50 protein-coding genes (2 of these 50 cut by a window edge) are annotated in these 57,671 nt (G+C 50.9%); 16 read left to right on the top strand and 34 right to left on the bottom strand.

All coding sequences use genetic code 11. The features are described 5' to 3' along the window. Positions 1–199, top strand: partial view of a DUF6270 domain-containing protein gene (locus WN59_RS10240; protein ID WP_046516831.1) — the end only. 1,004 nt of this gene lie to the left of the window's left edge; only the last 199 of its 1,203 coding nucleotides appear in the window; the start codon falls outside the window, past its left edge; it ends in the stop codon at positions 197–199. Between the two features lie 7 nt (positions 200–206). On the opposite strand, the gene WN59_RS10245 is transcribed toward WN59_RS10240, so the two are convergent. Next, on the bottom strand, positions 207–2,765 hold the full coding sequence (locus WN59_RS10245) for a glycosyltransferase family 4 protein (protein WP_231577213.1): 2,559 nt from the start codon (positions 2,763–2,765) through the stop codon (positions 207–209). 399 nt (positions 2,766–3,164) lie between these two features. Here WN59_RS10245 and WN59_RS10250 point away from each other — a divergent pair, with 399 nt between their 5' ends. Beyond that, on the top strand, positions 3,165–4,325 hold the full coding sequence (locus WN59_RS10250) for an ATP-grasp domain-containing protein (protein WP_046516840.1): 1,161 nt from the start codon (positions 3,165–3,167) through the stop codon (positions 4,323–4,325). A 71-nt stretch (positions 4,326–4,396) separates the two neighbouring features. Here the strand turns inward: WN59_RS10250 and WN59_RS10255 are convergent, their stop codons facing one another. From WN59_RS10255 to WN59_RS10265, 3 genes are all read right to left on the bottom strand, one after another. Then, a complete protein-coding gene (locus tag WN59_RS10255) occupies positions 4,397–5,572 on the bottom strand; it encodes a glycosyltransferase family 4 protein (RefSeq protein WP_017548099.1) in 1,176 nt (391 codons plus the stop codon). Positions 5,573–5,598: 26 nt separating this feature from the next. Further along, complete coding sequence (locus tag WN59_RS10260) at positions 5,599–6,507, bottom strand: ABC transporter ATP-binding protein (RefSeq protein ID WP_046516845.1); 909 nt, start codon at positions 6,505–6,507, stop codon at positions 5,599–5,601. Positions 6,508–6,621: 114 nt separating this feature from the next. Further along, positions 6,622–7,431, bottom strand: coding sequence for an ABC transporter permease (locus tag WN59_RS10265; RefSeq protein WP_046516849.1), 810 nt, complete (start codon positions 7,429–7,431; stop codon positions 6,622–6,624). A 242-nt stretch (positions 7,432–7,673) separates the two neighbouring features. Here WN59_RS10265 and WN59_RS10270 point away from each other — a divergent pair, with 242 nt between their 5' ends. Then, positions 7,674–10,817 carry a GW dipeptide domain-containing protein gene (locus WN59_RS10270; protein ID WP_046516853.1) on the top strand — a complete coding sequence of 1,048 codons (3,144 nt, stop codon included), beginning with the start codon at positions 7,674–7,676 and terminating at the stop codon, positions 10,815–10,817. A 48-nt stretch (positions 10,818–10,865) separates the two neighbouring features. On the opposite strand, the gene WN59_RS10275 is transcribed toward WN59_RS10270, so the two are convergent. The 3 genes from WN59_RS10275 to WN59_RS10285 form a co-directional block, all read right to left on the bottom strand. Then, the gene (locus WN59_RS10275) at positions 10,866–12,596 is read right to left on the bottom strand and encodes a hypothetical protein (RefSeq protein ID WP_231577214.1); all 1,731 of its coding nucleotides are present in this window, start codon (positions 12,594–12,596) and stop codon (positions 10,866–10,868) included. A 113-nt stretch (positions 12,597–12,709) separates the two neighbouring features. Then, positions 12,710–13,891 carry an ATP-grasp domain-containing protein gene (locus WN59_RS10280; RefSeq protein ID WP_046516863.1) on the bottom strand — a complete coding sequence of 394 codons (1,182 nt, stop codon included), beginning with the start codon at positions 13,889–13,891 and terminating at the stop codon, positions 12,710–12,712. Positions 13,892–13,929: 38 nt separating this feature from the next. Further along, positions 13,930–15,096 (bottom strand): glycosyltransferase family 4 protein, encoded by a 1,167-nt coding sequence (locus WN59_RS10285; RefSeq protein ID WP_046516867.1) that lies wholly within the window; start codon positions 15,094–15,096, stop codon positions 13,930–13,932. Positions 15,097–15,311: 215 nt separating this feature from the next. Here WN59_RS10285 and WN59_RS10290 point away from each other — a divergent pair, with 215 nt between their 5' ends. From WN59_RS10290 to WN59_RS10300, 3 genes are read left to right on the top strand one after another with little or no spacing between them, the layout of a single operon-like run. Then, positions 15,312–16,676, top strand: a complete 1,365-nt coding sequence (locus tag WN59_RS10290) for an LCP family protein (RefSeq protein ID WP_046516871.1) — start codon at positions 15,312–15,314, stop codon at positions 16,674–16,676. 12 nt (positions 16,677–16,688) lie between these two features. Then, the gene (locus tag WN59_RS10295; protein ID WP_046516875.1) at positions 16,689–17,156 is read left to right on the top strand and encodes a DUF2538 family protein; all 468 of its coding nucleotides are present in this window, start codon (positions 16,689–16,691) and stop codon (positions 17,154–17,156) included. A gap of 10 nt (positions 17,157–17,166) precedes the next feature. Continuing rightward, positions 17,167–17,589, top strand: coding sequence for a GNAT family N-acetyltransferase (locus WN59_RS10300; protein WP_046516878.1), 423 nt, complete (start codon positions 17,167–17,169; stop codon positions 17,587–17,589). A gap of 15 nt (positions 17,590–17,604) precedes the next feature. Here WN59_RS10300 and WN59_RS10305 read toward each other — a convergent pair whose 3' ends face one another. From WN59_RS10305 to WN59_RS10365, 13 genes are all read right to left on the bottom strand, one after another. After that, the gene (locus WN59_RS10305; RefSeq protein WP_082099251.1) at positions 17,605–19,770 is read right to left on the bottom strand and encodes a glycosyltransferase; all 2,166 of its coding nucleotides are present in this window, start codon (positions 19,768–19,770) and stop codon (positions 17,605–17,607) included. 7 nt (positions 19,771–19,777) lie between these two features. Continuing rightward, the gene (locus WN59_RS10310; protein WP_017548088.1) at positions 19,778–19,987 is read right to left on the bottom strand and encodes a hypothetical protein; all 210 of its coding nucleotides are present in this window, start codon (positions 19,985–19,987) and stop codon (positions 19,778–19,780) included. Positions 19,988–20,108: 121 nt separating this feature from the next. Then, positions 20,109–21,017, bottom strand: a complete 909-nt coding sequence (locus WN59_RS10315; RefSeq protein WP_046516886.1) for an ABC transporter ATP-binding protein — start codon at positions 21,015–21,017, stop codon at positions 20,109–20,111. Positions 21,018–21,032: 15 nt separating this feature from the next. After that, positions 21,033–23,108, bottom strand: coding sequence for a hypothetical protein (locus WN59_RS13340; protein ID WP_052747401.1), 2,076 nt, complete (start codon positions 23,106–23,108; stop codon positions 21,033–21,035). Further along, positions 23,109–23,732: a hypothetical protein gene (locus tag WN59_RS10325; RefSeq protein WP_046516889.1), complete on the bottom strand. Its 624-nt coding sequence runs from the start codon at positions 23,730–23,732 to the stop codon at positions 23,109–23,111. Beyond that, positions 23,729–24,106 carry a hypothetical protein gene (locus tag WN59_RS10330; RefSeq protein WP_046516893.1) on the bottom strand — a complete coding sequence of 126 codons (378 nt, stop codon included), beginning with the start codon at positions 24,104–24,106 and terminating at the stop codon, positions 23,729–23,731. The genes WN59_RS10325 and WN59_RS10330 overlap by 4 nt, the downstream gene beginning before the upstream one ends. Next, on the bottom strand, positions 24,093–25,241 hold the full coding sequence (locus WN59_RS10335) for a glycosyltransferase family 4 protein (protein WP_046516896.1): 1,149 nt from the start codon (positions 25,239–25,241) through the stop codon (positions 24,093–24,095). Before WN59_RS10335 ends, WN59_RS10330 begins: the two co-directional genes overlap by 14 nt. Before the next feature lie 13 nt (positions 25,242–25,254). Next, positions 25,255–26,064 (bottom strand): ABC transporter permease, encoded by an 810-nt coding sequence (locus WN59_RS10340; RefSeq protein WP_046516899.1) that lies wholly within the window; start codon positions 26,062–26,064, stop codon positions 25,255–25,257. 119 nt (positions 26,065–26,183) lie between these two features. Beyond that, complete coding sequence (locus tag WN59_RS10345; RefSeq protein ID WP_046516903.1) at positions 26,184–27,164, bottom strand: acyltransferase family protein; 981 nt, start codon at positions 27,162–27,164, stop codon at positions 26,184–26,186. A 195-nt stretch (positions 27,165–27,359) separates the two neighbouring features. Continuing rightward, a complete protein-coding gene (locus WN59_RS10350) occupies positions 27,360–27,785 on the bottom strand; it encodes a MarR family winged helix-turn-helix transcriptional regulator (RefSeq protein ID WP_046516905.1) in 426 nt (141 codons plus the stop codon). A 106-nt stretch (positions 27,786–27,891) separates the two neighbouring features. Continuing rightward, entirely contained in the window at positions 27,892–28,692 is an 801-nt protein-coding gene (locus WN59_RS10355) for a hypothetical protein (protein ID WP_046516907.1), read from the bottom strand. Further along, positions 28,682–30,253 (bottom strand): hypothetical protein, encoded by a 1,572-nt coding sequence (locus WN59_RS10360; protein WP_046516909.1) that lies wholly within the window; start codon positions 30,251–30,253, stop codon positions 28,682–28,684. Before WN59_RS10360 ends, WN59_RS10355 begins: the two co-directional genes overlap by 11 nt. 99 nt (positions 30,254–30,352) lie before the next feature. Further along, the gene (locus WN59_RS10365) at positions 30,353–30,853 is read right to left on the bottom strand and encodes a competence protein ComK (protein ID WP_046516911.1); all 501 of its coding nucleotides are present in this window, start codon (positions 30,851–30,853) and stop codon (positions 30,353–30,355) included. 171 nt (positions 30,854–31,024) lie between these two features. Here WN59_RS10365 and WN59_RS10370 point away from each other — a divergent pair, with 171 nt between their 5' ends. The 3 genes from WN59_RS10370 to WN59_RS10380 all read left to right on the top strand — a co-directional run bounded on the left by WN59_RS10370 (position 31,025) and on the right by WN59_RS10380 (position 33,229). Beyond that, on the top strand, positions 31,025–31,612 hold the full coding sequence (locus WN59_RS10370) for a sigma-70 family RNA polymerase sigma factor (RefSeq protein ID WP_046516914.1): 588 nt from the start codon (positions 31,025–31,027) through the stop codon (positions 31,610–31,612). A gap of 152 nt (positions 31,613–31,764) precedes the next feature. Next, positions 31,765–31,962, top strand: coding sequence for a YkvS family protein (locus tag WN59_RS10375; RefSeq protein WP_017548075.1), 198 nt, complete (start codon positions 31,765–31,767; stop codon positions 31,960–31,962). Between the two features lie 238 nt (positions 31,963–32,200). Then, positions 32,201–33,229: an NERD domain-containing protein gene (locus WN59_RS10380; protein ID WP_046516919.1), complete on the top strand. Its 1,029-nt coding sequence runs from the start codon at positions 32,201–32,203 to the stop codon at positions 33,227–33,229. A 453-nt stretch (positions 33,230–33,682) separates the two neighbouring features. Here the strand turns inward: WN59_RS10380 and WN59_RS10385 are convergent, their stop codons facing one another. From WN59_RS10385 to WN59_RS10415, 7 genes are all read right to left on the bottom strand, one after another. Beyond that, entirely contained in the window at positions 33,683–34,615 is a 933-nt protein-coding gene (locus tag WN59_RS10385; protein WP_046516923.1) for a bifunctional UDP-sugar hydrolase/5'-nucleotidase, read from the bottom strand. Between the two features lie 77 nt (positions 34,616–34,692). Beyond that, a complete protein-coding gene (locus tag WN59_RS10390; RefSeq protein ID WP_046516927.1) occupies positions 34,693–36,048 on the bottom strand; it encodes a TrkH family potassium uptake protein in 1,356 nt (451 codons plus the stop codon). 170 nt (positions 36,049–36,218) lie between these two features. Continuing rightward, a complete protein-coding gene (locus tag WN59_RS10395; RefSeq protein ID WP_046516932.1) occupies positions 36,219–37,961 on the bottom strand; it encodes a S1C family serine protease in 1,743 nt (580 codons plus the stop codon). A gap of 64 nt (positions 37,962–38,025) precedes the next feature. Continuing rightward, complete coding sequence (locus tag WN59_RS10400) at positions 38,026–38,814, bottom strand: TerC family protein (RefSeq protein ID WP_046516935.1); 789 nt, start codon at positions 38,812–38,814, stop codon at positions 38,026–38,028. A gap of 276 nt (positions 38,815–39,090) precedes the next feature. Then, positions 39,091–40,653 carry a peptide chain release factor 3 gene (locus tag WN59_RS10405; RefSeq protein ID WP_046516937.1) on the bottom strand — a complete coding sequence of 521 codons (1,563 nt, stop codon included), beginning with the start codon at positions 40,651–40,653 and terminating at the stop codon, positions 39,091–39,093. Positions 40,654–40,663: 10 nt separating this feature from the next. Continuing rightward, a complete protein-coding gene (locus tag WN59_RS10410) occupies positions 40,664–40,897 on the bottom strand; it encodes a YueH family protein (protein ID WP_046516939.1) in 234 nt (77 codons plus the stop codon). Then, complete coding sequence (locus tag WN59_RS10415) at positions 40,878–42,371, bottom strand: UDP-N-acetylmuramoyl-L-alanyl-D-glutamate--2,6-diaminopimelate ligase (RefSeq protein ID WP_046516941.1); 1,494 nt, start codon at positions 42,369–42,371, stop codon at positions 40,878–40,880. Before WN59_RS10415 ends, WN59_RS10410 begins: the two co-directional genes overlap by 20 nt. A gap of 133 nt (positions 42,372–42,504) precedes the next feature. Here WN59_RS10415 and WN59_RS10420 point away from each other — a divergent pair, with 133 nt between their 5' ends. Continuing rightward, positions 42,505–43,803: an MFS transporter gene (locus WN59_RS10420; RefSeq protein ID WP_231577226.1), complete on the top strand. Its 1,299-nt coding sequence runs from the start codon at positions 42,505–42,507 to the stop codon at positions 43,801–43,803. A 144-nt stretch (positions 43,804–43,947) separates the two neighbouring features. Here WN59_RS10420 and WN59_RS10425 read toward each other — a convergent pair whose 3' ends face one another. Next, positions 43,948–44,940, bottom strand: a complete 993-nt coding sequence (locus tag WN59_RS10425; protein ID WP_046516944.1) for a nuclease-related domain-containing protein — start codon at positions 44,938–44,940, stop codon at positions 43,948–43,950. Positions 44,941–45,226: 286 nt separating this feature from the next. Here WN59_RS10425 and tatC (WN59_RS10430) point away from each other — a divergent pair, with 286 nt between their 5' ends. Beyond that, on the top strand, positions 45,227–46,039 hold the full coding sequence (tatC, locus tag WN59_RS10430; protein WP_046516946.1) for a twin-arginine translocase subunit TatC: 813 nt from the start codon (positions 45,227–45,229) through the stop codon (positions 46,037–46,039). A 213-nt stretch (positions 46,040–46,252) separates the two neighbouring features. Here tatC (WN59_RS10430) and galU read toward each other — a convergent pair whose 3' ends face one another. From galU to WN59_RS10450, 4 genes are read right to left on the bottom strand one after another with little or no spacing between them, the layout of a single operon-like run. Beyond that, a complete protein-coding gene (gene galU, locus WN59_RS10435; RefSeq protein ID WP_046516950.1) occupies positions 46,253–47,176 on the bottom strand; it encodes a UTP--glucose-1-phosphate uridylyltransferase GalU in 924 nt (307 codons plus the stop codon). Between the two features lie 54 nt (positions 47,177–47,230). Then, on the bottom strand, positions 47,231–48,055 hold the full coding sequence (gene tatC, locus WN59_RS10440) for a twin-arginine translocase subunit TatC (protein WP_046516952.1): 825 nt from the start codon (positions 48,053–48,055) through the stop codon (positions 47,231–47,233). 15 nt (positions 48,056–48,070) lie between these two features. Continuing rightward, on the bottom strand, positions 48,071–49,795 hold the full coding sequence (locus WN59_RS10445) for a GMC family oxidoreductase (RefSeq protein WP_046516954.1): 1,725 nt from the start codon (positions 49,793–49,795) through the stop codon (positions 48,071–48,073). 3 nt (positions 49,796–49,798) lie between these two features. After that, entirely contained in the window at positions 49,799–50,584 is a 786-nt protein-coding gene (locus WN59_RS10450; RefSeq protein WP_046516956.1) for a gluconate 2-dehydrogenase subunit 3 family protein, read from the bottom strand. A gap of 87 nt (positions 50,585–50,671) precedes the next feature. On the opposite strand from WN59_RS10450, the gene WN59_RS10455 reads away from it, so the two are divergent. Next, the gene (locus WN59_RS10455) at positions 50,672–51,055 is read left to right on the top strand and encodes a hypothetical protein (protein WP_046516958.1); all 384 of its coding nucleotides are present in this window, start codon (positions 50,672–50,674) and stop codon (positions 51,053–51,055) included. A gap of 328 nt (positions 51,056–51,383) precedes the next feature. Here WN59_RS10455 and WN59_RS13345 read toward each other — a convergent pair whose 3' ends face one another. After that, entirely contained in the window at positions 51,384–52,208 is an 825-nt protein-coding gene (locus tag WN59_RS13345; protein WP_052747404.1) for a M23 family metallopeptidase, read from the bottom strand. A gap of 134 nt (positions 52,209–52,342) precedes the next feature. Here WN59_RS13345 and WN59_RS10465 point away from each other — a divergent pair, with 134 nt between their 5' ends. From WN59_RS10465 to WN59_RS10475, 3 genes are read left to right on the top strand one after another with little or no spacing between them, the layout of a single operon-like run. Further along, entirely contained in the window at positions 52,343–52,972 is a 630-nt protein-coding gene (locus tag WN59_RS10465) for a TetR/AcrR family transcriptional regulator (protein WP_046516960.1), read from the top strand. Then, positions 52,969–53,859 carry an ABC transporter ATP-binding protein gene (locus tag WN59_RS10470; protein WP_046516962.1) on the top strand — a complete coding sequence of 297 codons (891 nt, stop codon included), beginning with the start codon at positions 52,969–52,971 and terminating at the stop codon, positions 53,857–53,859. The genes WN59_RS10465 and WN59_RS10470 overlap by 4 nt, the downstream gene beginning before the upstream one ends. Further along, entirely contained in the window at positions 53,856–55,421 is a 1,566-nt protein-coding gene (locus WN59_RS10475) for an ABC transporter permease (protein ID WP_046516964.1), read from the top strand. Before WN59_RS10470 ends, WN59_RS10475 begins: the two co-directional genes overlap by 4 nt. Positions 55,422–55,466: 45 nt before the next feature. Here the strand turns inward: WN59_RS10475 and WN59_RS10480 are convergent, their stop codons facing one another. After that, positions 55,467–56,564 (bottom strand): AI-2E family transporter, encoded by a 1,098-nt coding sequence (locus WN59_RS10480; protein WP_046517290.1) that lies wholly within the window; start codon positions 56,562–56,564, stop codon positions 55,467–55,469. A gap of 167 nt (positions 56,565–56,731) precedes the next feature. Between WN59_RS10480 and WN59_RS10485 the strand changes: the two genes are divergently transcribed. Further along, positions 56,732–57,671, top strand: the 5' portion of a protein-coding gene (locus WN59_RS10485; protein WP_046516967.1) for an alanine/glycine:cation symporter family protein. 620 nt of this gene lie beyond the right edge of the window; 940 of the gene's 1,560 nt are visible here — the first part of the coding sequence; it begins with the start codon at positions 56,732–56,734; the stop codon falls past the right edge of the window.

Here is a 57,671-nt window from a genome sequence, read left to right on the forward strand (position 1 = left end):
ATACAACGGTGTACCGGTCATACAGTCGACAGAGGCGAGTGATGATCTGACACTCTATCAGGCAGAACTGTTCGAGTATGTCTTCAATCGGATGGTCGATGAACAAAGCGGCAATGATTCATCCGCGCCAAAACCTGAAAAGAAGCAGATTTTCCTGCAAACAATGGAAAAGTATCTGTCAAATAATAAAGAGAGCTGATAGTCAATCAGCTCTCTTTTTCATATATATCCACGATGTCCTGCATCAGCACTTCCCAATCGCGGTTCTGTTCGACCCATTCCCGCGCATGCTTTCCTATTTCTTCATTCTGTGATATTTCTATAATTGCCTTCTCAAGTGCCTCTAGATTCTCTGCTTCAAAGTATGTGCCGTTCTCTCCATCGATCACCATCTCCTTGAGAGCCGCCACATCACTGACAATGACCTTTTTGCCCATTGCCATCGCTTCATAGGTTTTGATGGGGGTGACCAGCTGGCATACCAGTGCGTTGGTCCTTGGAAATGGTGTAACATCCACGACAGAATAGAATTTCGAGACCTGTTCATGGGGAATCTTCCCCGTGAATATGACATCTTCCCTGATTCCAAGCTCTGTAACCAGTGCCTGCAGCTGCGGCAGATACTGCCCCTCGCCTACAAGCAGGAACTTCAATCTCTTCCTGAGCTTCTTTGAGTCATTAATATTTTTAATTGCCCTCAGTATAAAATCAATGCCCTCATATACTGTGATGGAGCCGATGAAACCAAGGACAACGCTGTTTTCCAGCCCATATTTTTCTATAATATCAGAATCCGGTTCTGACGGCGACATACTATTTGTATCGACTCCATTTGGAACAACTGTTATTTTTTCAGCTTCGACTCCCTTATCCACCAGATATGATTTCAGGCTCTCACTGATGCATAACACCTCGTCTGCAATGTTGCAGCAAAGTATTTCATATGCATCCTGAAAATTGAACCGGTCGGACTGATAGAAAAGAGGATTCTTGGATGTCTGCGTATGATGCCAGAGGCCACGCACTTCATATATGGTCCTAAGTCCCAGCATCTCACCCACTCTCAATGCAGGCAGGGCATTCTGGAAATTGGATGCGGCATGGATCATCTGCGGACGCTCTGCTTTGACTATTTTGAGTATCTCTTCTGCATAGACATTGAAGTAATCATTTATCGGCGTCTTATTCGTCAAGTATTTATCTGACTTATCGATATAATACGTCTTGATTCCATCGATTGCATTCTTGGGGATATCGTACCCTTCATGTTTTGGAGTCCAGCCAAGCCTTGTGGTCTGTACCGGTTCGTACCCTTGCGCTTTTACGCGTTTCACAATTTCATTGGAACGTATTGTATAGCCGTTCGTAACAGGCAGCGCCTTGTTCAGGACAAAGAGCACCTTTTTATCGACAGGATCGATATTATGGCTTTCCCCCAATGAAATTGGCAATTGCCACTCACTGTTGGATAGCTGAAATTCCTGCAGGGCCATCTGGTATTCACCAGGGAACAGGCGCGCGGGATAATATTTTTTCATGAGCTTGATATTTTTATACCTTGCGGTAATATTACCAGCAACATGGTGGTTCCTTATATAAGACCTTAAAACATCGTGGTGGTATGATTTTATCTTTCCAGCTTTTTCCGTCTCTTTTAGAGACAGTTCATATTCTTTGAGCTGAAAGTAATATTTCGCAAAATTGATCCTGAGTTTAAACTGTTTATCCGGCTGTTTAGTGTTAACCAGCTGGTCAAGGTGCTTCTGGTCGCTTTTTGAACAGTAATACCTGCCCAGTACAAGGGAATTGGACATCCTTTTTGGGGAGGTCACTTTCAGATATTCGATGAAATGCTCCGGCAGGTCAATTCTCATGTTGTAATGCAGTAATTTTTTAATCACTGTATTATAAATTCTTTTCTGCTCCCGTCTTGTAAATTGATGATGTATGAAATAATCGACTTCACCATTTAATTCACTATTGATGAACAATTGGGGATAATGGAATATGATGTGGAGGCGTCTGTCCCTTTTAAGCAATCTGTTGAATTTTTCATCTCCCAAATCAAGCTGGCGATCCATGATCATTCTTCTGAGAGACATGATATGCTGAGTGCTCAGGTTGACTTGTGGAATCAACTCATATATGGTCTGCAGCATTTGCTTTGAAAAATTATTGGAATGATAATAATTCAATATCCTTTGCAGCTTGATGCTCTTATCATCATTGGATTTGTCTGTGATATTGAATGTATGGAGCGCCTCAAAATCAAGGTATTGGAACAAGTCTTTGTTGTCTTTGATGAATGGAACATACTCATGTTCAAGCAGATCCAGATTCTTTTCATCACTGTAATATTCATTAACTGCAAGAACATACCCAAGTTTTTTCATTTGGAGATTCAACAGATCTATCTTCCGTTTGACTTCCAGCAGGTCTGCATCATTCGTATCATTTAAACCCAGGAAATTTGATGCATACTGCCGCCACGTATATTTATAGTATATATCGCTTTTATCTTCTTCAAACTGTTCTATCAAATGGTCTTTGTCCTGCTCTGTAATCTGAATCAACTGTTCAGCTTCATCATAAAGATTCCTGCTCACTAAATAACTGACCAGATTGAATTGCTGATCAGTCTTCAAATATTTCAGTACATCGACACCCTTGTTTGAAAGATTGATGATGTTGTCGAGAAGTTTCAGATCATATAGCAGCATCACTTTCAAACTTAGAATATTCGGATTTTCAATATTCTCTATCATTCTATATGCTTTGACATATTTTTTTTCATGTCTGAAGATAAGAGCATTCAAGAACATTTTATAATCGCTGTCCAAATTCATGTTATTAATCTGATATAATAACATTGAATGATTTGATTTACGTAAATATATACTTATACCGCTTTCTTTACTGCCCATTTCTTTCGTCAGACTTTTACGCAGTAGAAATTTTGATATGGATTGAAAATTTAATTGTAAAGTGATATAAGAAATTAAACCAATTATGTATGCCATGGTATGTCCCCTCAGTCGAAACATTGTTAACTATTTGCAGATAAATATAATACAAGCATAATACAAGCATAATACATTATAATATACATAGAAACCCTAATACTTACATTAGCACTAATTACTCTACGTTGGGAGCCTTAAATAATGAGCAAAGGAAAAGACTTCATAAAACAGGAAATTTTAAAGTACGGACATGTCCCTTTCAATACATACGAAGAAAGCTTTGGATCTTATAAACGATTTATAGGCGATGCTGCCAAAAAACATAATCTTACTTATAAACAGGTGAAAGGCAAGAAATTTTCCTATCTGTTAGCGGGAGGTAAACAAGTAGGGAAGTTTACAGGTTTGAAACCCCCTTCCACAGGCAGTATCGCCTCTCAAATCTGCAACGACAAATTCAGACTTGAGAATTTTCTGAGAAAAATGCAGTTGCCTGTTTTGACCTCTCAGAATATTTTTGAGAAATCCCATGCCTACGAATTGATAAACAATGATCATTCACATAATTATGTACTAAAGCCTGTCGGCCTTGCCGGAGGAGACGGCATAGAGTTGAACATTGATTCGGCAAATTTTTCTGAAGCATGGGACAACAGCATCAAGATACAAAAAGAGAAAAATATTGCACAGCCTTCCTGCATAGTACAGCCTTATGTCAACGGGTTCGATATTAGAATAAGCATCATCGAGGGCAGATTCGTTTCTGCTTTGTTGAGGCTGCCCCCAAATATTATCGGAGATGGTGAACAATCAATTGAAGCGTTGATTGGCCAAAAGAACAAGATCAGAGCTATGACGCCCTACTTTAGAAATAAGTTGATACCCATTGATTTGAAACTGGAAAACCGACTGGCAGAGGATGGCTTAGACATTGACAGTGTTCCTCATAAAGGGGAAGTCCTAATCCTGAATGATATCTCAAACCTGACACTTGGCGGTGACAGCATCGATGTGACTGACGAGGTTTCTGATGATATAAAGCAGGCCGCCCTGGAAGCTACAGCTGCGATTCCCGAGCTGTACTCCGCCGGTGTTGATATGATGAGTGAAGACTTCAGAAACGGTGGAGGGCAGATTCTTGAGATAAATACGAACGCAAACTATACAATGCACCATGTTCCATTGAAAGGGGAACCGAAATACCCGTTTGACATCCTTGTTCAATCCATCCTGATAAAACACAAAACGGGGAACGGGCTATCTTTAACGGAAGAAGAAACAAAGATTTTAAAAGAGATTACCCGGTTCAATATGCTTAAATCGAAAAAGATGACCAGTATTTTTGAACTGACGAACATATAAAAACACCTTTCAAATCAAGGTCGGCCGACCCCTCTGATTTGAAAGGAAATCTTTTTGCTTCATTCCTCGCACTATCTTATGAAGCGGGAAAGCTCTTCTGTATTATTTTCCCACAGAAACTTTTCATTGAGAAGCTTTTTGGCATTCTCCCTGAATTGTGCCTCAAGTTCATAGTTCCCTTTGATTTTTATAATCGCTTCTACAATTTGTTCAGACGATCCTTTTTCAACAGCAATTCCCACATCATTATCATTTATCAATGCGTTTGTAAAACCGCCCAGGTTTGTCACCACCGGCACCCCACATCCAATGCCATCAATCACCTTTCCCGGGAGTACATTAAGAAAAACGTCAGTTTCTTTCAACAATGATAATTGCACATTGTGCTGCCTTATCAGATGGAGGCACTCATCCCTGGTCTTTTCACCATAAACATTTATATACTTGAAATTGTTATCTTCAATGAATTCTTTAAATTCAGGTGCATTCGCTCCATAAGCTATAATATTGAAATGTATCTGTTCTTTTTCCAGAAGTTCCGAGACTTCGGTCAACTGGTGGTAACTTTGTGCATGACCAATATTCCCGGTATATATAACTTTAAAATCACTGCTTGGAGGATGAAAATCTATTTCTCCATTGTTAAATGCATTAGGTAGGAAAAATATCGGTTTCCCGGGTGTCATGCTCAATATATGTTCTCTGAACCCTTCATTATTAATGACAATTTTATCCGCCTTCTTATACATCCGCTTTTCTAAAAATTTCAGTGTTCCCCAAAAGCGGTCTACAGGCAGTTTTTCAATATCCTTAACGCTATCAGGCCATAAGTCTCTGATCTCCAAGACCTTTGTCACAGAACTTATTTGCTTTTGGAAAAAGAATGTAGCCCAGGGAAGGAAAATGTTTGGCGAAGTAACATAGATGACATCGAATTCTCTCTGATAACTCTTGATGAAATGCCTTACTTTGTAAGCTAACTCCAAATAATAACCGACTCGGGAATACATGCTCTTGGATTGCTTGTCAATTCTCATTGGTATCCTCAAAATATCATTGGAGTGCGTTATCTCATCATCATTCCAATACTTTTCATCATTATACATCCGTTCATTCGGATAGCTCGGAATCGTTGTGACAACCTTCACATCATGTTTCTTGGAAAGTTGAATATATAAATTTTTAAACCTGTTTGCACCTGAGCCGATCTCCGGATAGAAATTTTGAGTAATTAGTAGTATTTTCATAAAAACCCTAACTTATCTGATATTTTTTAAAGATTAATGACCTGGAAGAACACTCCGAACAATGCCAGTAGAAAAAGTATGAAGGCAGGGACTAGACTTGATATTGGCGCTTTATCCTTCTTAGGTTTTGACCTTCTTGATTTTTCTTTCTGTTTTTCCATCATTTTTTCTTTATATTGTAATTGCTCATCTTTGGTAAGCAGTTTATATTCGTTGATAAATTCATTATAGCTTTCAACAATGGGCAATGCATCACCAAATTCCTTCATCTCACCATATTGGATCCAGACAGCTTTGTTACACATCTTCTCAACCTGTCCCGCAGAATGCGAGACAAAGAAAATTGTTTTGCCCTGTTTTTGAAAGTCTTTCATCCTGTCCAGACATTTATCCGCAAAGGTGGAATCCCCGACTGATAATGCTTCATCCACGATAAGTACATCAGGGTCTGTATGAATTGCAATTGCAAAACCCAGGCGGGACCGCATTCCACTGGAGTAGGATTTTATCGGCTGTTCAATGTACTCCCCGAGTTCACTGAAATCCACTATGTCGTCATACTTATCTTTGATCTCAGATCTAGACATGCCATGCATCAGGCACTTCATACGTATATTCTCTTCACCGGTGAGGTCCTGGTTCAGCCCTGCATTGATTGCGATCAATGAGCTTTTACCATTAATATCTATCGAACCAGAAGTTGGAACCGTCACTTCACCAAGCAGATCAGATAAAGTTGTTTTGCCAGATCCATTCAAACCGATAATCCCTACTGAATCTCCTGACTGCACTTCGAAATCTATATTCCTTAATGCGTAAAAAGTCTTTTCCTTATAGAGATGCCCTAAAGTAAACAAGGACATTATTTTTGACAGCTTGCTTCTGTTGAGGTCATAGACTTTAGATACATTTTCAACTTTGACTTTATAATCCATTTTAATCGTCCTTACCGGTTTAATAAGATAATTTTTACCAAGATATTGTATAAAGCTGTTTCATGACCATGGTAACGCCCTAAACTCATTTATTGCTCTGTATAAACTGCTCTTCTATAGGTAATCAACCAATTTATCCCTGAAACGGTAATGGACGTTGACCCCTACGTAAAACAGGAATAATGTGATCGACCAGAAATAGATGTGGTCAGACATACCACCGTACAATGGTGCTTCCTGCAGTACAAGAGCAGTTCTGAAGTTCATTACCAAATACGCAAAAGGATTGAATGCTGAGATTGTTTGCATCAATCCAGGTGATTCATTTAGTGCCCAGAAAATCGGTGTTACAAAGAAGAACATGCGAATGACATTCTGCAGAATATTCTTCATATCCCTTATCAGGATTACTAGCGTAGACATGATCAGGCCGATTGCAGTTGTGATGGCTACTGACGCAAAGAGGAAATAGAAAAAGCCCAGATAATGCAGTGGTGATGAATAGCCATTTGCGAGACTTATGAACAGTACAATTGCTGAAGTGATAAACAAGTTGATCACGTTGTTGACAATCGCCACAGAAATAAGAGTGCTCGATGGAAATTTCATCTTTGTCACCAGGCTCAACTGTCCCTGAATGGCGGCAGAAGCCGCATTTATATTACCGGAGATGAAAAGCCATGGGAACAGCCCTGTTATCAGGTGTACGATGAATGGCAGCTCACCGACATCCCCCCTGTCACCTCTCAAGCCCAGTCCGAAAACCACATAGTAAAGACCAACCTGCATTGCAGGCTGGAGAATATTCCAGAAGAGGCCAAGGTAATGATTTGCATATTGGGATTTCAAACTGTATATCGTCAGGCCGAAGATCAGCCTTCTATGTATCCACTGTTCTTTTAAAAAGTTAAATAAATTATTCATTATGATGCCTCAGTCCACAAAAACTATATTTATAACCTATTTATTGTACCATTATTTCATGTGTGTGCATATTACCCTATTCGTACCAAAAATGATATTTTCATTCTACCAATCACACATTAGTAATGCGAATTATTACAATCTTATTACATATAAATTTTTACAATTATTTTATACTTTTCCCGAACAATATCAGTTAAACTTATAATAAGTAAGCTAATAGGAGGCTAACATAAATTCAAATGAAAAATTCCAAATTCTTATTTGTTCCCATGCTCGCCACTTCCGTATTCCTTTTCACCCCTTCAACAGCCAGTGCTGAGGAAGGCGCTGAGAGTACAGCCGATACCAACACTGAAGAAAATGCAGAAAATCCTCAATTGGATGATAAGAATACATATGATGGCCAAACTTCTGTACAGCAGCCACAAGTTTCTGAAACAGGAAGCGAAGATGAGAGTGTTGAAAGTGCCGAAAACCAGCAGTTTGATGAACTTCCATCCAAAACATCACAGCAGAATAATCCAACAGAGGAAACTTCAGCACTGCCGGGGAATAACAGTGATTCAGATAACACTGTTGAGGCAGTAGAGGAAACCACTGAAGCTCTTGATTCATCTGAAGAAGCAGGACAGGGAATATCAGACGGACCTGTAGACAAAGAATCGTCGGCAGATGACACTGAAGAAACTGTTTCTGAAAAAGAACAGGATCATGACCAAAAGGTCAATACAGCCGATGCCCCTGTAAGCGAGAATACTGAGGAAGAATCCGCGGCAAATGAAACAACAGTCACAGGGGAAGAAAATTCAGATGATCCATCAGAAGAATCCCTCGGTGATGAAAATGAAAACCGGGACACTCCGGACAATTCAGAAGCCAAAGCGCCTGTAACAAAAGATAATGAAGAAACTGTTTCTGAAAAAGAACAGGATCATGACCAAAAGGTCAATACAGCCGATGCCCCTGTAAACAAGGATACTGAGGAAGAATCGACAGTAAATGAAACAACAGTCACCGGGGAAGAAAATACAGATGACTCATCTAAAGAAGTATCCGATGATGAAGACGATTCTGCAGAGAACGACGAACAAAAAAATGACACGGAAACAAATGCTTCCGAAGACGACACTGCAGTTGATGAAGATGAGAAAGAAACGAAAGACGCGGGTATCCATGAAATACAGACACTCAGATTGAGCAGTGACAAGTCAATCAAAATGTATTCTTTTGATACTAAAGCAAAGAACAATAAGCCCGTTGTAACTAAAGCTCAGTATGCTGCCAGATTTACAGACGGCAAGCATTCAGGCCTTTATAGTCCAGTTACAAGCTCTGAAGGAGTCAGTCTGGACTTCATGGATGGCAAGACTGTCTATATCACTCAAAAAGCAGTTCATGATGGGACCACTTACTACCGTGTCCATAAAAACTATGAAGGGGCAATGCAGGGCTGGGTTAAAGAAAAAGACCTCAGATTGTTCCATCTTTCGGATTCCAGAAAGCATACCAAGGACTATGCTGTAAGAAGAGACAACGAATACCTATTGACTAATCCATGGGGAACTGATGAACAGACGGTCAAACGCCTTGATAAATATGATACAAGACTCTTCAGGGCAGAAGATACTCTGAACCTTGGGGCCCTGACTTTCTACTATGGTAAAATCGGTGATGATTACGGCTGGCTGGCTGATTCCAGGCTGAAAGCTGCTTCCTCACCAAAAGTTACCAGGGAAAACTATGCAGCGAAACTTAACACAAGAAAAAATTCCGGGCTCTACAGCCCTGTCACCAGCAGAGAATCGCACAGCCTCAATTTCCTGAAGGACAAAACTTTGTATATTACACAAAAAGCAGACTATAACGGCACAATATTCTATCGCGTCCACCAGAACTATGATGGTGCAATGCAGGGTTGGATTCAGAAGGAAGACCTGGATCTGTGGAGTCTCGGAGAACCGAAAACACACAGGAAAGAGTATTCAATCGCCCGTAAAAATGAATATCTGCTGACAAATCCATGGGGCTCTTCAACCCAGACGGTCAAAAAACTGTCCGCATACGGAAACTCACTATTCAAGGCTGAAAAAGAACTCGACCTTGGGGTCCTGACCTACTATTACGGTAAAATTGGCAATGACTATGGATGGTTGGAAGAAACAAGGATCAAAGACGCTACTCCTGTAGTAACATCTGCAAGGTTTGCTGCTAGAGTGGATAATGGAAATAACTCCGGAATTTACAGTCCTGTAACCAGCAAAACAAGTAAAAAAATGGGTGTCATAGAAGATCAGACACTGTACATCACCCAAAAGGCGACATACAACGGAACAACATTCTACCGTGTCCATTCAAATCTTGGTGGTGCCATGCAGGGATGGATTAAGGAAAAAGACCTTACTCTATACAGACTGACGAATCCAACCAATCACACCAAAAAATATACTGTCGCAAGAAAGAACGACTATCTTTTGACTAACCCATGGGGAACTTCATATCAAAGAGTTTCACAACTGAGCAAATACGGCAATCAGGTATTCCAGGCACAGAAATCATTAAAATTGGGGCTCCTGACTTTCCATTACGGTAAGATCGGGAATGATTATGGATGGATCCAGGATAACAGACTGAAGGAATACACACCGGTTGCGCCATCCCCTTCCGTCAAAACAGTAAAATATAATCAGTCATTCAACCAGGTCCTGAACACCCAAATGAACTTAAGATCCAAACCCCAGGCATGGGTTTCCGGCGGTGGCTGGAGAAATGCGACAAGAAGTGAAGTTGCAAACTTCCTTGATACATCCCACCAAACTTCAGAAACCTGGATGTACACTTTCCTGGATCTTGATCGTTCACAGAACATTGCCAGCTCAACAATCAACAGTAAACTGCTAAACGGAAAAGGCACTCTGAATAAACAGGGCAGTGCATTCCTTAATGCTTCAAAAACACATGGCATCAACGAAGTTTACCTGATATCGCATGCTTTGCATGAAACCGGGAACGGCACAAGTACACTTGCCCAGGGTGTCAGGCTTGATTCCAATGGCAACATCTCCTCCAGCGGCAAAAAATATTACAATATGTACGGGATTGCCGCATATGATCACAATGCTGTACTGGCAGGAGCACGTTACGCTCAGCAGATGGGCTGGGATACTCCTGCAAAAGCAATAGTCGGCGGGGCACGATTCATATCCCAAAGCTACTTCAACAGGGGTCAGACCACGCTCTATTCCATGAGATGGAATCCGGCAAGCCCCGGCACTTACCAATATGCCACTGATGTGAACTGGGCATATGCAACTGCGCAGAACTTGAGAAACTACTACAGGCAGCTCGGCATACGCGGACAGTACTACACAAAACATATCTTTTAAATTGAAAAGCCATGGGGCATGTTGTTTTGACACACCCTATGGCTTTTTCTACTTGAATGCACAATATAACCTTGCGGCGGATTGCCAGGAAGTATTTTTATAATCCTTATCATAAGTGATATTGATCAGTATAGGGCCTTCTGAAATATCCAGGAGAATTTCCTTATTCATATCCAGAACATCATACTCCTTGTAAAATCCATTACCTTTCATAATCACTTTAATCCTTCCCCGACCGTTTTCATTAGAATAGGTGCTTTTCAGCCCAAGTCTACTCTGTTCCCTGTCATTTGAGATGATGAATTCATAGTTTTTTGAGGCAAACGCCTTTTCATCAGACGGCTGCAAGTAAAACCTCCCCTTCTGCCTTTCAACAACTGACTCGCTGGGATTATATTCTACAAAAATCTCCTCTTTGACCTCTATCTTGTCTTTAACATCTTTAAGAAATTCCAAGCCGATGTCATGGTATTTGTTTATGCCGAAATGGAGAAGCAGCGGCCAATAATTATCAATGATCAACTTATAAAGGTTGAAGTCTTTTCTTTCCTTGAGGGCTGGCTGTTGTATAAGGTCGATCATTTTTCTTGAATTCGTGAATATGAATTCCTCAGTTTCAGGATCAGTCTCCAATGTCAGTGCACTGTGCCAATTTCCCATCCTGGATTCCAGGTGGAACAGGTCGAAGTAGTGACGGTTGAGCGTAACCCCTTCAGTAACCAGATTCCTTTCAAAATACTTTGGTGCTTCCTCATCAAGTTTATATAACTTTTTGAATGCTACAGAAAGCCCATGGATACATTTCTCATAAAATTTTAAGTCATCACTTTTGTTATCCAGCTCTTCCGGGAAATCCGCCTTCCCCATTCCAAACACGGTCGATTTGATATGAAGTGCATTGTCAAATTTCCTGTAGTTTCTGTAATAGTTGGCCAATTTGTACGAATGGTTGGAATAGAGTACATTTTCATTTTCTTCGATGAAACGTTCATCCGGTTCAAATTCGTCCAGATTGAAGATTGTATGGTTCCAGGCAAGGTTCATCTGCATCTGACCAGTGATTTTATCATCATTTGAATATATCAATTTTGCCAGTTCGGTTTTAAGCTTCCTTTGAGACCTTGTATATGTCATATATTCAATGTCATCGCTCAGTTCCCTGGTCAGCGCAGCTGAAACCCGGGAATCCACCCCACCGGTCATACTTAGGAATTTGTATTGCTGATTTTTCCTCAGCCATTTTATACTGTTGTCCAGATAGTCTTTCATTTCACTGAATGTATATCTTGGGGTTCTTTCTTTTAATTCGGTTCTTGGATATATCCTTTCAAATTCAAAAGTATTCAACTCTAACGAGAGACTGGGATTGAATTTGAAAATATCATGGAATCTAGTGAAGTCCAGCTCATTATGATTGAACTTGGATCTCCTGTCCAAATGAACCCCGTAATCCGACAGAAGATCCTTGAGCATTACGTCATGAGAGGCAAGCACTTTTGAAGATCTATGGTACACAAGCGGTCTCAGTTGTGATGCATCTGAATATAGATGTGTTCCTTCCGTATTATGAATAATAATGAAATACCGGCCATTGATGTACTCTAATTCTTCCACTGCATCAACTGACGTCAGTAAATTGTTCAGAATTTCATGTTCGGTAAGATTTGGATTCCTGATATCAAAAGCATACCCTGCCAATACTGCAGTGCCGGAATCAACAGACTTTGTATGAACTGTTAATTCGTTGGAAAAGTAAAACAGATATTCTCCTATTTCCATTTGCGCAGCATCTTCCACACTTTGCACTTTAAGATTATTAGGGACTAGTAAATACCCTTTCCTGTAATTGCTGGATTTGAAAATCATAATGTCAGTACAGCTCCTTGAAGTTGTTATTTGCGGCTTTCCATAAATTGATTTACCGCCAATCTTTGTTTTCGTTCAAAAAAATTGAAATAGTTCGATAGGATCTCCTCTTTATTTTCAATTTCATAGCCATTATCGGTGTTGTTCAAATATTGATCACGCACTATTGTCGCATCAATGAAATATTCAATGGCCTTTGAAGGCTTTCCGTATGTCGGATACTTCGTCAATGATAACAGGGGAAACGCATTGACTTCGATGATTTTAGGTGTTGTATCATCGAACCCTTTGATCATGATATCAATCCCGCCGCAATTCATTCCTGGCAGCGCTGCCAAAGCATCCAATGCTGTTTCTTTGATTTCCTCGGAAACCAGGTCGGAAATATCCACAATTTCCCCGCCGTTTGCCAAGTTGGAAACTGAAAGCAGCAGTACATGTTCATCTTTCGCCGGTACACTATCGTAGCTGTACCCGGACTTCTCTAAAAACGATTCAATCACTTTGGTTTTTTGGATCGGGTATTTACTCAGGAATCCGCACTGTTTCTTCTGTTCATTTTTCTCGTCAATCAATTCTTCTATGGTACTCTGTCCATCACCGGTGACATTACCGGGAAGCCTGGTCATGACTGAAACGGCCTTGCCTTCGAGTATAGTCACTCTGACCTCGAACCCTTCTATGTATTCCTGTACAAGAATATGTTTTCCTTTGCGTTTACTCTTTTTGATGATATTTGAACACAACTTCCAATAATGTTCAAAAGTATCCGCAGTCACATTGGAATATACACCTTTGCTGAGTGCGAGATTAAGCGGTTTAATGACAATATCGCCTGCGAAGGAAAGCGCTTCTTTTTTTGCTGTTGCCAGCTGATCCAATGTATATTTCTTTGAGTTCGTAGTCGGCACTCCGGCAGCCTTCAAATACTTTTCTGTCTCGAACTTATTCCTTGCGATACTGAAACTCAATCTGGAATTGGTCGGATAATAAGGATTTTTCACTCCTGCAATCTTCGAATTGTCCTGCCTCAGCAAATTGGCCGACATGAATCCCGTATCCAGTTTTTCATATTCATAATTGAATCCGTTATCCTTCATATAGTCCTTATACATTGCCACATTTTCAATTTCGATATCCTCTGGATATATGTTTCTTTCTGTATACGGAATATTGTTGTACAAATACTCCAGATCACTGCTTTTCATTATAACGTTCCACCTTTGTCTCTCTTTTACTAAACGTCTTACCTGAACTTCCTGTACACCCGCTTCAACACTTCCTTCTCATTATCCCAGTTATACTTCTCTTTTGCCTGTTTCGTGTTTTCTCGGAATTTTTGTCGCAGTGCGTCGTCGTCCACAAGCGTCTGTATGGCATCTTTCAGCTGCCTGGTGCTCTCGGGCTCGACTGTGAGTCCGACCTGCTCCCCTTCGATTACGGCCTCTATCTCGGGCAGTCTGGAACCGATGACGGGTACATGCGCCATGATGTACTCGAACAGCTTGTTGCTAGAGGCGGAATAGTGATTGAAGTTCGTGTTCTCCAGGAACTGGATGCCGATGTCGGCGGCTTTTGTATAGCGCCTGAGTTCTTTATAGGGAACCCTCTGGATGAAATGGACTTTGTGTCCGATTCCGATCTCCTTATGGTAATTGATGAGGTTGGGCCTTTCCTTACCGTCGCCGATCATGATGAGTCTGGCACCTTCTGTGTCTTTGAAGGCATCGAGCAGTTTGAACAGTCCCCTGCCCTCCTGCATGCCGCCCTGGTAGAGGACGATTTTCTCACTTTGAGGTATATCGAATTCCTGTTTCAGCGGATACGCTTCGACGTCATTTATGTCATAGTACTCCGAATAGTTGTGTACGGGTGTCGGGCGTTTTTTGTACAGCCTCCTGTGGTAGTCGGCCCGTGTGTCGTTCTCGACGATGACCTGGTCGACGAACTTGAGCAGGAACTTCTCTATCCTGTATATCTTCTCAAAGCTGTAGTGCGTCCGGCTGGTCTGCACTTCATGGGAATCGTAGATCAGCGGCTTTTGGTCCCGCCTCAGTTTTGCCCCCGCAATCCCCTGCAACAGTGTGTTCAGATCGTGTGAATGGTAGACATCCGCATCCTGGCGTCTGCCGAGTGCCATCATCTTGAGCATCGTGAGCATATTGGGGATGTGTTTGTTCAGGACACCGGATTTTATCTTCCTTTGCATGAACTTTGGCAGTTCGAGTTTCAGGGGCCGGTTGACGATGACTCCGGGGTAGACGGTCTCGGCTGACGCCAGATGCAGTTCGTCCATCTCCTTTTTGGCGATGACTGTGACGGCATATCCCATTTCTGTAAGCGCGGTGGCTTCCCTCAGCACGCGCGCATCGTTTACAAAGTTGTTCCAGACGAACATCGTTATTTGCTTCATACTGCACCTCTATCGTTTTCATAAAAAATTCAAAATGCTGTAAACATACAATTCCTTGTGATTCACCGCGGTTTTCGGTATCATGGACAACAGTTTTCAAAAATAAATGTAATCGGCATCCATTAATATTTCATTTTGCTCCCGTATCATATTATAATGAAAGTTATGTATAAAGTCATTACATCTAAATCCAAATTAAAGTAGGTTACTCATTTATGAAAAAATTTCTATACGGTGCGATCATCCTTCTGGTCATCGCCCTGGTTGTCATCGGTGTCTACCTGTTCAACCTGTTCAACGCTTTCCAGAGCGGTGTAGACAGTTCGTACGAAGGGACGGACCGGGAAGGCTCCGAACTGCGTGAAGAGGATATCGACCCTTCGATGGACAGCTTCACGGTGCTCATCCTCGGCGTGGACGAGAATGAAGCCCGCAGTGAGAAGAACAACATGGACACTGATGATTTCCGCACCGACACCATGATGCTCGCGACGTTCGACAAGGAAAACGATGAAGTGAAGCTGACGAGCATCCCGAGGGATACGCTCGCCTACTTCCCTGAACAGAACTATTTCGACAAGATCACCCACGCCCACCGCGAAGGCGGACCGGACAACTCGATGGCGGCGGTGGAATCGCTGCTCAATGTACCGGTCGACTTCTACGTACGTGTGAACATGTCCGCAGTCGTCGATATAGTTGACGCCGTCGGCGGTGTCGAGTTCGATGTGCCGTTCGACATGAAGGAACCGAACTCCAACGATGACGGCTACACTGAACTCGAGGAAGGAAAACAAACGCTTAACGGCGAAGAGGCCCTTGCCGTCGTCCGGAGCCGCCGTGTGGATACGGACCTCGGCCGCGGACAGAGGCAGCTCGAAATGGTCGAAGCCATACTCAGCAGGGCCAAATCAACCGGCGCACTGACGAAACTGGATGATCTGATCAAGGTGGTTGCGGACAATACGAAGCACAACATGGAAGCCAAGACGATCAGGAGCCTTGCGGCCTACTACTCGACGAACGATCTGGAATTCAATCCTACGCAAATACGCGGCAGCGACTACTGGAACCCGGGCAACGGCGCCTATTTCTACTGGGCCAACGAGGAGCATCTCTATACGATCTCCAAGACGCTCCGGGAAACACTCGGCCTCGAGGAACCGGAACCGTATGACCTGATCAATGTCCGGCTGATGGATTACATCACGCCGTATCAGTACGTGGATGATTATTACCTCGAGGAATTCGAACCACAACAGCCGGCGTACTTCATGCAGGAGGGCTACGAGCCGCAGTTCGGCGACGGCTTCGACATCCCTGAATCCAATCCTGAAGAGAGCATAGAGGGCGAAGATGATCCTGACGCAGTGCCCGGAGGCGGACAGGAGCCGGAGGAATCTTCAGAGGAACCGACCGGCGAAACGGTGCCTGAAGAATCTTCAGAGGAATATTACGATGACGGCGCAGGCCAGAATAACGGCCAGGGAGGCCAATTTGATGAACAGCCGGCCACAGAAGAGTACAATGGAGGCACAGGCGGATTCGAAGGCGAAAATCGTTCTTATAACGGAGTTTAGGAGCTGATTTCTATGAGAAAGACGTATGATAAGGAGACGAACATCAACGAGATGTTCGACTACCTTGAAGACCAGATTAAAAACAGCGGCCGTCCGAAGATCGAGGATGGGTATTTCTATCTCAACCATGAGCACAAGGAGATGTACCTCTCCATCAAGGGATACTTCAGCGAGTCGCTCGTGAACCCCGAAGTGGACGGCGCCTGCTATATCCTGGCCATTCCGGAGATCTACAAAAATGTCGACATTTTCGAGCTGACGTTTCCGATGGACTGGGTGAAGAACGAGGACGGCCGCCTCTCTGAGTCATTCAAGCAGCTGAAGCCGCACATGCAGTACATTGCGCTTGCTGCGGCGGAGGCGAGCAACATCCGCTTCAACACACAGCCCGCCCTGTCGCTCGGCCTCAACTACTGGAACCTCGAGCAGCTGAAGACATTCTGGCAGTTCACGGCAATCCGCCGCAAAAATGCAATGTAGAGGTGAAGCAATGGAAATAACAGTTGCAGAATCAAAAGAACTTTACGAAGAGTGCCTGGAAATCCGCAAACGCGTATTCGTCGAGGAACAGAATGTACCGCTTGACCGGGAGATCGACGAACATGAAGATTTCTCAACGCATATACTTCTAAGAGACGACACGCCGCTCGGCACCGTCAGGTACCGCCCATTATCCAAGGAGACCATCAAGGTGGAGCGCATGGCCGTCCTGCCGGAGGCCCGCGGCATGAAGCTCGGGCGCAGGCTCATGGATTTCGTCCATGAACACGCCGGCCACTACGGTTATGAGAAAGCGCGGCTCGGCGCACAGACCCATGCCGCCGACTTCTACGAAAAGCTGGGATACAAGGTAGTATCCGATGAATTCGAGGATGCGGGCATTCCGCACGTATATATGGAACGCAGTATATGAAAAGAGGAGAACCCGCTATACCGGGTTCTCCTCTTTTTGTGTAATTTTCTCCAGATTCTCTTTTATCGCCTCAAGATCATTGAGTTCGTTGCAGATGATGTTATCATTTTGTTCACTGCATATGTCAGCAAGGGTACTCCCGGGCTCATACTGCACCCATATTTTCGAGCCGGAGCCGATGTAGTCACTGAACTTCGACGGCAGATACGGGTTCCGCCTTTTGTACACGCCCGTCCGTGCATCACTCAGCATGAGGTAGTCGAATTCCTTTGATGCACTCAGGAATTCGAAGTATCTGAGGTACGGGTTCACCTCGACGATATCCTTCAGGCCGTCAGAGAATATCTGGCTCTTCACCTGCCGGGTGCTGTTGGTGAAGACGTGGAGCTTCACATCGAGTGACTCCGCATTGATGATACGCGCGATGTTCATGATCTCTTCTGCGTTCCTTGTCTCGTAGAAGTTTCCGAAGTAGCCGATGTTGATCTTGTTTTTATCAAGCGCCACATAGTTCTTCTGGTAGTTGTAGTATTCCGGTGCGAGCGTCGGATGCCGGTCGATGACCGACTTTTGTCTGACCATCTCCTTGAAATCCTCGTCGAAGCGCTCGATCATCGACTCAAGCTGGAGTTCGTTTGTAAATACCAGCTCTTCGGCGAAGAGGAACGGGATGACTTCGGTCATGTTGAACAGGTTGTCATCGAGATATTTCTGGTAGTTGGAGGCGGTGTGCCTCTTTATCTCCTTGATATCCTTTTTTGTATAGAAGCCCGCCTGGCGGATGTTGTTCTTTATATCCCGGTACAGGGGGTCCGAGAATTCGGCGATCCACCTGATGTTCCGGCTTTCCTTGAAGATTTCGTAGGCAAGGACATGTGACGCCGGCCAGAGCGCCCTTGAATAGATCTCCTTGTATCTGTATATATCGAGTTTCTCCATCGCACGTTCGACGAACAGGCTGATGTACTTGCTGTTGGTGAATGAGGACGTGGTATTTATCTCCATGCGATTTGCGATGAAGGGCTCCGACAGGCGCTCGAGTGTGAGGTCCATGCTGCGCACGTCGTACATGTTGTTGTGGATGACGTCGCACGGCTCCCCTGCTTCGACGATGCGTTTGGCCATGACAATGCCGCTTGTATCGGAGTACGGCGGGAAGCAGTAGCTGATATAGAGCCGCTTCGCCAGGTCCTCGTTCATGCGTGCATACGGGAAGTATTCATCCGTGTAGTGCGCCACTTCACCTGCGACAAGTGCGTAGTCTTCCATGTGCTCTTTCAGATACCGGTTCATGAAGCCCGCCTGGGCACGCATGCGGTCGATGATGAGTGTCCGCACTTCCTCATCATCTTCGACTTTGAGGATGTCCTGGAGACGCGCGAGCACCGCAATGCGGTCCGTGATGCTGAACTCGTAATTGGATTTCGAGCGGGAGAGCGAGTTGTCGACCATATGCCTGTAGTATATGGCTTCGTTCGGATTCACTTTGACGATCGGCTTGTGCTCTGAGATGAGCTGCATATAGAGCAGCACGTCCTCGCCGTTGTTCAGTGTCTCGTCGAACTTCGTCTTTTTCAAAAGGTGCGTCGGCAGCACCTTGCCGCCGTTCAACGACAGGTTTTTGACGACACTGTAGTAGCTCTCCGGAAAGGTTTCCTGCCCCGTGAGCTCGCGGTTGATATGGTTGGCACCGCCGTCCGGTTTCTGCCCTTTCACGTCATACAGCCGGTTGAGCAGTATGGTGAACGGTTCGCATGCCCCGAGGGAGTTTTCCAGGTAGTCCGCCGATATCGTGTCGTCGGAATCCAGGAAGGCGATGTTCGAATAGGAGGCATTGTCGATGCCCGCGTTCCTCGCCCGGCTCACACCCTGTTCTGTATAGATCACTCTGTACTGCTTCTTTGTTTCGAGCGAATTGAATATCTCCTCGGTCCGCCCGTATTCCCCGTTGAAGATGATGATGACCTCGAACTGCTCACGCTCCAGTGTCTGTGCCTCGAGCGAGTCGATCAGCCGCTCGATGTATTCCTCGCCGCGGTGGACGGGGATGACGACACTGATGCCTTCGGATAAAGGGAATTCATGGCTTTCAGGCCGGCCGGCCGGTCTTTTTCCCAGAGTGATGGCACGTTTTTGTTCTTCAATTTCCTGCAATCTCTTTCGAATGTTAAGTTCAGCCATTTTATCCCTACTTCTTCATCATCTTTTTCGCCTTCAGAGCGGCTTTTATCGGCAGGAACTCCTTGTATTTCTGGAGCTCCCGGTTCAATCGGGCATTGTCATTTTTCAGAGCCGACATTTCCTGGTCAATTATTTTGAACTCACTGAGTACGCGCTCCTCCTGCTCCAGGCTCTCGAGGGCGATTTTCTTCAATTCTTCATAACTCAACTGGTCCATATTGACTCACTTCCATCCTTTTTTGGCATCCAGGTGCCATATTGCAGGTTCAGTATAATACACGCACATTAATATTCGATTAAAATTTCCGGTCAATCCGGGGAAATTATACAATTTTTGTCTAAAGGTGCCCGATAACCTGGAAATAGGCTGCAACAATCATGCTGATTGTCACACCGCCGAGGATCAGGCTGTTCCATATTCCGAATTTCGTATCATCCTTGAGCGTCTCGAACTCGAATATACGCTGGCCTTCGGTCATCGCCTTTTTGTACCGCTGCTGGATATGTTTCGGCTTCTGGTTGTAGCCGCGCACGAACCTTGCATACAGACCGACGACAGGGATGCAGTTGCCGTATTCGCGCACTTCTCCGTAATGGATCCAGAGCGCCTTGTTGCACATCTTCTGGATCTGCCCGATGGAGTGGCTGACGAAGAAGATCGTCCTGCCCTCTTCACGGAACTGTTCCATGCGCCGTATGCATTTGTTTGCAAAGGTATCGTCACCGACAGAGAGCGCCTCATCGACGATGAGCACATCCGGATCGGTGTGGACGGCGATGGAAAAGCCCAGCCTGGACTGCATGCCGCTCGAATAGTTCTTGATCGGCCGGTCCATGAAATCCGCGAGCTCGCTGAATTCGACGATGTCTTCATACTTCTCATCGATTTCCCGCTCGCTCATGCCGTGCATCAGACATTTCATGCGGATGTTCTCTCCACCGGTCAGCTCCATGTTGAGCCCTGCCGAAATCGCGATGAGCGATGCCTCCCCATTCACTTCGATGCTGCCGGTCGAAGGTTCCGACACCCCGCCGAGCAGGTTCGACAGCGTGGATTTGCCGGAGCCGTTGAGGCCGACGATGCCGACCGAATCCCCCGGCTCCACGTCGAAGGAGACATCTTTCAATGCCTGGTAGTACTCCGTCTTCTTCTCCATGAACGGCAGGATCATGTTCCACAGTTTCTTTTTGTTCTTGGTTACGTTGTAGACTTTTGACACATTATCTACACGCACTTTATATTCCATATTCTCACATCCATATCATTTAGAGCAGGTGATCATGTCCGCCCTGTACAGCTCTTTGCCTAATCTTCCGGCGAGATTTTCGAGCGCGTGCGCATATTCGTGATAGTCATGCTGGCGGGTGATGGCAATTTTGTCCTCGATTGTCCCGTCCAGCACACTGCCGGGCTCCGTGAATGCCCACACGAAGCTCGAACTGCCCCGGTAGTCACTTAACTTCGACGGCACGTAAGGATTGAACGGCTTGATGCCGATTGTCTGTGCGTCGAATATCATCAGTATATCGAGCCTGTCTGAAAGATTCAGGAACTCGAAGTATGACACATACGGATTCAGCACGATGTAATCCCTGAAGTCACTGCCTTTGTGGAACTGCATCGTTTTGCCATTCAGGTTCGTGAACACGTGGATCCTGAAGTTGTTGATGCCTTTATCATACAGCTGCTTGGCCACGAGCTCGATCTGCCTGAATCCGCGGGTATCGTAGAAATTGCCGAAGTATGCCAGGTTGATGACCGTGTCATCCAGTTTATAGTACGACTGCACCAGACTGTAGAGTGCCGCAGGCGGTGTCGGATGCTGGCTGACCGTGGCCTTCTTTCTGATCAGTTCCTGAAGTTCCGGATCGAAGCGTTCCATCATATATCTGAGCTGATGGGTGTTCGTGAAGATCAGCTCGTCCGCGTAGAGGAACGGCAGCACTTCACACAGGTTGAAGACGTTGTCGTTCAGCAGCCCGTGATATTTTGGATCCGTATCCCGCTTCAGTCCCTCTATATACTCATCATCCTCGACCGGCGCGTATCTCTGATGTGCATTCACATCCTTGTGGAGCGGATCCGAGAATTCCGCCACCCACTTGACACCCGGGTTGTGCCGCTTGATTTCATAACCGAGGAAGTGGGACTGCGTGAACATCGCCCGGGAATAGATCTCCCCGTATTTTTCGCGGTGGTTCATGAATTGCCGGTAACCGTCATACATATAGCTCTCGATGCTGCCCCAGCTGCTGAAGGCCTGCGGCCCGTCCAGCATGAATTGGGAATCGAGCAGTTCGGATACCAGATTGAGCAGTTTGTCATCGCGCGTGCGGATGCGGTCCATGTTGTTGGAGATGATATCCACGATTTCTCCTGACTCATGAATGCGCTTTGCCATGACGTTGCCGCTCGTATCATTGTACGGCGGAAAGCAGTAGGCGAGCACCAGTTTTTTGGCGTCTCCCTTGTTGAGCGCCTTGTAGTGGATATTTTTGATGCCGATCCGCCTCATCTGTCCGATGAGCGCACCTTTGCCGATTTCACCGCGGTCCAGCATATTTTTAAGCGGCACCGTGAACTGTTCGTTGAAATGCTCGAGCATCGCCGTGGCGCTCGCGTCATACCGTTTCCCGAGTGCCTGGTCTATATGGCTGATGACCGTGAGCAGCGCTTCGGCGGAGTCCGGAAAGCCCCGGGCCGGTTCGCCGTGGATACTGACCCGCTCCGTCCGCTTCAGTTCGCCCCTGGACGTTGAAATGGTGAAGATATGCTGGAGCCAGATGTTCATGCGGAAACTCAATGTCCGATCGAATTCGTGGACGAACAGCTTGCTTGACGGCAGCAGCAGTGTGTTCTCCCGGATCAGCTTGTCATAAACACCGACATCATCCATGGCCTCCATCTGGTCGAACGTCTGATGGAAATGCCTGTAGATTTTACCGTCGACGGATTTCGCGTCGCTCACACCGCACAGTATGATGTCCGTCTGCTTCCATTCCGTGTGTCCCGCTTCGAAACGGATCGTCTGATACTCATCCAGTATGATGAAGTGCGAAAACTTCACATAGAGTTTCGCATCCTCCACCGTCCCTTTGACGGCGATCACGTTGTCATTTACAGGGACGTCTGCGAGCACTTTGTCATCTGTTGAGGCAACAATGAGCTGTATATCACCTGACACCCCGCTGAGGTTATGTGAAAGAGATGCATTCCATCCGTCCACCTGCTGGATGACGGAGACGCCGGGGGGGAGGGCAGCTCCGAAGGCCTCGATCTCATTATTGATGTAGTCGGAGTTGACATCCTGCATGTTGACCTTGAAATCAATCTTCATCTAGTGCCTCCCCTTTCTGTTCCAGTACGCCATCTGCAGGCGGCCGAGCTTCGACTTGCGGAGCCGGTCGAGGCGGTCGAGCGCCTGTTTGTATTTGTCCATTACGTTAATATAGCGGCTGGCAAGGTCCTCATCCTGTTTGAAGCCTGAAGCGGCCTTCAGATTGTCGTACCGTGACTTCAGTTCCTGATATTTGCGGCTTTCAGCATCCGCGTCACTCAGCAGACTCTCTATGATCTCCATTTCATACGTCTTGCTTTTGAGCCTGAGGTTGTGCGAGAGTACCCTGAAGCGTTCTTTTACGCCCGGGCTGCCTGCACCGGCCCCGATGATGAACCGGCCGTCCGCCACCGCAATGTCGTCTGCCCCAAGCGAGTCGAGCAGGGCTTCACTGAGATGTTCCGGACTGATAACGATGCTGATGCGCGTCTGCTCTTCCGGCGGGATCTGCTCCATCGCTGCCCTGATCTCTTCGCGGGTAAGGCTATCCACATCGATATGGAGCGTGTCAGCTTCGCCGAGTGCCATGTTTACATCTTTGCAGAACGTCGCCGCATTGTCCGCTTCCAGTATATGGCGTATGCCGCCGTCTTCAAGGTCTGTAACCCTGATCAGTCTGCTCATGACCCATCATCCCTTTTGAAATTGATGCTCACCTTTTCGCTCACGATATCAAGGTCGTTCTCATGCTGGCGGGCAAAGCCCTGCACTGTATACCTGCCTTTTGGCACATCCAGGTTGAATGTGTTGGACAGCTGGTACGGCAGTTTGAGCGTCTCCATCCTGCCCTTGCGGTCGGTCACATAGACCGCGTAGGTCATCCGGTTGCCGGTGGCGTCGATGATCACTTCGAGCGTGCCGCCCGCGTCCCTGACATGGACGTCGTTGATGCGGAGTTTCGGCGATGCGTTGTTTACAAGCTCACTCGTCTCCTCCATGATCTGTCCGATATGGCTTTCAAGGTCCCGGTATGCTTTTTCCCAGTCAACTCCAGTCACTTGTAATCACCTCCAGTTCCTTTCTGATCACTGTATCAGCCCCCGCCTGCTGCTTTATTTCGGCAGAGGCCCTTTTTGACATGTTCAAAAATCTCTTCGGGTCCCTGTACAGCCTGTCGTAGTATGCGACCATCGCGTCTACATCATCCCGCCCGGCAAGCATGCCGGTCTTATCGTGATCCACGAATTCGGGGATGCCGCCGATGGCATTTGAAATCGGCACGAGGCCGCTGCTCATCGCCTCCCCGATCGATACCCCCTGGGAGTCATGCCGGGACGGCCCGAGGAAGACGCCGTGCGCCCGGTGGATTTCAGGGATTTCGCCCTGCGGCACGAACCGTTTGTGCAGATGGACATTATCGTATTTTTTAAGCGGCTGGTTGATCTTGTCGAATAAAGGCCCGTCGCCGTACAGGTTGAACGTTAGCTTCTTGAAATAGCGCTTGCTGCTGATTTTCTGTATGAATTCAGCCGTCAGGTCATTGGCGTAGTTCCGTGCGGTGTACGGCCGTATGCTGCATATGTTGAGCCGGTCCCGCTTTTCCTTCCGGTGATACGGGAACAGCGTCTCATCCACGATGTTCGGGATGATGTAGAAGCGCTCCGGCACGACACCTGTAAACGGATCGGCGTACAGCTCCTTGAACGCCCGGGATACATAGACGAATTTGATGTTGTAGTCGCCCGTCATGATCTCACGCAGGAATTCCCGCTGGGTCTCATACGTCGTATCCCTCTTTTCAAGCTGGGCGTCGAGCTTTTTGATGTCGTCCAGGAAATTGTAGTACCGCCGGTGCCATGCTTCCGCTTCGAAGCCGTGCAGCCAGACGACGATGTTCGGCCGCTCTCCGGCCGGCAGCTCACGCACGCCGTAAAACATTTTCGGGTTGATGAAATGGAACAGCACCGTGCCGTAATGATTCTCCTTCATATATGAAGCGATCTGGTATTCATCCATGTATTTTATGTGGACACCGTCGTAGAACTTATCCTTCAGCACCTTCGTCGTGATGACGATGACATCGACGTCAAGCCCCGCCCTCTGGTAGGACTTGACGCGCCTGTGGAGGAAGCCGTTGGCATAGACTTTTTCCACAGTCGGATATGCATTGCAGATCAGCAGATATTTCTGCATGAAAATACCACCTTTATAAGTAATCGATCAGTTTATATCTGAATTTCATATGCAGATAGCTCCCTATGATGAGCAGGAAGAACGTCATGCTCCAGAAATACAGATGGTCGATGCCGTCGCCGTAGAAGAAACCGTCGCCATAGATGAGGGCGTTGCGGAACGTCTGGACGAGATAGGCGAACGGATTGAGATCCGACACCACCTGCAGCAGCCCGCCGCGCTCCCCGGCCTGCCAGAAGATCGGCGTGAGGAAGAAGCCCATCCGGATGAGGTTCTGCAGCACATTCCTGAAGTCGCGCACCAGTATGATGAGCGTACTCATCACAAGCGTGATCGCAAAGATCAGCGCAAATGATGCCACCAGGAAATAGAGCAGTCCCAGGAAGTAGAGGGGATTGCTGTACTGGTTCACGAGCGATATCAGCCCGATGATGACCGTCATGAAGAACAGGTTGATCAGGCTGTTCGTGTAGGAAATCGACAGCAGTACACTCGACGGGAACCGCATCTTGGTCACCAGCCCGAGCTGGGTATAGATCGAATTCGAGCCGATGTTGATCGCCTGGGAGATGAAAAGCCACGGAAAGAGCCCCGAAATCAGGTACACGATGAAAGGGATCTCTGCATCCGGCGCCGTTGCACCGCGCAGCCCGAGACCGAATATCATGTAGTAGATCGCCGCCTGCATCAGCGGCTGGAGTATGTTCCAGAACAAGCCGAGATAATGGTTCGAGTATTCACTTTTGATGTTGTACAGGGAAAGCTTCCATATCAGGTGGAGGCTTCTGTATTGCTCATTCAATAACTTCAGTACATGATTCATTGTATTCCCTCAAAGCGTATTTTTATGATTAACCATCATTATATTACATAATTGCCATCGATGCGTGCCGTAAGGTAAGGACGTCAGGAAAAAAGCGGACAGAAGCGGGATCCTCCGCTTCAGCCCGCAGTTTCCGGCACTCTTTTTTTCTGGCCGAGCAGCAGTCTCCTCGTGGCACCCATACGCGACATCAGCATGCCGATCATCACGGGGATGACCACGCCGAAGCACGTGAATTCGAACGTCGTCACATCGTAGTTGAGCACCGTACGGAAGAATATGTTGACCGGCAGGTGCAGATACATGATGACGATGGAATACCTGCCGACGATCTCAAGCACCTCTTTGATCCTGTAACGGGTCAGGACCGTGCTCAAGTATATCACCGGCATGAAGAACGATATTGGCACGATGATATCCATGAACACATTATTCAGCCGACCCATCTTCATGTTCATTTCGTGGGTCATGAAGCCGTTCGCATTGAGCACGATGAAAAATGCCGCAATGAGCGCAGACGACAGGGCCAGCCAGAACGAACTGTTGTATTTGACGATGAAATCCTTCGCATAATACCCGAGCGAATAATAAAGGACCGCAACCAGCACAGTGTCCATGTTCCAGAAGAAGTTGTAGGACGAAAGCACCGGAGTGTGCCCGATGACGAACAGTGCGAGGACCAGTGTCATCTGCGCCCCTCTTCTGAGCGGGCTCATGAGGCCCAGGAGAAGCTGCGTCATGAGCAGCACCGTGATGAACCAGAACACGCCGTACGGCCCCTCGAGCACCCGGCCCCCGTAGAGGAGTGTTGCGATATGCTCGAATATCATGTCCAAGTTATGTAGGTTGAATACGGCGAATATGAGTATGCCGTATGCGAAATAGGGCACCATCAGCCGGCGCGTCTTCTCTCTAGCCCAACTGGAGAAGTCACGGATCCAGACCGGCTTGAACAGTATGCCCGACAGGAAGAAAAACAGCGGAATCCGGAACCATCCCAGATAGACATCCAGGTACTGATGGCCGGCATGCCCCAGCACGACGAGTATGATGGAGAGCGCCTTTGCGATATCCAGCCACTCTATCCTTTTTGACGCCATGCGCTTCACCCCGCCCGTTTATCAGATGATTAATTATTACTTTCAGCTTGATAAATCTTATCATCTTTCATGTCAGAATGTCATTTGAAAGCCGGCTGAAACCCCCTCCTTTACACAATCTTTACAATCGGACGGATTGCTCGGGGCAAAAAACACCCCGGGAATAAAATTCCCGGGGTGTTTTTCCATGGTTCCTTATAAGTGGATCTTTTCAAGCGCTTTGATGAAGACTTCCTTCTCCTCCTCATCGAGCTCTGACACGATCTGATCGGACAGTTCGCATATCGCATCCTCCAGATTTACAAGCGTCCTTTCGCCGAGATCTGTCAGATCGAGGTGCGTGGCGCGCTTATCTGCCGGATCCGGTTCCTTTTGGATGAAACCGCGTTCATCAAGCCTTGTGATTGCCCGGGACACGGAAGTCTGTTTCTTCTTGAACCGTTCGACGAGCAGCTTTTGTGTAATGCCGGGCTCTTCGGCGATCATCTCAATGATATACAGCTGATCCCGCGTAAGATTCCCCTTCTCGGTTTCAAATTCTGCAAGATGATCTATTTTAGCATTGAGCAAATAGATGTATCTGCATACATTCCGTGTATTTGTTTTAGCTGTCACAGACATCCCGACTTTCTCCGCAGTGTATTCGTGATAACTCTACTATCATTATACACAACCTGTATACACAAAAAAACATATTAATTCACAAACGGCCGTACTTTCAGTCTATTCACTTTCTTATCTTCTCCAGCTGTTCTTCTGGTATGTAGCCGACCGAGCACTCTTCGCCGACCTGCACGTAGGCGGGGATGTGCCGTCCGCGCGCATCAAGCGCTTCGCCGCGGGTCCTGAACCGGCCGATGATGACGACAATCCGGTGGATGAGCACGTTGATGTCATCGAGAAATTCCTGGCTCAGTCGCTCCGGGTCAAAATGGATCACCGGATTTTTCTTCTCCTTCGCCGGCAGCGTAATCGAACGCAGCCACTTCAGTTCATCCGGCGTGAGGGCGCTTCGTTCCTTCAGTTCCACCCGCAGGAACGGCGAGCGGCCCGTCCCGCTGAAGGCATCATCATACTGGTCCCTGAAATGGAAGAACTCGAGCCCTGCATCTTCCATACGGATAAAATACTGTCGGCGCTGCTGCTGCACGTAGAATAAGGTGCCCGCCCTCACCGGTTCCACTTCGGTCAGTTCATGGAGTTTGCCGGCCGTCTCGAGGAGGTTCGAATAATCCAGCAGTATTCGACCGGCGAGGGTATTCCCCTTTACCCGCCTCTCGGTCAGTGTAATCGTCATATCCGTATTGTATATCTCGGCCCGCTCACTTTCCCCGAACAGGTGATGCAGGGTAACGGACATGAGATCTTCATCCTCCAATCCTTTCACTTTGAGCCCGCCGGTGAAACTTTCGTTCACGAGGTCCTGCCGGGCGAGTGCCGTGACAAGTTCAGCCACTGTACTGCCTGCGTCGATGGTCACTTTCTCTATCGTGAGTTTCGTATCCCTGATCTTCACTTTAAGCTTCATCTGATACCCTCTCTTTTTCGTATGCTAACAGGTTTCCGAGTATGTCCACCCGGAGTGCCGCGAGGTCCGGATCTTCATAGAATGCGCGCACTTTGACGTCCGCGAGCTGGGAATCCGTCTCCGGCATGGTCCCCGTGATGAATGCCGTGAAAGTCACGGCATAGTCCTCTTTCGGGTTCAGCGCCTGGTACGGTACGTAGAAATCTTCCGCGTTATTGTTGAAGAACGCCTCTTTTTCGGGGTCCGACTTGTATTTGTTCTCAAGCCATTTGTCGCCGTACTGGCTCCAGAAGCGCTCGATGTAGCCGGCGAGCAGCGCGTCCTGCTCCAGGCAGTCGAGTTCCGTGCCGCCGCAGCCGTCCGTGAAATCCCCGGCCGGCAGCGAATGGATGTGCCCGTATTCATGGATCAGCGTGCGGTACTGGGCGGCCCGGTTGGTGTTGTCCCGGATATCGACGCCGAGCGTCGTGCCATCTGCCTGTATGTCGACGTAGGCGAGCGTGTTGCCCTCGCCGTCCGAGAACAGGTTGAAGCCGGTGACCGTGGTGAGGCGTTCCGGCGGAATGATGGCGGTGAACCTGTGCCATATCTCCCGGAATTCCTCCTCCGTGCCGACCGGCAGTGTATTTTCATGCACCGGGTCGGCGAGGTTCAGCTCGTCGTCCACTCTGTATGTGATGTAGTCTGTGCGGCTCCTGTTCTCAATGAAGATGTGCGGCTCCTCATCGATGTCGATGTAATCGGAAAGTTCGTCGAGATACCGGTCGCCGAGCTGTCGACATTCTTCTATGGTGGCACAATCCGCATGGTCCACCGGCTGCTGCCAGTCGATGTCGGTTTCATATTCTTCCCCCGGCCCGCTCAGCTGCTCGAGCAGCAGTATCCCGCCGCCGATGACGAGGGCGGCGGCCAGGGCGAGGGATGCAATCTGCAGGAGAAAACGGCCCGCATCATGGAGCGCTGTCTTCGGCATTTCGTCCGGGGCGCGTTCCACCGGAGTCCGACCGATGATACCGGCGTCCACCAGAATGCCCATTATGGTATCAAGTTGCCTGTGATAGCCGGGTTTCGGATATTCCGCGCCGTCAAGCGCATGGATGTGGACATTCTCCCGCCGGCTTGTGACCGGATACTCGCCGCATGTGAAGACATGTGTTTCGATATCGTTGTTGTTTGCAACGGCCATGAGTATCCTGAAATCCCGCTCGGCGATGTCCGTTGACAGCACGAACACATCGGCATCATGGAACCAGTGGCCGAACCGCCGGTCAGACTTCACCGTTTCATAATTGTTGCTTCCGGCGTCAAACCCGCTGTCATACAGGCGCCCGTATGCCGCCGACACCTTGCCGGCCCGCCGTGTATCGACACCGTCCGCACGCAGCGACTTCTTTACTGCATCTGTGATCTTCGTCTCTTCAGTGCTGAAATTCGTATGTATATGAGTTTCGCTCGTGGAATGGCGCCCGATGAGTGATGCAATCTTGAATCCGCCGGCAGTTTCGATGTGGGCCGTGTTTTCCGTATCGATATAAATGCCGCCGGCCGCCAGTATCTTCATCACACCACCCCCTCACCTGTCCCCATTATCCTAAACTGGCCGTGAAATTAAAAGGGATTGCCCGGAATTTACAGAAAGTTTCGTTATTGTGGGGCCGGTTCATGTCAAGCTGCGCCGGATGGCGTACCTCGCATTCTGCTCCTTGATCTTGATCAGCCGGTCGTTGACAACGAGCGCCTTGCTGTACTGCTTCTCGCAGAACGGGAAATCCGCATGCACGTCCACATGCGTCCCGTCGCTGAAGTGGATGATGGTCGTGCCGGGTGTTGATCCCGGGGTGAAGCGCAGGAAATGGTACAGGTTCACCCAGAACTGATTTCTCTGCCGGCTCACCGTAATCGGGAACAGTACAAACTGCAGCTGCTCATCGAGGATGATCGGCCCCTGCCTGTGGATTTCGTGTGCCTTTTTCAGATAGGTGCGGCGCGCCTTGATGGTCGAGCCGTATGTATGGAGCAGCAGTTCATCGATCAGTGATTCGGACGGTTTGGCCGAAGGCAGTGTGCGGCCGTTCTTATATACCATGTGACAGAGGAACTCGGGGTGCTGCACCGGTTCGATGTAGAACACGCCTGCGTTCAGCGGATTTTCAGTATTCATGGTTCACCTCAATGTTGTTATGTCTAGCCCATTACTCAAGATAATTATAACTCAACTTCAAGTTATTTAACATATAATTAACAAAATATTTTAAATAGTTAACTCAGTCGCGGTCTGGGTGTTATTTCGGGCGGCTATGTCATTCGTTTTCCCGAGTCCGGCGGCGCTATGATGGATGCATCCGGAAATACTTTCAGATGTATCGATACATCACAGGAGATTGTGATGACAGATTTTGATGATAATAAAAGCACAGAATACATTGATGCGGACGACCGTGCATTCGACCGGCGCATCATGGAGTATGAACCCATGATCCAGAGCATCATCGGGCGGCTGAATGTCCGCTTCGACCAGGACGACTACATGCAGGTCGGGCGGCTCGCCGTATACAACGCATTATCCACTTTTGATGACATCGCCGCCCGCGGCGCCACCGAATCACAGTTCGTCTACACCCGCATCTACCAGCGGATGGTCGATGAGATCCGCCGCGTGTCGCGCTACACGAACAACGTCAGTGCGACCGATGACGACGTTTTGATGGAGAATACGGGTGCATCCGGCAATGATGCGGTTCTGCTCGGTGAGCTCCGCGACATGCTGGGCACGCTCGATTGCCGCGAACGGCAGTGGCTGCTGCTGACACTTGACGGCTACACCGTTGTCGAGATCGCAGCAGCCTCCGGGTTCAGCGTGTCGAGCGTGAAGAACTGGCGCCGGAGTGCCCGGGCGAAACTTGGTGCGCTGCGCGGGTGACGGGCGGCGGACTTTCGTGCGGATGCGTGTTTTCATCCTGCCGGATTGGTGTAGGCGGTTGACAATTATTTTGTAAATCGGCCGGAATGTTGATTACAAATGGCGCAAAAAGTAGTATAATGTCTTACATCATTGTTGTGGAGGTATGACGCATGGCAGATGTAGATGAAGAAGTAGTTGCGGCGAAGGTCGGCAACATCGTATCGTTTGACGGCATGAAAGGCAAGGTTGAGAAGGTGAATGACAATTCCGTCATTGTCGACATCACGATCAACGACAGCTTCGACGAGCATGAGATGTTCGAGAAGACGGTGGTCAACCACAAACGGTACACGATCATAGAAGAATAGTATTTCCTATATTGGTTTGGAACCCCGGCCCCTCTGTTGTGAGGGTGTCGGGGTTTTTTCTGGTGTCAAGGGCGGAATTCCGGTGTGTTTTGGCAATTTCTTCTATTATTCGGGGATGCGGTGGTGAAATGGTGCCGGTTTTGCGAAATCTGCTTTTTTAATTCTGAAAAGATCAAATCGGCATCTTTTAGGCATATATAGGGTAAAGGGCTTTTTATCATGAATTTTGGAGGCAGATATGTTCATTACTGAGAGGAACAGGTCGAAGCAGCATGTATACTTTGAAACTTTGTCGGGACGTGCGGACCTTGATCGGAAGGAGGCGGCGGATCTCGGGCGGTACCGTTCGGGGTATTCGGGCGAGTGTGAATATGACGCGGTGCTTGATGCGGTCGGGCATGACAATCTTTTCGTTTTCCGGGATATATGGCTTAGGGTCGGCGGCGCTGAGGTCCAGTTCGATGCGCTGATCGTGGCGGATAATGTTTTGATTGCGAACGAGATCAAAAATTACAGCGGCAATTATTCGTATGAGAACGGTGTGTGGAGGGTGCGCGGCCAGCAGATTTCCGAGGACCCCGTCAGTCAGCTCGGCCGCGCTGCCGGGAAACTAGTGAAACTCCGCAATGAGTCGGGGTTCCAGTTCGATATTGAGAAGGAGATTGTCTTCATCAATCCGTATTTCATTTTCGGGGGTGATGCGGGTGACGGCGGTTCCAGGCAGTTCATCATGCGGAATCGTCTGAAGCAGTACTTCCGCAGTCTCGGCAATCATACATCCGGCCGTTCCGCGAAAATCCTGTCCGAGGAAATAGCGGGACGCATCATTGCCGATCCCTATCCGGTCCCGGAAACTGACTGCGGGCGGCTCAGGCTGGGCGCGAACTGTTTTAAGTGCGGAATTTTTGACGTGGAGATGAAACGGTTCGTGTCCGTGTGCCGCGGGTGCGGCTATACCGAGACCGTCGAAAGGCTGGTCGTCCGCACTGTGGTCGATTTCGCAGTGTTGTTCCCGGGCGAGGAGGTGACGAAAAAGAAGATTTTCGACTTTCTTGGTGAATCAGTGGATCTGCAGAGGATTCAGCGGCTGATGAAAAAGTATTTCCCCATTGTTCCAAACAGTTCCCGTACCCACTACAGGGTGGCTGATAATAATCCGGTTAAAATCTTAACAGGTGGAGGCTATTCTTCACATTACGAACACGATCCGGAATTTATGTTTGAAATGCATCCAAGGATAAACAAACTGCAGGCGAATTATCTGTAAAAGATGGTGCTCTTATTATTGATCTGGGATCGACGATAAGAGAACGGCCGCTCTTGTTGTCGATCCGGATTCGATAATAAGAGAATGCGTTGGCTTATTGTCGTTTTGGAATCGATGATAACCCAGGGGGTGGCGCTTATTATCGTTCAGTGATCGAAGATAAGAGAAACGTCTGCCTTATTATTGAATCAAAATCGGTGATAAGAGAGGGGGGTGCTCTTATTATCGATTCGAAAACGAAGATAAGAGCGGCTCTCCGCTTATTCCCGATTCGAAAACGAAGATAAGAGCGGCTCTCCGCTTATTCCCGATTCGAAAACGATGATAAGAGCCGACGTTTGCTTGTTCCCGATCGGCAATCGACGATAAGAGCGGCCGCCCCTATTCCCGATCTGAAAACAACTATAAGGCGCCCCGGTTTTTATTAACAAAAAAACACCCGCGCGGGGTGCTTTACAGATGATAGTGCACCAGATCCAGGAGGTTGTAGTCTTCGCTGAGCTGGGAGACTTCCTGGTCAATGCGGGCGACGGAGTGGCCAAGGTATTCATATGTGGTGGTGCGGGTTTTGAAGTTCAGGGAGACGTGCATCACCTGGCTGTTGTGGTGGTGATGGTACATCGGCACGCGGCCGTCTTCGGGCACGTTGTAAGTTTCGTACTTGGAGGCCGAGATCCGCGGGCTCAGAACGACTCCGGCCGCACTGCCGGCATCGTCCCCGCCGGCATCAGCTCCGTCCGTCTCACCGCCGTCCGCCTCCGGCCCGGGGCTGCCGGTGATGAGCATGCCGACACCTTCCATGTCCTCGTGGACGGCGGCCGTTTCACCGTCCCAGTCGGAGATGCAGACGATGACGTAGTCGGGGTCGACGGAATCATATATATAGCGCAGCCAGCGTTTCACCGAGCTGCCAAGGCCCGAGATGTGCAGTGTCGGATCCCGGTCTCCTTCCTCGGGGATGAAATCCCCGCCGTAGCCACTCACAACGACGAGTTTCATGCCGTTGATCGTGAACATCTGGTACGGCTCGCCGAAGAACGGCTCCTTCGTCATCGGATGGGCGACGTTGCAGTTCATCCACGGGAAATTCGAAAAGCTCAGCGCGCGGCGCAGCTTCGACACGTTCGAGAGGTCCTGGTGGTTGAAGACGCCGAAATCGTACTGCATGTAGTTCATGCACGTGATTGCCGGATTACGCGGCTGTGAGAAATCCTGGTCGATGCCCATCGAGCCGCCGAGGTCCGACAGCAGAATGTGCGTATTCTCTTCAAGCGCCAGCCCGCGCTTGTATTTGGACACCTTCGACAGGCTGACCCCCGCCCGTGTGCCGAGCGACCGGTTCAGGTGCTGGGTGATGATGAGGCTGATGCTGAAAAACTCCTGCATGGAATTCCCCTTCCTTTCCAAAAATCTATCGGTTCAGACGAAATTCAAATTCAAATGGACCGTGCGGATAAAAACCCCTAGCCGATCAACAGGCGCTCTTTCGGGAAGCGGTACGGCAGTTCGTGCTGGCGGCCCCCGATGCTGAACAGGAATGAGATGAAGCCGATGCGCCCGATGAACATGAACATCATGATGATGACCTTGCTCGGGGCGCTGAGCTCATCCGTGATGCCGGTCGACAGCCCGCATGTGCCGAAGGCGCTGGTCACTTCGAATATGACATCGATCAAATCGAAACGGCTGTCCTCGATCACCGTGATCGACACGATGCCGGAGAACACCAGCACGACGGCAAGTGAAATGACGGCGAAGGCCCGGTGCAGGTCTTCGCGTGCGATTTCACGGTTGAAGACATTGACACGGCCGCGCCCGCGGCTGAATGCAACGAGGAACAGTATGACGAGCGCGAGCGTCGTCGTGCGGATGCCGCCGCCCGCTGAACTCGGGCTCGCGCCGATGAACATGAGGCCGCTCATGACGACCTGTGTGCCGTCGGCGAAGTGGGCGGGGTCGACGGTAGTGAGCCCGCCGCTCCGTGTGGTCGAGGACGCGAAGAAACTGTTCGAGAGCGTCTTGAACCACGTGTCATCCCTGAAATAGTTCTGCGATTCCATGACGAATATGAAGAACGTACCCACCAGGAGCAGGAGCCCGTACGTCGATGTCGTCACTTTGGTGAACAGCGAGAAGCGGAATTTCTTATGCCTCCGGCTCAGGTAATCCCGGACTTCAAGCAGCACCGGGAAGCCGATGGCCCCGAGCATGATCTGCAGCATGACCATGAGCTGCAGGAAATAGCTCTCCGTATAGTCGAGCAGCGAGTTGCCGAACAGATCCATCCCCGCATTCGTCGTCGCTGACACGGACAGGAAGATTCCAGTCATGAGCGAATGGCTGATGCCGCCCCCATGTGCCATGAAATAGATGATGTATATGAATGCGCCGACGATTTCTATGATTATCAGCGTCTTGAATATCTCGACAACGAGCCGGACGACGCCGGACAATTTGGTCTGGTTGTTGTCCACCATGATCTGCATGCGCTCGCGGAGGCCGATGCGGAACCCCAAGAACACCCATATCAGTGTGCCGAGGGCCATGATGCCGATGCCGCCGAGGTTCATGATCAGCATGATCATGATGTAGCCGCCCGTGTTGAATGTCTCCGCAATGCCGACCGGCGTGAGGCCGGTGACCGACAGCGCCGAGGCGGCGACGAATATCACGTCGATCAGTTGTATGTCCTTATCTCCCCGGTAGAACAGAGGAAAGCTGAGCAGCAGTGTCGCAACGGACAGCGCCAGCAGATAGTAGATGAATATCCAGCGCTGCGGACTCATCTTGTGTAAAAAACTTTTCAGCCACCTAAGCATCGATGCACCTTCTTTCAATTACTACCAGTATACAAAAAATCATTTCAAATGACATCCCGTTTTTTTGTGTGCATCCGGGCATCCCTCCGCCTTCATCCATACCCGTTTTCAGTGGGGTATAAGACTTTCATCCCCAAAAGAAAAAGCCGGCCCGAGGGCCGGCGGCAATACTACTCCAGGGTGACTGTCGTCTCCTGTTGTTCGCCGTTTCTGTAGAATTCGATTGTCATCTCTTCGCCCTGCTCTTTTTCATAGTACAGGTACTGGCGCAGCTGGAGCATGTTCTGGATCGGCTCGCCGTCGAGTGACACGATGACGTCGTACTGCTCGAGTCCGCCGTCTGCGGCCGGTGTGCCTTGCTGCACGTTGCTGACGATGACGCCTTCTGTGACGTCTTCCGGCAGATTCATTTCACTGGTCAGTATTTCGGTCGGCACCGTGTAGAGGTCCTGAAGCTGGATGCCGAGGTAAGGGCGTGTGACTTCGCCGTTCTCCTCGAGCTGTGTGACGATTTCCCTGACTTCGTTCGACGGTATCGCAAAGCCGATGCCTTCGACGGTCGGCATGCTGATCTTCATGGAGTTGATGCCGATCAGGTTGCCGCTGGCGTTGACGAGCGCCCCGCCGGAGTTGCCGGGGTTGATGGCCGCATCGGTCTGGATGACGTTGGACTCCCAGTCGTAGTTGCCGTCGCCGTCGATGTCGACGGGCACGCTGCGGTCGAGGCCGGAGACGATGCCGCGGGACACGGAGCCGGAGAATGCCTCTCCGAGCGGTGAACCGATGGCGATTGCCGTCTCGCCGACGAGCAGCTCGTCGCTGTCCGCGAATTCGATGGCGCTGTCGATCTCGCCGCGGTCGACTTCAAGTACGGCGAGGTCCGTCCAGACGTCGGCACCGACGATGGAGGCTGTGAGCTGTTCACCGGACTCGAGGTTGACCTGGAGCTCTTCGGCCCCTTCGACGACGTGGTTGTTCGTGACGATGTATGCCGTGTCCTCAGTCAGCTTGTAGATGACGCCGGAGCCGGTGCCCGCTTCCTCGGGTTCCGCTTCCGGATTGTCAGCCATGCCCGGCATGAATGATTCCGCCTTCTGCAGGTTGATGACGGACACTACGGATTTCTTGGCCTTCTGGATGGCCGCGGTCGTATCGGTGATGCCGTCGGCGGAGTTGCCGCTGTTCTCCTCGATCTGCTGCTTGATGTCCTCAAGCTCGTTGCGGGAATCCTCCGGCACCGCCTCCTGCTCCGATTCGACGGCCGTCTCTTCGCCTTCCTGGATGCCGGTGCCTCCGTCATCACTTCCGAAGAAGTTGAACAGAAGGAGCACAGCCAGGGCGCCGATCGCGCCCATGATGAGCGGCACCAGCCATAAGAGGCATCCGCGGCGTCTTCCGCCGCCGGAACCGCGCCCGTCATCACCCGGCGGGCCGCCGCGCCTGTCATCCGGTTCGTTCGGACCGATGTTGTCGCCGCCCCGGTTGCCTGCCGGAATCACGCCGACGCCGCCTGCCGGCGCCGAGCGGTCGCCGTAGCCGCCCTCGCCCGGATGATAGTCCCGGTCCGGATCTGCGTCTTCCTTCTGTTCCTGCGTCGGCTGGTTCGGCGTCGGTGTCGGCGCTGCGTTTTCCCTTGGATCCGTGCCGAAATCTTCGTCCGGGGCCGGCGTGGGATTCTGGTTCGGGTTCAGGTCCGGATCGGTGTGGGACGCCGGAGGCGTCCCTTCGCCGTCCGCACCCCTCCGGGCTCCGGGGTCGTCCTGGAATTCACGCGTGCGCTCCGCCTCCTGCTGGCGCTCTGCCTGCTGTCTCGCGTCATCAGGCGCGAATTCGCGCCTGTCTTCCGATGAAAAGACTCTGCGTTTGCGGCGGTACTGTTCTCTCGGAATGATATGTTTCTCTCCTTTATCCAAGTGCGACGCCTCCTGTCAAAAATGAACTTACACTAAAATGAACTTACACTATATTATAGAGATTTTAATAGTTGCTTTCCACTCTTTTGCCGTCGTCCCCTTCTGCATTTTTACTGGAGAACCAGCCGATCAGGATGACCACGATCATGACTGCCCAGAAGATCAGTTTCCATGTTGTCGAATGCGGGAATTCGTGCGGGATTACGCCGATCTGGTCGTGTGCGAGCGTGAGTACGGCGAGTTTGACGCCGACCCAGCCGACGATGACGAAGGCCGCCACTTCGAGTCCCGGCTTCTGCTGGAGGATTTCGACGAACCATGTCGCGAAGAACCGCATGATGATGACACCGATCAATCCGCCGATGAGCATGACGGTGTACTGTCCGGCATTGACGCCGAAGAAGTCGCCGCCGACCTCAGGCAGTGCGAGCGCGATTGCGGCCGCTGCAAGGATCGAATCGATTGCAAACGCGATGTCGGCCAGTTCGACTTTGAAGACTGTCATCCAGAAGCCGCTGCCCTTCTGCTTTTTCTCCATTTTCTCCAGGTCTTCCTCGTCACTCTGCCCCTGTCTTATCTTGATAAGGTGTGAAATCGACACGTAGAAGAGGTATATTGCGCCAAGTGCCTGCATCCACCACCACTGGACGAGAAACACGAGCAGCAGGATGGCGATCATGCGGAAGATGAATGCGCCGAGCAGACCATAGAAGAGCGCCTTCTTGCGCCTCTTCGGGTCAAGGTGTTTGACCATGACTGCGAGCACGACAGCGTTGTCGGCTGCAAGCAGGCCTTCGAGTACGATGAGTACGATGAGTACCCACGAGTACTCGAGCAAAACAGCAAAATCCATAAAAATTCCTCCTGAAAGTTGTTTTGACAAAACAAAAAGAGACCCCGATCCAGGATCCATGACGTACACAGATCCGGTCAAGGTCTCACGATACAATGTGATGCCATTGCTCAATGCACCGGGATTTCTCCGTAGTGACGATGCATTGATGGGTCGCCCCATTCGTTACTCCCCTTTTCCGTTTCGGCCGCCCTCGGGGCAGCCTGGAAAGGCAGCATTCTTTTCATAAGTCATCATTAAATATAAAACATCCTGCCAAAAAAGTAAAGCGGATATTTACAGCATGCTGTAAAGTCTGATTTCAGGGAATTTGTCCGTGAACCATCTGGTGGCAAATTCATTTTCGAATAAAAACACCTTCCGGTCGTAGCGGTCCAGCACCAGATTGGATCTCGGCGAGTTCATCGCTTCCGTGATATCCTCTTCGTTTTCGATCCAGCGGGCGATCTTCTTGCCGATCGGTTCCATGATGACGTCCGTGTTGTACTCGTTCTTCATGCGGTGTTCGAACACTTCGAACTGGAGCTGTCCGACGGCTCCCAGTATCGGCTGGTTGGTGTGGATCGTCTTGTAGTACTGGATCGTTCCCTCCTGCACCAGCTGCTCGATGCCCTTGTAGAAGTGCTTCTGCTTCATGACGTTCTTCGCGGACACTTTCATGAACAGTTCAGGGGTGAACTGCGGCAGCGCCTCGAACTCGAACTTCCTGGCATCCGGACTGTGCAGCGTGTCGCCGATCTGGTAGGTGCCCGTATCGTAGAGGCCGATGATGTCGCCGGCATAGGCTTCGTTCACCGTCTCGGTATCATCGGCCATGAACATCGTGGCACGTGTCACTTTCGACTTCCTGCCGGTCCGGGCGAGCGTTGCGTCCATGCCGCGCGTGAACTTCCCGGAGACGATCCTCATGAAGGCCAGGCGGTCGCGGTGGCGCGGGTCCATGTTGGCCTGGATCTTGAAGATGAAGCCGCGGAAGGCGTCATCGGTCGGTATGATTTCACCGTCGTCCTTCGTCTTTCTGGTTGTCGGCATGGGGGCGAAGTCGACGTATGTGTCAAGGAATTCCTCGATGCCGAACGTGGACAGTGCGGAGCCGAAGAACACCGGGGTGAGGTCGCCTGTCGCGATCTTTTCACGGTCGAAGTCGTCGCCCGCCTCCTCGACGAGCATGAACTCTTCAACCGCTGTCTGGAAGGCTTCGTCCGCTTCGATAGGATGATTGTCCTGGAGTTCGTAGTCATCCGTCAACTGGAGCCTTTCTTCTTCCCTGTAGGGGTTTATGGTGCGGTCCTTGCGGTTGATGATGCCGAAGAAGCTCTGGCCCATGCCGACCGGCCACGTCATCGGATATGTTTCGATCTCGAGTGTGGATTCGATCTCTTCGAGCAGTTCGAACGGCTCTTTGCCGACGCGGTCGAGCTTGTTGATGAATGTGAAGATCGGGATGCCGCGCATACGGCACACCTTGAAGAGTTTGAGCGTCTGCGGCTCGATCCCCTTCGCGGCGTCGATGACCATGACGGCGGAGTCAACGGCCATGAGTGTGCGGTACGTGTCCTCGGAGAAGTCCTCGTGTCCCGGGGTGTCTAGTATGTTGATCTTGTAGCCGTCGAAGTCGAACTGCATGACGGAGCTCGTCACGCTGATGCCGCGCTCCTGCTCGACTTTCATCCAGTCGGATGTGGCGAATTTGTTCGATTTCTTCCCCTTGACTGTACCCGCCTCGCGGATGGCGCCGCCAAAGAGCAGCAGTTTCTCGGTGAGCGTCGTCTTCCCGGCGTCCGGGTGTGAGATGATGGCGAACGTCTTCCTTTTTTCTATTTCCTGTGTCAGATCCATAAAACTCTCCTTACTGTTTATCTGTCGCTTCTGTGATTCTGCGGGCGATTCCCGCGCATTCCGCCTCGTCCATCATGTGGAAGAGATGGGCGATGATCTCGTCCTCCCTGTCCTCTGACGGCAGGGTGCGTGCGAGCTCCAGGCTGAAGTTGATGTACGGGATGCTGATGATGTATGCCGTGCCGGTGTCGTATATATAGGCTGTGGCGGCGTGGTCCGCAATGTCAATCGCCGTCGTAATCATATTCTTCGCTCCTGTACTTGCGGTATGCGGCATCGAGCGCGATCAAGTCGTCGCGGTGCGGCACTTTGACGTAGTCTTCCATGATCTGGTACGGCTCGCGGCCCTTGCATGCGAGCACGATCGTGTCGCCGGGTTCTGAGATGTCGATGGCGTGCTGGATGCCTTCGGCCCGGTCGATGAATGAGCGGTGGTTGTCGTGTACCGCGCCCTGTTCAAGCGCTTCGACGAGCATTTTTGGATTGTCGTTGGCCGGATTGTCGGGCGTGAATATCGCGTAGTCCGCGCGGGTTGAGATGCGCCCCATTTCGGCCGCCTTCGTCATATCGCGCTCCCCGGTCATGCCGACGAGGAAGATCATGCGCCCGGTGACGAACGGTTCGACGGTATCGATGATCTTGTCAAGCGCGTCCGGTGTATGGGCGAAATCGATGATGATGTCGACCGGAAGGTGCGGATCGAGCACTTCGAGCCTGCCCTCGACCGGCTCCATGGCGGATACGGCGGCGGCAATGCGCCCCAGGCTGTAGCCCTGCAGCCACTCGCTGATGATGGCGCACATCAGGTTCTGTATGTTGAAGTACCCGATGAACGGCGAATTGATTTTAAACGGGCCGTCCGGGGTATTGAGTGTAAAGTTGAAGCCTTCGAGCGTCCCTTCTATATCGGACGGCCAAAAGTCCGCCGTGCCGTCGAGACCGTATGTGATGACCTCGTGCGGCGTCATGCCGCTGTAGCGCTCTGACCACTCATCATCGTTGTTCAGCACGATGTATTTGCGGTCGCGCACGTCCTGCCCCATCTGCGAGAACAGGAGTCCCTTGACGTAGCCGTATTCATCCATCGTGTTGTGGAAATCGAGATGGTCCTGGGTGAGATTCGTAAATATGGTGATGTCGTAGTCGATGCCGAATGTCCGCCCGAGCTTCAGCGCATGCGACGACACTTCCATCGTGAAGACCTCCGTCTCGGCATCATTCGCCTCTTTCAGCCGCTTGTGGAGCTTCGTCGTCTCCGGTGTCGTATTGATGCTGTCGTAGCGGTCTTCATTGATTATGAATCCGTTCGTCCCGAGATAGGCGCTGTTCTTGCCGAGCGAGCGGCTCAGGTTGTGGATCATCGTTGCGACCGTGGTCTTGCCGTTGGTGCCGGTCACGCCGATCATCGTCTGGCTGTCGTGCGGGAAGTCGTAGATGTACTCCGAGAAGAGCGATGCCACTTTGGACGGATCCCTGACGATGAGGAGTCCCGCGTCTTCCGGGATTTCGATGTAGCGGTCCGTGACGATGAACCGGCATCCGGCTTCGATCGCCTTCGGTATGAAGCTGTAGCCGTCCACCTGGTGTCCGCGCAGCGCGACGAACACGGACGCGGGCCCCGCCTCGCGGGAATCCGTCGTGATATCCGTTACGGTGTCCGGGAATGTGCCATATGCGGTTTTTATTTTCAGCTGGGAAATCAGCGTCCTCGAATTCATGTTTCCTGCCACCTTTCAACTTTTATATTATACAATAATAATGGAGTGTTTGACAGAGATAATTGACAGCGGCACTTTATGGAAAGTATGGTTATATATGTTCCGATCTAGGTGTCAATTCTGATTGACGAAGGTGAAAATGATGACAAATGACTTGAAGAAGAAGCGGTTTTGGAAACTCGCTTTCATACTATTCCTGACGGAGATGGTCCGGGGGATGTTCATACTGAGCTATCTGCCCGCCCTGCCGACGATCGGCCTGATTTCGATCGGCCTGAGCTCGATTGTGATCACGATGCACTACGTGCTCGATGCGGTGACCAATGTCTGGCTCGGCTTCCTGATACGCAAGATCGGGGAAGTGTGGACGATGCTGCTGAGCTATATTCTCGGCATCGGCGCGATGGTGGCGGTCGGCTTCGACCAGAGCTTCTGGACGCTGCTGGCCGCCGCATGCCTGCTCGGTGTGAGCGTCTGTCCGATATGGATCATGGCGCTTTCCAACGTCGAAGAGAAGAACCGGGGGCGCGACATGGGGCTCGTGTTCTTCTCGTGGCTATGCGGTCTCGGCGCCGGCATGGTCGCGATGAACTTCCTGATCGGGATATTCGCAGAAGAGGCCGTGTTTGCGATGGCCGGCGTGTTCGTCGTGAACCTGCTCGTCTTCCTCGTGCTGCCGGGCAACCAAAAAGAGATGGTTGACGCGGTCGGCGGCGATGATGATGCGCGTGCCGGCGAAACCGTCGGCGAGAAGGTCGGGCGGGAAGTGTACAGTACGGGTGAGGGGGCCGGGTCGTCCTCGAAGCGGCGCGACAGGAGCGGCGTGAAGAAACGCCTGCCGCTCCGTGATACGTGGCACATACTGAAGCGCCACATGAAGAACATGCCGGGAATCATGCTGCAGGGGCTCGGCGTCGGCATGCTGCTGCCCGTGCTGCCGACGTATATCACATCCGAGCTGTCATTGAACTATTTCCAGTACACGTTCTTTATTTTGATCGTGTTCGGGCTCGTCGCTTTCAGCATGACCGTGCTGAGCCGCGGCCTCGATACGTATTCGATGCGGCTGACGGCCGCCGTCATCTGCGCCGGCTTCTTCGTCTATGCCGCCGGCATCATATGGTTCTCGACGCTCGAGACGATCTGGCTCATCTTCGCGATCGCCAGCTTCATCGGGCTGTCCTACGGCATCATGCTGCCCGCGTGGAATAAATACCTCGCCGGCACGATTGCGGAGGGCCGCCGCGCCGAATCATGGGGCGTCATCAGCTCCGTGCAGGGCATCGGCGCGATGATCGGCCCCGCCTTGGGCGGGCTGACGGCCGACCTGTTCGGCACCGTCGACGCCACACTGCTTGCGAGCGGCCTGATCTTCGTCGTACTGTTCGCCTATTACGCCGTGCTGTTTGCGTTCAGATGGCGCCGGACGTAAAAACCGGAATCCCCGTTTGGCGGGATTCCGGTTTTTTGTGCGGTGGCTGCTCTTTGGCGGGTGTCGCGAGCGGGTGCCACCAAATGAGTTTCATGGCACAGGCGTGGTGAGCCTGTGCCATCAAGAACGTTTGATGGCACAGGCTCAAACATTGACCGCTCTAAATCGCTCATCCGTTTCATATTTTGATGCATAACCATTCTCTGATAATAACTTTTTCAGATGAATCGACTTTATGACATAATATGTCGCCCTGCTGCTCCCTCTCACATGGCAATACTTACTTAAATACTTACGCACCGTCCGCGGCTTCAGCACGTGGCTGACAAATAAAGACATCCCGGCGCTTGTCATCTTCCTATCATGAAACAGCACGGAGAAATCGATGAGTGCACGCACGAACATCCGCTCGGTCGTCTCCGTGTAGCCGCATCTGCGGCAGACGACTTTATACTTCCCGATGCTGAGATCGAACGCCGCGCAAACATAACAATAGTTCCCCATCCGCACCCGTTTGAAATCGGTCACGGGCAGCTGCATCGGATTACGGATGAAGAAACGGCGGAGTGCCCGGGCGTTCTCACGGGCGGCGGTCCCGGCACTGAGCCGCCCGAGCTCGCTGAAATGCTCCCGGAGCCGGGGCCGCCCGACGATGAAACGCTGATTCTCTTCCGAATTGAATTCGAGATTCATGTCAGGATTTACAAATACCACCTTTTTTTGCACATCGAAACGGTACGGCATCCTGCCGCCGAGCCGCACGAGCTTGCCGGCGGTGCGTGAGACCTGGGCGAGCGGGTCTTCGTAGCCCGGCCGGCCGCCGACCGACCACTCGCCGCCAGCATACTTGTAGTCCCCGCTGAAATTCTTCACTTCATCCACAGCAATCACCCCGTCGGCGACAATCAGGCTGTCGGCCTGAATCACGGCTTCATCCACTTTCATCCAAATATCGCGGTAGATTAATAAACCCCCGTGGCCGGCGGCATCGAACAGCCTGTCATATTCGCACTCGCCCGCATGACCGGCGGAGAGTGCCGCAAGCTTCCGCTGTTCTTTATTCGACAGTATGGAACGGTTTGACAACGCTTCGACATAGATCAGTTCCTGCGGTTTCTGCCGCATGTTCAGGAACATAAAAACACCTCCTATACTGTATATGCTTAAAATGGGCCGATTTGATTTTACAAAATGGTGTAAAAGGAAACCGAGTGCACCCAAACCCTTTCATATCAACAGCGGCAGGTGTAAATTCACTCTGAATATTCAGTTTGGAATTTTTCGCAGAGCTGGTTCCTGGATGGTGGATCACTTGTCGACGCTTAACTTTATGTAGTAAAAGAAAATAGTGTATAGTTAGGCATATACGAAAGTTTTCCGTATATGCCTTTTTGCGAATCAACGGAAAAAGAAGGTGAACGTGATGGCATCGAATGACAATGAAAGAAAAGAGACGATAAAAGCCATCAGCGACGATGGATATGAAGAGACAAGGCGGAGCAGGGTGACGGTCGAGGACCCGGATGCGACGCTAGTCGAGCACCTGGATGATCTGCGCGGCATGCTGATCAAGTCGGCGATCGTGTTCGTGTTTTTCTTCATGCTCATATTCCTGACCATCCAGTACTGGTTCCCCTATCTGTCGAAGGGGCATGACCTGATCGTGCGGGGGCCGTTCGAGGTCATCCGCTTCTACATACGGACCGCCGGCGCGCTCGGCATCGGCCTCAGCCTGCCGTTCATCTGCCGCTTTTTGTGGCAGTTCATGAGGCCGGGGCTCGTCGACAAGGAGACACAGTTTTTGAAAGCCTATTTCCCGCTGATGTTCCTCCTTTTCCTGGGCGGGCTGTCATTCGGCTATTTCGTCGTCCATCCCGTGAGCTACTACTTTCTGATCCAGATGGGCGAGCAGAATTTCGAAGTGCTGGTGACGGCGGACGAGTACATGTCGTTCCTGCTGATATCGACGATGCCGATGGGACTCATCTTCCAGCTGCCGATCGTCGTGCTGTTTCTGCACCACATCGAGCTGCTGGATGCGGCGCTTATGAGAAAAGTGCGGAAATACGTATATTTCGCGCTGCTGGTGATTACCGCGCTGATTGCCCCGCCCGACTTCTTCACACATCTCATCACCGTCAGCCCGATGATCGTGCTGTACGAGATCAGCATCTACATCGTGAGGATCCGCGAACGGCGTGCGGCGAAGCGCGCCGCCAGAAAGGCGGCGGAATAAGATGACTCCCGGTGCCTTTGTGATGCACCCTTGAAGTTGAACTCCAAAATTCAGCTTCAGGGGTGCTTTTATATGTTCAAAAACATCAAAAAACCTCCTTTACTATATATATATATGGATGAATATCGCGGATCTGATTTTTTGAAATGGTGCAAAATGACACCGGCGATACACAAACCCCTATATATCAATGACAGGAGGTGTAAATTCACTCTATTTGATTTTTTCGTCCGTTTCGATTCCGCCTTCCGTTTCTCCCCGGTGCCTGCGTGTCAGCTCTTCCATGAAATCGAGCAGCTCTTCTTTCATGTCCGACTTCAGGGCGTATTCAATCGTCGTCTTCACGAATCCGCGTTTGGCGCCGACGTCATGGCGGCGGCCTTCGAAATCGACGGCGTAGACGTCCTCACCCTCTTCGGCGATTCCGCGGATGGCGTCGGTCAGCTGGATTTCGCCGCCGGCCCCGATCTCTCCCTTGGCGAGGTGGCTGAACACCGACGGCGTCAGCACGTAACGCCCCATGATGGCGAGACGCGAATCGGTCACACCGGGCGCCGGTTTTTCATACATATTGTTGAGGTGGTAGCAGTTGCCCTCGTGGCTGTCGTATTCGACGATGCCGTATCTCGAGACGTCCTCCGCCGGCACACTTTTTACACCGATGACCGAACTGTGGTGCCTTTCATAGTGCTCGATCAGCTGGCCGATCGCGGGCGGGCCGTCCCCGTTGTCGACGATGTCATCGCCGAGCAGCACCGCAAACGGCTCGTCCCCGATGAACTGCCTGGCGGTATGTATGGCGTGGCCGAGCCCTTTCGGCTTCTTCTGCCTGACGTAGAAAATATTGGCGAGGCCGGTGGCATGCTCGACCTTTTCGAGGAGGTCATCCTTCCCTTTGTTCTCAAGGATAGTTTCGAGTTCCATGGACTGGTCGAAATGATCCTCAATCGCCCGCTTGTGCTTGCCGGTGACGATGATGATGTCCTCTATCCCCGCCGCGACGGCCTCCTCCACGATATACTGGATCGTCGGCTTGTCCAAGATCGGCAGCATCTCCTTCGGCATCGCTTTTGTCGCAGGCAAAAAACGGGTGCCGAGGCCCGCCGCCGGAATGACTGCTTTCTTCACTTTCTGCATATATATCCTCCTACTAATCTATAAGTTCCACTATAACAAAAAGAGGGCCGGAATCTACTCCCGGCCCTCCGATCGTGCCTCTTTTTTTTCTTTCCTTTTTACAATATGGATACTGATTTCATACAGAACGATCATCGGCGCAAGCACGATGAGGTGTGAAAACAGATCCGGCGGTGCAATCAGCGCGGTGAGCACGATGAGTGCGAAATAGGAATACTTGCGCGCTTTCACCATCAGGGCCGAGTCCAGCAGTTCAATATGATTGAGGAATAAAACCACCATCGGCAGCTGGAAGACGAGCCCCATCGGGATGGATGACATCAGGAGGAACGACATGTATTCGTCCGCCGTCACCAGCACGTCGAAGTTCTCCTCGCCCATCTGGATCAGGAAGTAGTAGCTCACGGGATGGACGACGAAATAGCCGAAGACGAGGCCTATGAAGAACAGCCCGATCATCAGGGGCACCATTCCGCGCAGCACAGACACGTTCACGCCGCGGAGCCCCATCACTTTCTGCACATACTGCCACAGGAAATACAGTATGAACGGCACCGAGAGGCCGAGCGAGATGGCCGCCGATGTCCGCACGTAGAAGCGGATGACCTCGAACGGCCCCATCACCACGATTTCGAAGCCTTTTGAAACGAACGAGAACCACCATTCAACAGTGAAGAAGATGAGGATGAACCAGAGGGCGACCGCAACAGCCGACTTGATCAGCAGGCTGCGCGCGGCCAGGAGCTGGTCCTCGAGCGGTTCGAACGGATCCTCTTTGCCGCCCCCCGGCCCGTCACCCCCTTCCGGGCCGGCACCCTTTCGGCCGGACACCGGGTCTTCATTCTCAAATTCGGAATTCCGCTTCTCCAATGGATCCATCTAAATCACCTGTTCCTATTCAAGACGCCTGTTGTCCTCCGCATACTCGATGACGCCTTCTGCACAGCGGTAAGCAAGCGCTCCGACAGTCGCTGTCGGATTGTAGCCTCCATTATGCGCGAAATTCCCTGCGCCGACAACGAAAAGATTGTCGCGGTCCCAGTGCTGCAGGTAGTTGTTCACGACGCTCGTTTCGGGATCGTCGCCCATGACAGTGCCGCCGGTGTTGTGGGTGGACTGGTACGGCACGATGTCGTAGTCTTCGACGACGGCATCCTTCTTGACTTCGCCTGCGCCCATCTCCTCGACCACTTCAGCCGCGCGGTCGATGGTATACTCCTGCACGTTCCTGTCCTGGTCGGTGAAGTTGTATGTCAGCTGCACGAGCGGGACATCGTATGCATCGGTATACTCCTCGTCGAGGTCCAGGTAGTTGTCCCGGTGCGGCAGTGTTGCACACTGGGCCTGGACGCGCAGCGTGCGTGTATAGTTTTCTATGGATTCCTTCTTGAACTGGGCGCCCCATGACGGCGTCCCTTCGCGTGTCGTATTGGTTGCGATCGGACGCGCACCGGTCTGGGTGATCGCCATGTTGCCGCCGTGGAGGAAGTCGAGATCGGAATGGTCGTAGTTGTCGCCGTTGAAGTCGTCAAACGCCATGCCGAGTGCGCCCGCCCCCATGAATGTATTGAACTGCTCATCGAAGAATCCGACAGCGCCGCCGAAGATCTGGTAGCAGTAGTTGCGGCCGAGCGTGCCCTCTTCGGTTTCCGGATCGTACTGTTCGCCGATCTCGGACACTCTGAGCAGCTTGTAGTTGTTGAACAGGTAGCTTGTGAGCACGACGACATCCGCCGGCTGGAAGAATTCCTCGCCGCTCCTTGTATCGATGAAGCGCACGCCCGTTACCCTGCTGTCGTCGTCCTCGTCCTTCATGACCTCGACGACATTCGAATGCGGGCGCACCTCGAAGTTGCCGGTGTCACGGGCGGCAGGGATGACCGTCACCTCAGGCGAGGACTTTGCACCGTATTCACAGCCGAAGCGTTCACAGAATGCACAGTACTGGCATGCCTGGATCGTCTGCCCGTCCGGATTCTCGAACGCTTCGCTCAGGTTGGCCGACGGCATCATGATCGGGCTGTAGCCGAGTGAATTCGCCGCGTCCTCGAACATCTTGAGCGACCGCGTCTTGATCATCGGCGGCGTCGGATAGTCGTCCGAACGGTCCCCGCCGAGCGGGTTCGGTTCGCCGGAGATGCCGGCGGTCTTTTCGAATTTGTCGAAATAAGGTTCAAGCTCGTCGTATGTGATGCCCCAGTCCTGGATGCGGTAGCCGTCATCATCCTTCAGTTTTTCCGCCCCGTAGCGTTCTTCCGTCATCGAACGGATCTCGAAGTCGTACGGCAGGAAGCGCCACGTCTGGCCGTTCCAGTGCGTCCCCGCACCGCCGAGATTGTCCCCGAGCAGGAACGAACCCATCTCGCGCATCGGCAGTGCCTTCTGGTCACGCGTGTTCCTGAAAGTGATAGTCTCCTTGGACATGTCCTGCATCAGTTCATAGCGTATTGCGTATTTATATTCATCATGGACGTTCTGATAATCATCAGTGCCACGCTCACTTCCGCGTTCAAGCCCCATCACCTTGAGGCCGGCCTTCGCCGCTTCCGCGGCAATGATCCCGCCGGTCCAGCCGACACCGACGGTTACAACATCTACTTTATCCAACTCAGTCACCATATGCTATTTCCCCCCGTAAAGTGATTGTGGTTCTATTTCCTGGAAACTGTCCGTATCGATCTGCTGGATGTATGCATGCTGGTGGCCGGGGAAGTTCTTCATCTTCCAGCCTTCCATGCCGCGGTTTCCGCGGTACAGCGGGTCCGCATACGCACCCTGCAGAGTCGCAGAACGCAGCAGCCGGAAGAAGTCCTCCGGTTTGCCGGCCGCCCTCGGAATACCGAAATCCGCGTCCCCGTCCTCGAATTTGGTGAGGATCTCATCTTTCTGATCGTCTTCGAGGTCTGCGAAACCAGTGTCGAAATCATTCTGCGATTCGCTGTTCAGCGCCTCGATGCCGATCGTGAACAGCTCCGCACGCGTCAGACGGGACTGATAGCCCTGTGTCGCCTCGCCTTCGTGGAACGGCCCCTGCATATACTCTTTGGAGTTGTTGCCGTAGGCACCCGCAAGCTGCATATCAAGGAAATACGGAACGCCGAGCTTGATGGCGCCCGGGCCGAGGTCATCCTCGGGGAATATCCTTTCCATCGCCTGGGAAATCGTCTCGAAATCCGCATCATTGTGGAAGAAGATCCTGCCGGGGTTTTCCGTCCCGCCGGCCTCCTCTCCCCCGCTCTCTTCGGTCTGCTGGGCCTCCTCCTCTCCGGTGGAGGTGTCCGAACCGAAATTCATGCCGATCGATCCGCCGAGCAGGGACCCTCCGATGATTCCCCCTGTGGCCGCACCGGTCGTCTTCAGGAAATCACGCCTGGAAAACTTCTTTTCTTTCTGATCTTTGTCAGCCATTTGATACTCCCCCTTTGAATAAAATCTACTTTCATTATATAATGATATCATAATATTTGGAATATTAAAGAAGGGGATGTGGATAATTTGGCTTTTTTCAAGTATCTCTTCTGGGACAACAGACACATGGATCTCCGGTACACAGAAAACAAGTATGACGCAAAACCCACAATTACAAAAGTCTATGAAGACGGTCCTGAGATCGATTTGGAAGCGGTTAACAAAAAATACCGTAATGACCTCCGCGACGCCCAGCGTTCCATCAACGGAAACCGGCTTATCATGCTGATCCTCTACATGGCCATCGTCTTCCTGCCGGCCATCCTGATCAGCGTATTCCAAAATAATGTTTTACTCCTCGGCGGCATTTTCGTCTTCACCATCTTCGCCTACTTCGTAGTCGAAGCCATCAACCAGGTCGAGATCAACAGGCTCCTCTACAAAATGGATCAGCAGCTCGGGGAACATTAGAAATCGAAAAACCGCTGCGCCCGGCATGCCGGGTGCAGCGGTTTTTTTGTCTTCCCTTTCGGGCTGTACAACGGTGTCCGCCAAAGCGGTATACCGGACGCGGCGAAATCAGCGGTGTCCGCCAAAGCGGTATACCGGACGCGGCGAAATCAGCGGTGTCCGTCAAAGCGGTATACCGGACGCGGCGAAAATAACGGTGTCCGCCAAAGCGGTATACCGGACGCGGCGAAAATAACGGTGTCCGCCAAAGCGGTATACCGGACGCAGCGAAAATAACGGTGTCCGTCAAAGCGGTATACCGGACACGGCGAAATCAACGGTGTCCGCCCTACAGCGCTTTCTGCGTCTGCTCCCTGCCGCCCTTCGTATCGAGTTCCGAGACAATGCCCCACAGTCTCCGTCGGGAGGCTGCATCCTTAAAAGTGACGCCGTTTTCCTTCCTGCCGGCTGCGATGAAACGGCTGCGCCCGCCGTCCGTGATCCTGAGCCACCAGTGGCCGTCGTTGTAATACAGTTTGTCGAAGCTGTACACTCCAAGGGCGGCCACGCCTTCGACACTCCCTTTCAGAGACGGGAAATCCCGTTTCTTTATCCTGGCCGTGGTGCGGAATTTCCCGCGCCACAGCCAGGCGGCCTCATAACTGGTCTTCCTCTCAAGCGGTCCTCCTCCGCCGACATCTATCCCGAGCGGGTTGATGCCTGTGCAGACGAACGCCCGCTCTCCTTGGATATAACCGTATTTCTGGAACTGAATATGGAGGTGGGATGCCATCTGGACATTATCATAGTTGGTGTTGGACTGGTATCCAACAATATCTCCCTGACGCACACGCCGGCCGATTGCGACCGGCAGATTTCTCGCAAGGTGGCCGTAGATCACCTGGATGCCGAGGGCTTCGTTGGCCACGACGACCGTGCCGCCGAAATTGCCGTATGCATTCGTCCCCGCCACCACCTCGCCGTCCGACACCGACGGCACCGGCGCGAGATGCTGCTTCGCCATGTCATACGCCCGGTGGTAGCCGCCGCAGTATGTGTCGTAATTGTAGCCGCCGACCGTGTAGTCCCGCTTCCCCCATATGCCGCTTTGGTACTTCGTCGGGTCCGATGTCACACGGAACCCCTGCCTTTTCAGATATTCAATCGGATTCAAAACGATCCCTCCCGTAAATTGTGGTCCATCTGATATATCGAAGGAAACATCGGAAAAAGGCATTGACCACTCTGGTCAAACGCGTTAGAATGCAATTGACCAGGGTGGTCAATAAAAGCGCCGGAGGTGTCATAATGAAAGAAGCTTTCATATCACTGGATGAAAAACGTCAATATGAAATACTGGCCGCTGCGATGGGCGAATTCGCCGAACACGGCTTCACAAAGGCATCGACGAACCGCATCGTCAAGCGCGCCGGCATGAGCAAGGGGATGCTCTACTACTACTTCGAGAGTAAACGGACTCTCTTCGACGATGCGCTCGATTTTGCGCTCGTCCATATCGAAAACCATATGCTCGACGGGATTGCCTCCGAAAAGGAAGGGTTCATCGAGCGGTGCGCCAGACTGTCACACATCAAATACAGGTACTTCATGGCGCACCCTGCAATTTCGCAGTTCATCACTTCTGTATACTTCTCCGATGATCTGAACGAAGAGCAGAAACTGCGCAACGAAGCGCTGATTGAAAACCGGGAACAGATATTGTTCGACAACCTGGACCTCACACGCTTCCGGGATGACATCGACCACCGGACCGCCGTGAAGCTCATCGCCTGGACGATCAGCGGATATACCCGGGAAATGGAGCATATGATGAAAACTGAAGGGATGGCCTTCAGCCGTTTCGACGCATACTTTGACGAATTCGACCATTATCTCGACGCCATGCGCAAACTTTATTACAAGGAGGAATACCAATGAGCCTACTTGAACTGGAAGGCCTGACCAAGACTTTCGGCAAAACCGTAGCTGCAAAAGATGTATCATTCAACATTGAGAAAGGGGAAATCTTCGGTTTCATCGGGCCGAACGGCGCGGGCAAGTCCACGACGATCCGCATGATCATCGGGGCATTGACGCCCGATTCCGGCGGGATCCTCATGGACGGCACACCCGTCACGAAGGATCCGCACTACAAGGATAAACTTACCTACGTACCGGGGGATGTCAACCTGTGGGGCAACCTTACAGGAGATGAAGTGATCAACTTTTTCATGAAGACACGCGGGTACAGCAACAAAGAGCGAAAAGCGGAGCTGATTGAAAAGTTCAGGCTGGATCCGAAAAAAAAATGCAAGACCTACTCCAAGGGGAACCGGCAGAAAGTCGCGCTCATCAGTGCATTCCTCTCGGATGCCAAACTGCTGATCTTCGATGAGCCGACCACCGGGCTGGACCCGCTCATGGAGCGCTCCTTCCACGAGGAGGTCATGCGTGCCCGTGCCGAAGGGAAGAGCATACTGCTGTCGAGCCACATTTTATCAGAAGTGGAAAAGCTCGCCGACCGGCTCGCCATCATCCGGGAAGGGGAAATCATCGAAACCGGCCGCCTCGAAGAACTGCGCCACATCACACGGATCGAGTATGTCGTTCAGGCAGAGGGCGACCTGGGGCTTTTGAAAGATCTCCCGTACGTCCATGATTTCTTTGAAGGGGAGGAAAATACACATATGCGTGTCGACAACGACAAGGCGGCAGAATTCCTCGAGGTCCTCCATCCGATCGGACCGACACATCTCGAGACGCTGCCGCCGCGGCTTGAGGACATATTCATGCGCTACTATGAAGGCCGGAGTGATGAGTCATGACACATTTCCTTAAAATCGTGCTGCGCGATGTCCGCTTCCGCATACTCATGTGGATCATCGGCATCTCGGCGCTGACACTCGTCGTCCCGCCCGCTTTCAAAGGACTCTACAGCGACCCGGCTGAACGTGAACTGCTGAAGGAGACACTGGCCAACCCGGCAATGGTTGCGATCGTCGGTCCGGTGCCTGAGAGCACCTACACCATCGCTGTCATGTTCTCCCATGAAATGATGGTATTCATGGCGGTCGTCCACGGCCTTTTCGGGATCATGATCGCCAACGCTGTAAGCCGGAAGATGGAGGATAACGGACTGCTGGAATATGTGAGCAGTACCGGCATCACCCGCGGTAACATCTTCGGGGCCCAGCTCCTGATCGGCTTCATCATGAACATCGTGCTCGGAGCCGTCATCTTCGCAGGACTCGGTGTGATGAACATCGAATCCTTCGATGCCGCGGGCAATCTGCTCTATGCGCTCGGCACCGCACTGTTCGGCATCCTGTTCTACACCTTCACCCTGGTGCTCGCGCAGCTGCTTCCGTCATCCGACTGGTCATTCGGGACCGCACTTGCAATCCTGCTGCTCCTATACGTGGGGCGTGCTGTGACGGATGTCATCAATACGGACTATTCGGTTGCATTCCCGTACCACTGGCTGACCCGCATGGAACCTTTCGGCACGAATGACTACGTCTGGCTGCTGCCGTTTGCGGTCATCCTGCTGTTCATCCGGCTTGCCTGGGTGCTGTTCAGGAAACGTGACCTTGATGATGCCTATATCGCCATCGACTTCAAAGGGAAGACCCGCCATATCCAAAGCTATCCCCGTCTTCAGCTGGCAGGGATGAAAGTACTGATCATAAGCTGGCTTTTGGGCATGCTGCTGATCGGTCTCGCCTACGGGGCGATCTTCGGGGATCTGGATACGTTCATCAATGATAACGAACTCCTGGCACAGGCGCTGGAGGATGACTCCGGCACCGACCCGATACTGCAGTTCATCAGTACGCTCGTGATGATCACCGTCATCGTCGGCGTCATTCCTGCACTGATGGTGTCTGCACGCATACTCCGTGAGGAAAAATCCGGACGCCTGGAAGTACTCGCGAGCGCTGATATCAGCCGCATCCACATGCTCATCACCCACGGGGTGCTCGGAACCATCGCCGGAGCGTTTGGCCTGGCGCTCTCCCTCCTCGGCATGTACACCGCAAGCATCGGCGTGGAGAGCATCGAAGTGTCCCCCGGCGACTACATGATGACCGCACTGAACTATACGGCTGCAGTCATCCTGTTCACCGGACTGTCAATGCTGCTTACCGGGATAGCGAGGAAGCTGCATACGCTGATCTGGCTCTATTTCATCTATGCATTCTTCGTCAACTATCTGGGCCTCATCATCGGGCTGGATGACGAATGGCGGATGGTGACACCATTTTATTACCTGGCCGAGATGCCGGCTGAAGAAATCGACTGGATGGCATGGCTGATTGTCATCCTGATCGGTGCAGCATTTGGTGCAGTTGGCGCATTTTTATTTGGAAAAAGGGATATCGGCTGAATAAAAAATTCCGCAGACCTGTATGAAGGCTGCGGAATTTTTGTGCTATTCGGAAGGGGGGCTCCCGGCTTCTGCGAACATCGATTTGCCGATGTTGCCCCTGTATCTCCAGATATTCTGGATGACCGTCTTGATGACGGCATATGTCGGAATGGCGATCAGCATGCCGATGAAGCCTGCGATGTTCCCTGCCGCCAGCACGACCGTGATGACCGTAAGCGGGTGCAGCTTCAGCGTCTGCCCCATGACGTTCGGCGTGATGAGATTGCTTTCGATCTGCTGTGCGATGAGCGTAATGAGCGATACCCATACGAACATGATCGGGTCCTGGATGAGTGCAAGGAGCGCGGCCGGTATGAATGCGACCCACGGTCCGATGAACGGGATCAGGTTCATGAACAGCGCGAAGATCGCAAGCAGCAGCGCATAATCGAGCCCGATGATTGCATACCCGATGTAGAGGATGATGCACAGGATGAAGCTCACAAGCATCTGCCCCTGGATGAACGCCCGGAGCGTGTTGTCGATGTCACTCAAAAGCTCCGACAGGAATTGTTTGAACGTTCCCCTGAACGGTGCAGTGACGGACGGGATGAACTTCTCATGGTCCTTCAGCAGGAAGAAGTAGAAGAACGGTATGAGGATCAGCGTCACCAGTACGCTCACCGTGCCCGACACGATTGTGACCGCATTTCCCAGGAGGTTCGAAATCATCTGGGATCCTTGGTCAAGCGCATCCTGCACATAGGACTGCGGATCGAACGGCAGCCTGTCGCGCTGGGACAGCAGGTAGTTGAACAGTTCCTCCACTTCCCTCTGGATCATCGGCGCCCTCGATACGAGGTTCTGCACCTGCGTCGTCACCATCGGCACGATGATCATCGACAGCAGCGTGATGACGAGCAGTATGATGATGAAAATCGCAAGGATGCTTACGAGCCGTCCGGCTTTGCGTTTCTCAAGGAAACGCTGTATGGGTTCTGTAATGTAGTACAGCAGCCCGCCGATCAGAAGCGGGATGAATACTGTTGCTATGATTGTAAAGAAAGGCTGGAAAACCACCTGCACCCTGATTACAAGCATGATGATCAGCAGCGTGATGATGATTGCGACACCGGTCTGGAACCAAACTTTTCTTGTCATGCGCATATTTCCCTTCTCGTTCGATTTAAAGATGATTACAGTGTACCATAAATTTAATTTTTCCTTAAAGCATACGTTGAATAAAAAACCAGTGGACAAACGAAAGCGCTAACAGTAGAATGATAATGTCTGAATAACCAGACAAAGGGGAAAGGGGAAAACTTAATATGCAGAATATCGTTGATTTTTTCAATGGACTCGTCTGGAGTCCGCCGCTTGTCTACGGACTGCTTGCCGTCGGACTGTACTTCAGCCTGAGGATGCGGTTCTTCCAGATAAGGCATTTCAAGGAAATGATCCGCCTGATGTTCCAGGGTGAGAAGTCACCTGTCGGAATATCCAGTTTCCAGGCTATCGCCGTCTCCCTGTCGGGACGCGTCGGTACCGGCAACATCGTCGGCGTGGCAACCGCGATTTTCATAGGCGGCCCGGGCGCCATTTTCTGGATGTGGCTGATTGCCTTCCTCGGCGCCGGGAGCGCGTTCGTGGAATCCACACTTGCACAGATCTACAAGCAGAATGAAGACAACCAGTACCGCGGAGGTCCAGCATACTACATCGAAAAGGGGATCGGCGGTAAAATCGGCAAGATATATGCTGTCATATTCGCTCTTGTTACCATACTTGCCACAGGCTTCCTGCTGCCGGGCATCCAGTCCAACTCCATCGCGGGATCCATGACCAATTCATTCCCTATGCCGCACTGGGTCGTCGGTGCCGGGCTTGTCCTGCTTGTTGGCATCGTCATCTTCGGCGGCATCAAGTCGATCGCCAACGTCGCTACGGCTGTGGTGCCTTTCATGGCGGTCGTATACGTCATCGTTGCAATCATCGTCGTGATCATCAATATTCAGGATGTACCGGCGATGTTCGGCCTCATCTTCAGGAGCGCATTCGGTATGGAGCAGCAGTTCGGCGGCATCGTCGGCGGCATGATTGCCATCGGTGTCCAGCGCGGCATCTATTCCAACGAAGCCGGACAGGGGACCGGACCGCATGCAGCGGGTGCCGCTGAAGTCTCCCACCCTGCCAAGCAGGGGCTTGTCCAGTCGTTCTCGGTCTATGTGGATACGCTTTTCGTGTGTACGGCGACAGCACTGATGATCC

Origin of the sequence: Salinicoccus sediminis (assembly GCF_000986795.1) — a bacterium.
In the GTDB taxonomy this organism is placed as follows: Bacteria; Bacillota; Bacilli; order Staphylococcales; family Salinicoccaceae; genus Salinicoccus; species Salinicoccus sediminis.

Coding starts and splice junctions, on each gene's coding strand:
- WN59_RS10245 (WP_231577213.1), bottom strand. CDS start 2,765: ATGATAGAGAATATTGAAAATCCGAATATTCTAAGTTTGAAAGTGATG.
- WN59_RS10250 (WP_046516840.1), top strand. CDS start 3,165: ATGAGCAAAGGAAAAGACTTCATAAAACAGGAAATTTTAAAGTACGGA.
- WN59_RS10255 (WP_017548099.1), bottom strand. CDS start 5,572: ATGAAAATACTACTAATTACTCAAAATTTCTATCCGGAGATCGGCTCA.
- WN59_RS10260 (WP_046516845.1), bottom strand. CDS start 6,507: ATGGATTATAAAGTCAAAGTTGAAAATGTATCTAAAGTCTATGACCTC.
- WN59_RS10265 (WP_046516849.1), bottom strand. CDS start 7,431: ATGAATAATTTATTTAACTTTTTAAAAGAACAGTGGATACATAGAAGG.
- WN59_RS10270 (WP_046516853.1), top strand. CDS start 7,674: ATGAAAAATTCCAAATTCTTATTTGTTCCCATGCTCGCCACTTCCGTA.
- WN59_RS10275 (WP_231577214.1), bottom strand. CDS start 12,596: ATGGAAATAGGAGAATATCTGTTTTACTTTTCCAACGAATTAACAGTT.
- WN59_RS10280 (WP_046516863.1), bottom strand. CDS start 13,891: ATGAAAAGCAGTGATCTGGAGTATTTGTACAACAATATTCCGTATACA.
- WN59_RS10285 (WP_046516867.1), bottom strand. CDS start 15,096: ATGAAGCAAATAACGATGTTCGTCTGGAACAACTTTGTAAACGATGCG.
- WN59_RS10290 (WP_046516871.1), top strand. CDS start 15,312: ATGAAAAAATTTCTATACGGTGCGATCATCCTTCTGGTCATCGCCCTG.
- WN59_RS10295 (WP_046516875.1), top strand. CDS start 16,689: ATGAGAAAGACGTATGATAAGGAGACGAACATCAACGAGATGTTCGAC.
- WN59_RS10300 (WP_046516878.1), top strand. CDS start 17,167: ATGGAAATAACAGTTGCAGAATCAAAAGAACTTTACGAAGAGTGCCTG.
- WN59_RS10305 (WP_082099251.1), bottom strand. CDS start 19,770: ATGGCTGAACTTAACATTCGAAAGAGATTGCAGGAAATTGAAGAACAA.
- WN59_RS10310 (WP_017548088.1), bottom strand. CDS start 19,987: ATGGACCAGTTGAGTTATGAAGAATTGAAGAAAATCGCCCTCGAGAGC.
- WN59_RS10315 (WP_046516886.1), bottom strand. CDS start 21,017: ATGGAATATAAAGTGCGTGTAGATAATGTGTCAAAAGTCTACAACGTA.
- WN59_RS13340 (WP_052747401.1), bottom strand. CDS start 23,108: ATGAAGATTGATTTCAAGGTCAACATGCAGGATGTCAACTCCGACTAC.
- WN59_RS10325 (WP_046516889.1), bottom strand. CDS start 23,732: ATGAGCAGACTGATCAGGGTTACAGACCTTGAAGACGGCGGCATACGC.
- WN59_RS10335 (WP_046516896.1), bottom strand. CDS start 25,241: ATGCAGAAATATCTGCTGATCTGCAATGCATATCCGACTGTGGAAAAA.
- WN59_RS10340 (WP_046516899.1), bottom strand. CDS start 26,064: ATGAATCATGTACTGAAGTTATTGAATGAGCAATACAGAAGCCTCCAC.
- WN59_RS10345 (WP_046516903.1), bottom strand. CDS start 27,164: ATGGCGTCAAAAAGGATAGAGTGGCTGGATATCGCAAAGGCGCTCTCC.
- WN59_RS10350 (WP_046516905.1), bottom strand. CDS start 27,785: ATGTCTGTGACAGCTAAAACAAATACACGGAATGTATGCAGATACATC.
- WN59_RS10355 (WP_046516907.1), bottom strand. CDS start 28,692: ATGAAGCTTAAAGTGAAGATCAGGGATACGAAACTCACGATAGAGAAA.
- WN59_RS10360 (WP_046516909.1), bottom strand. CDS start 30,253: ATGAAGATACTGGCGGCCGGCGGCATTTATATCGATACGGAAAACACG.
- WN59_RS10365 (WP_046516911.1), bottom strand. CDS start 30,853: ATGAATACTGAAAATCCGCTGAACGCAGGCGTGTTCTACATCGAACCG.
- WN59_RS10370 (WP_046516914.1), top strand. CDS start 31,025: ATGGATGCATCCGGAAATACTTTCAGATGTATCGATACATCACAGGAG.
- WN59_RS10375 (WP_017548075.1), top strand. CDS start 31,765: ATGGCAGATGTAGATGAAGAAGTAGTTGCGGCGAAGGTCGGCAACATC.
- WN59_RS10380 (WP_046516919.1), top strand. CDS start 32,201: ATGTTCATTACTGAGAGGAACAGGTCGAAGCAGCATGTATACTTTGAA.
- WN59_RS10385 (WP_046516923.1), bottom strand. CDS start 34,615: ATGCAGGAGTTTTTCAGCATCAGCCTCATCATCACCCAGCACCTGAAC.
- WN59_RS10390 (WP_046516927.1), bottom strand. CDS start 36,048: ATGCTTAGGTGGCTGAAAAGTTTTTTACACAAGATGAGTCCGCAGCGC.
- WN59_RS10400 (WP_046516935.1), bottom strand. CDS start 38,814: ATGGATTTTGCTGTTTTGCTCGAGTACTCGTGGGTACTCATCGTACTC.
- WN59_RS10405 (WP_046516937.1), bottom strand. CDS start 40,653: ATGGATCTGACACAGGAAATAGAAAAAAGGAAGACGTTCGCCATCATC.
- WN59_RS10410 (WP_046516939.1), bottom strand. CDS start 40,897: ATGATTACGACGGCGATTGACATTGCGGACCACGCCGCCACAGCCTAT.
- WN59_RS10415 (WP_046516941.1), bottom strand. CDS start 42,371: ATGAATTCGAGGACGCTGATTTCCCAGCTGAAAATAAAAACCGCATAT.
- WN59_RS10425 (WP_046516944.1), bottom strand. CDS start 44,940: ATGTTCCTGAACATGCGGCAGAAACCGCAGGAACTGATCTATGTCGAA.
- tatC (WP_046516946.1), top strand. CDS start 45,227: ATGGCATCGAATGACAATGAAAGAAAAGAGACGATAAAAGCCATCAGC.
- galU (WP_046516950.1), bottom strand. CDS start 47,176: ATGCAGAAAGTGAAGAAAGCAGTCATTCCGGCGGCGGGCCTCGGCACC.
- tatC (WP_046516952.1), bottom strand. CDS start 48,055: ATGGATCCATTGGAGAAGCGGAATTCCGAATTTGAGAATGAAGACCCG.
- WN59_RS10445 (WP_046516954.1), bottom strand. CDS start 49,795: ATGGTGACTGAGTTGGATAAAGTAGATGTTGTAACCGTCGGTGTCGGC.
- WN59_RS10450 (WP_046516956.1), bottom strand. CDS start 50,584: ATGGCTGACAAAGATCAGAAAGAAAAGAAGTTTTCCAGGCGTGATTTC.
- WN59_RS10465 (WP_046516960.1), top strand. CDS start 52,343: ATGAAAGAAGCTTTCATATCACTGGATGAAAAACGTCAATATGAAATA.
- WN59_RS10470 (WP_046516962.1), top strand. CDS start 52,969: ATGAGCCTACTTGAACTGGAAGGCCTGACCAAGACTTTCGGCAAAACC.
- WN59_RS10475 (WP_046516964.1), top strand. CDS start 53,856: ATGACACATTTCCTTAAAATCGTGCTGCGCGATGTCCGCTTCCGCATA.
- WN59_RS10480 (WP_046517290.1), bottom strand. CDS start 56,564: ATGACAAGAAAAGTTTGGTTCCAGACCGGTGTCGCAATCATCATCACG.